This is a genomic window from Brevibacterium sp. GP-SGM9, from assembly GCF_047300845.1.
Taxonomy (GTDB): domain Bacteria; phylum Actinomycetota; class Actinomycetes; order Actinomycetales; family Brevibacteriaceae; genus Brevibacterium.
The window spans coordinates 1,768,524-1,826,194 of sequence record NZ_CP178563.1 but is presented as its reverse complement, the minus strand read 5'-3'; the positions used below and the strand labels follow the sequence as shown (position 1 = coordinate 1,826,194).

Annotated in this window: 46 protein-coding genes (2 of these 46 cut by a window edge); 22 read left to right on the top strand and 24 right to left on the bottom strand. The window is 64.9% G+C overall.

The genetic code is table 11. From position 1 onward, the window contains the following. The 6 genes in view from ACH82I_RS08315 to ACH82I_RS08290 are tightly spaced (at most 58 nt apart) and all read left to right on the top strand, a layout consistent with a single transcriptional unit that may run on beyond the window. Positions 1-1,766: the 3' portion of a CocE/NonD family hydrolase gene (locus tag ACH82I_RS08315; RefSeq protein WP_413336612.1), read on the top strand. Its footprint begins 394 nt before the window's first position; the window shows 1,766 of its 2,160 coding nt (coding positions 395-2,160); the start codon falls outside the window, past its left edge; it ends in the stop codon at positions 1,764-1,766. 6 nt (positions 1,767-1,772) lie between these two features. Beyond that, entirely contained in the window at positions 1,773-2,741 is a 969-nt protein-coding gene (locus ACH82I_RS08310; RefSeq protein ID WP_413336611.1) for a glycine betaine ABC transporter substrate-binding protein, read from the top strand. Between the two features lies 1 nt (position 2,742). Further along, a complete protein-coding gene (locus ACH82I_RS08305; protein WP_413336610.1) occupies positions 2,743-3,765 on the top strand; it encodes an ABC transporter ATP-binding protein in 1,023 nt (340 codons plus the stop codon). Continuing rightward, complete coding sequence (locus ACH82I_RS08300) at positions 3,762-4,481, top strand: ABC transporter permease (protein ID WP_413336609.1); 720 nt, start codon at positions 3,762-3,764, stop codon at positions 4,479-4,481. The genes ACH82I_RS08305 and ACH82I_RS08300 overlap by 4 nt, the downstream gene beginning before the upstream one ends. Next, the gene (locus ACH82I_RS08295; protein ID WP_413336608.1) at positions 4,481-5,146 is read left to right on the top strand and encodes an ABC transporter permease; all 666 of its coding nucleotides are present in this window, start codon (positions 4,481-4,483) and stop codon (positions 5,144-5,146) included. The genes ACH82I_RS08300 and ACH82I_RS08295 overlap by 1 nt, the downstream gene beginning before the upstream one ends. A 58-nt stretch (positions 5,147-5,204) precedes the next feature. Further along, positions 5,205-7,010, top strand: a complete 1,806-nt coding sequence (locus ACH82I_RS08290; protein ID WP_413336607.1) for an ABC transporter family substrate-binding protein — start codon at positions 5,205-5,207, stop codon at positions 7,008-7,010. A gap of 109 nt (positions 7,011-7,119) precedes the next feature. On the opposite strand, the gene ACH82I_RS08285 is transcribed toward ACH82I_RS08290, so the two are convergent. Continuing rightward, positions 7,120-8,808 carry a DUF885 domain-containing protein gene (locus ACH82I_RS08285; RefSeq protein ID WP_413336606.1) on the bottom strand — a complete coding sequence of 563 codons (1,689 nt, stop codon included), beginning with the start codon at positions 8,806-8,808 and terminating at the stop codon, positions 7,120-7,122. A 70-nt stretch (positions 8,809-8,878) separates the two neighbouring features. Continuing rightward, complete coding sequence (locus tag ACH82I_RS08280; RefSeq protein WP_413336605.1) at positions 8,879-9,580, bottom strand: TetR/AcrR family transcriptional regulator; 702 nt, start codon at positions 9,578-9,580, stop codon at positions 8,879-8,881. A 67-nt stretch (positions 9,581-9,647) separates the two neighbouring features. Here ACH82I_RS08280 and ACH82I_RS08275 point away from each other — a divergent pair, with 67 nt between their 5' ends. From ACH82I_RS08275 to ACH82I_RS08260, 4 genes are all read left to right on the top strand, one after another. Next, positions 9,648-10,400, top strand: a complete 753-nt coding sequence (locus tag ACH82I_RS08275) for an SDR family oxidoreductase (protein ID WP_413336604.1) — start codon at positions 9,648-9,650, stop codon at positions 10,398-10,400. A gap of 13 nt (positions 10,401-10,413) precedes the next feature. Beyond that, positions 10,414-10,743 carry a nuclear transport factor 2 family protein gene (locus ACH82I_RS08270; protein ID WP_413336603.1) on the top strand — a complete coding sequence of 110 codons (330 nt, stop codon included), beginning with the start codon at positions 10,414-10,416 and terminating at the stop codon, positions 10,741-10,743. A gap of 95 nt (positions 10,744-10,838) precedes the next feature. Continuing rightward, a complete protein-coding gene (locus tag ACH82I_RS08265; protein ID WP_413336602.1) occupies positions 10,839-11,975 on the top strand; it encodes a low temperature requirement protein A in 1,137 nt (378 codons plus the stop codon). A 139-nt stretch (positions 11,976-12,114) separates the two neighbouring features. Beyond that, a complete protein-coding gene (locus ACH82I_RS08260) occupies positions 12,115-13,689 on the top strand; it encodes an acetolactate synthase large subunit (RefSeq protein WP_413336601.1) in 1,575 nt (524 codons plus the stop codon). A 17-nt stretch (positions 13,690-13,706) separates the two neighbouring features. On the opposite strand, the gene ACH82I_RS08255 is transcribed toward ACH82I_RS08260, so the two are convergent. The 3 genes from ACH82I_RS08255 to ACH82I_RS08245 all read right to left on the bottom strand — a co-directional run bounded on the left by ACH82I_RS08255 (position 13,707) and on the right by ACH82I_RS08245 (position 17,622). After that, positions 13,707-14,510 (bottom strand): NAD(P)-binding domain-containing protein, encoded by an 804-nt coding sequence (locus ACH82I_RS08255; protein WP_413336600.1) that lies wholly within the window; start codon positions 14,508-14,510, stop codon positions 13,707-13,709. Between the two features lie 452 nt (positions 14,511-14,962). Next, the gene (locus ACH82I_RS08250; protein ID WP_413336599.1) at positions 14,963-15,934 is read right to left on the bottom strand and encodes an NAD(P)H-binding protein; all 972 of its coding nucleotides are present in this window, start codon (positions 15,932-15,934) and stop codon (positions 14,963-14,965) included. Positions 15,935-17,148: 1,214 nt separating this feature from the next. After that, positions 17,149-17,622, bottom strand: coding sequence for a DUF2505 domain-containing protein (locus tag ACH82I_RS08245; protein ID WP_413336598.1), 474 nt, complete (start codon positions 17,620-17,622; stop codon positions 17,149-17,151). 796 nt (positions 17,623-18,418) lie between these two features. Here ACH82I_RS08245 and ACH82I_RS08240 point away from each other — a divergent pair. After that, positions 18,419-19,003, top strand: coding sequence for a MarR family winged helix-turn-helix transcriptional regulator (locus ACH82I_RS08240; RefSeq protein WP_413336597.1), 585 nt, complete (start codon positions 18,419-18,421; stop codon positions 19,001-19,003). 39 nt (positions 19,004-19,042) lie between these two features. Here ACH82I_RS08240 and ACH82I_RS08235 read toward each other — a convergent pair whose 3' ends face one another. The 7 genes from ACH82I_RS08235 to ACH82I_RS08205 all read right to left on the bottom strand — a co-directional run bounded on the left by ACH82I_RS08235 (position 19,043) and on the right by ACH82I_RS08205 (position 27,941). Continuing rightward, a complete protein-coding gene (locus ACH82I_RS08235) occupies positions 19,043-21,199 on the bottom strand; it encodes an MMPL family transporter (protein WP_413336596.1) in 2,157 nt (718 codons plus the stop codon). Positions 21,200-21,410: 211 nt separating this feature from the next. Further along, the gene (locus ACH82I_RS08230) at positions 21,411-22,289 is read right to left on the bottom strand and encodes an anti-sigma factor domain-containing protein (RefSeq protein WP_413336595.1); all 879 of its coding nucleotides are present in this window, start codon (positions 22,287-22,289) and stop codon (positions 21,411-21,413) included. Next, the gene (locus ACH82I_RS08225) at positions 22,286-22,948 is read right to left on the bottom strand and encodes a sigma-70 family RNA polymerase sigma factor (protein ID WP_413336594.1); all 663 of its coding nucleotides are present in this window, start codon (positions 22,946-22,948) and stop codon (positions 22,286-22,288) included. Before ACH82I_RS08225 ends, ACH82I_RS08230 begins: the two co-directional genes overlap by 4 nt. Positions 22,949-23,095: 147 nt before the next feature. After that, positions 23,096-23,776 carry a fasciclin domain-containing protein gene (locus ACH82I_RS08220; protein WP_413336593.1) on the bottom strand — a complete coding sequence of 227 codons (681 nt, stop codon included), beginning with the start codon at positions 23,774-23,776 and terminating at the stop codon, positions 23,096-23,098. Positions 23,777-23,993: 217 nt separating this feature from the next. After that, a complete protein-coding gene (locus ACH82I_RS08215) occupies positions 23,994-24,779 on the bottom strand; it encodes a ferritin-like domain-containing protein (protein ID WP_413336592.1) in 786 nt (261 codons plus the stop codon). Further along, positions 24,769-25,695, bottom strand: coding sequence for a hypothetical protein (locus tag ACH82I_RS08210; protein ID WP_413336591.1), 927 nt, complete (start codon positions 25,693-25,695; stop codon positions 24,769-24,771). The genes ACH82I_RS08215 and ACH82I_RS08210 overlap by 11 nt, the downstream gene beginning before the upstream one ends. Next, positions 25,689-27,941: an HAD-IB family hydrolase gene (locus ACH82I_RS08205; protein ID WP_413336747.1), complete on the bottom strand. Its 2,253-nt coding sequence runs from the start codon at positions 27,939-27,941 to the stop codon at positions 25,689-25,691. Before ACH82I_RS08205 ends, ACH82I_RS08210 begins: the two co-directional genes overlap by 7 nt. Before the next feature lie 104 nt (positions 27,942-28,045). Here ACH82I_RS08205 and ACH82I_RS08200 point away from each other — a divergent pair, with 104 nt between their 5' ends. The 3 genes from ACH82I_RS08200 (at position 28,046) to ACH82I_RS08190 (ending at position 31,456) form a co-directional block, all read left to right on the top strand. Further along, positions 28,046-28,828, top strand: a complete 783-nt coding sequence (locus ACH82I_RS08200; protein WP_413336590.1) for an SDR family NAD(P)-dependent oxidoreductase — start codon at positions 28,046-28,048, stop codon at positions 28,826-28,828. Positions 28,829-28,973: 145 nt separating this feature from the next. Next, positions 28,974-29,708, top strand: a complete 735-nt coding sequence (locus ACH82I_RS08195; RefSeq protein ID WP_413336589.1) for a lysophospholipid acyltransferase family protein — start codon at positions 28,974-28,976, stop codon at positions 29,706-29,708. A 14-nt stretch (positions 29,709-29,722) separates the two neighbouring features. Beyond that, positions 29,723-31,456: an FAD-binding oxidoreductase gene (locus tag ACH82I_RS08190; protein WP_413336746.1), complete on the top strand. Its 1,734-nt coding sequence runs from the start codon at positions 29,723-29,725 to the stop codon at positions 31,454-31,456. Here ACH82I_RS08190 and ACH82I_RS08185 read toward each other — a convergent pair. From ACH82I_RS08185 to ACH82I_RS08155, 7 genes are all read right to left on the bottom strand, one after another. Then, positions 31,405-32,145: a 4'-phosphopantetheinyl transferase family protein gene (locus ACH82I_RS08185; protein WP_413336588.1), complete on the bottom strand. Its 741-nt coding sequence runs from the start codon at positions 32,143-32,145 to the stop codon at positions 31,405-31,407. The two genes, ACH82I_RS08190 and ACH82I_RS08185, sit on opposite strands and share 52 nt — an antisense overlap. After that, complete coding sequence (locus ACH82I_RS08180) at positions 32,142-32,942, bottom strand: ABC transporter permease (protein ID WP_413336587.1); 801 nt, start codon at positions 32,940-32,942, stop codon at positions 32,142-32,144. Before ACH82I_RS08180 ends, ACH82I_RS08185 begins: the two co-directional genes overlap by 4 nt. Beyond that, complete coding sequence (locus ACH82I_RS08175; protein ID WP_413336586.1) at positions 32,939-33,922, bottom strand: ATP-binding cassette domain-containing protein; 984 nt, start codon at positions 33,920-33,922, stop codon at positions 32,939-32,941. The genes ACH82I_RS08180 and ACH82I_RS08175 overlap by 4 nt, the downstream gene beginning before the upstream one ends. Next, on the bottom strand, positions 33,922-34,128 hold the full coding sequence (locus ACH82I_RS08170) for an MbtH family protein (protein ID WP_413336585.1): 207 nt from the start codon (positions 34,126-34,128) through the stop codon (positions 33,922-33,924). Before ACH82I_RS08170 ends, ACH82I_RS08175 begins: the two co-directional genes overlap by 1 nt. A 13-nt stretch (positions 34,129-34,141) precedes the next feature. Beyond that, complete coding sequence (locus ACH82I_RS08165; protein ID WP_413336584.1) at positions 34,142-44,773, bottom strand: amino acid adenylation domain-containing protein; 10,632 nt, start codon at positions 44,771-44,773, stop codon at positions 34,142-34,144. A gap of 106 nt (positions 44,774-44,879) precedes the next feature. Continuing rightward, positions 44,880-45,095 carry a hypothetical protein gene (locus ACH82I_RS08160; protein WP_413336583.1) on the bottom strand — a complete coding sequence of 72 codons (216 nt, stop codon included), beginning with the start codon at positions 45,093-45,095 and terminating at the stop codon, positions 44,880-44,882. 227 nt (positions 45,096-45,322) lie between these two features. Next, positions 45,323-46,669, bottom strand: a complete 1,347-nt coding sequence (locus tag ACH82I_RS08155; protein WP_413336582.1) for a cation:dicarboxylate symporter family transporter — start codon at positions 46,667-46,669, stop codon at positions 45,323-45,325. Between the two features lie 145 nt (positions 46,670-46,814). Between ACH82I_RS08155 and ACH82I_RS08150 the strand changes: the two genes are divergently transcribed. The 3 genes from ACH82I_RS08150 to ACH82I_RS08140 all read left to right on the top strand — a co-directional run bounded on the left by ACH82I_RS08150 (position 46,815) and on the right by ACH82I_RS08140 (position 49,662). Then, positions 46,815-47,219 (top strand): DoxX family membrane protein, encoded by a 405-nt coding sequence (locus tag ACH82I_RS08150; protein WP_230748217.1) that lies wholly within the window; start codon positions 46,815-46,817, stop codon positions 47,217-47,219. Between the two features lie 81 nt (positions 47,220-47,300). Further along, positions 47,301-48,971, top strand: coding sequence for an ATP-binding protein (locus tag ACH82I_RS08145; protein WP_413336581.1), 1,671 nt, complete (start codon positions 47,301-47,303; stop codon positions 48,969-48,971). Next, the gene (locus ACH82I_RS08140; RefSeq protein WP_413336580.1) at positions 48,961-49,662 is read left to right on the top strand and encodes a response regulator; all 702 of its coding nucleotides are present in this window, start codon (positions 48,961-48,963) and stop codon (positions 49,660-49,662) included. Before ACH82I_RS08145 ends, ACH82I_RS08140 begins: the two co-directional genes overlap by 11 nt. 7 nt (positions 49,663-49,669) lie before the next feature. Here the strand turns inward: ACH82I_RS08140 and ACH82I_RS08135 are convergent, their stop codons facing one another. Further along, a complete protein-coding gene (locus tag ACH82I_RS08135; RefSeq protein WP_230748210.1) occupies positions 49,670-50,299 on the bottom strand; it encodes a helix-turn-helix domain-containing protein in 630 nt (209 codons plus the stop codon). Between the two features lie 93 nt (positions 50,300-50,392). Here ACH82I_RS08135 and ACH82I_RS08130 point away from each other — a divergent pair, with 93 nt between their 5' ends. The 4 genes from ACH82I_RS08130 to ACH82I_RS08115 all read left to right on the top strand — a co-directional run bounded on the left by ACH82I_RS08130 (position 50,393) and on the right by ACH82I_RS08115 (position 54,321). Further along, a complete protein-coding gene (locus ACH82I_RS08130) occupies positions 50,393-51,094 on the top strand; it encodes a class I SAM-dependent methyltransferase (RefSeq protein ID WP_413336579.1) in 702 nt (233 codons plus the stop codon). A 133-nt stretch (positions 51,095-51,227) separates the two neighbouring features. Then, on the top strand, positions 51,228-53,519 hold the full coding sequence (locus ACH82I_RS08125; RefSeq protein ID WP_413336578.1) for a hypothetical protein: 2,292 nt from the start codon (positions 51,228-51,230) through the stop codon (positions 53,517-53,519). Between the two features lie 140 nt (positions 53,520-53,659). Then, the gene (locus tag ACH82I_RS08120; RefSeq protein ID WP_413336577.1) at positions 53,660-54,010 is read left to right on the top strand and encodes a type II toxin-antitoxin system RelE/ParE family toxin; all 351 of its coding nucleotides are present in this window, start codon (positions 53,660-53,662) and stop codon (positions 54,008-54,010) included. 5 nt (positions 54,011-54,015) lie between these two features. Further along, positions 54,016-54,321 carry a helix-turn-helix domain-containing protein gene (locus tag ACH82I_RS08115; protein ID WP_413336576.1) on the top strand — a complete coding sequence of 102 codons (306 nt, stop codon included), beginning with the start codon at positions 54,016-54,018 and terminating at the stop codon, positions 54,319-54,321. A gap of 24 nt (positions 54,322-54,345) precedes the next feature. Here ACH82I_RS08115 and ACH82I_RS08110 read toward each other — a convergent pair whose 3' ends face one another. Further along, the gene (locus ACH82I_RS08110; protein ID WP_413336575.1) at positions 54,346-55,122 is read right to left on the bottom strand and encodes an AraC family transcriptional regulator; all 777 of its coding nucleotides are present in this window, start codon (positions 55,120-55,122) and stop codon (positions 54,346-54,348) included. A gap of 48 nt (positions 55,123-55,170) precedes the next feature. On the opposite strand from ACH82I_RS08110, the gene ACH82I_RS08105 reads away from it, so the two are divergent. Continuing rightward, entirely contained in the window at positions 55,171-55,632 is a 462-nt protein-coding gene (locus ACH82I_RS08105; protein ID WP_230748200.1) for a DUF2000 domain-containing protein, read from the top strand. A gap of 88 nt (positions 55,633-55,720) precedes the next feature. Here ACH82I_RS08105 and ACH82I_RS08100 read toward each other — a convergent pair whose 3' ends face one another. The 3 genes from ACH82I_RS08100 to ACH82I_RS08090 all read right to left on the bottom strand — a co-directional run. Further along, on the bottom strand, positions 55,721-56,614 hold the full coding sequence (locus tag ACH82I_RS08100) for an oxidoreductase (RefSeq protein ID WP_230748197.1): 894 nt from the start codon (positions 56,612-56,614) through the stop codon (positions 55,721-55,723). A gap of 120 nt (positions 56,615-56,734) precedes the next feature. After that, complete coding sequence (locus tag ACH82I_RS08095) at positions 56,735-57,388, bottom strand: histidine phosphatase family protein (protein WP_230748195.1); 654 nt, start codon at positions 57,386-57,388, stop codon at positions 56,735-56,737. Further along, on the bottom strand, positions 57,385-57,671 hold the 3' end of the coding sequence (locus tag ACH82I_RS08090) for a TetR/AcrR family transcriptional regulator (protein ID WP_230748193.1). The gene runs 358 nt beyond the window's last position; only the last 287 of its 645 coding nucleotides appear in the window; its start codon lies off the right edge, out of view; the stop codon is at positions 57,385-57,387. Before ACH82I_RS08090 ends, ACH82I_RS08095 begins: the two co-directional genes overlap by 4 nt.

The following is a 57,671-nucleotide window of genomic DNA, read 5'->3' as shown; positions in this document are numbered from 1 at the left end:
CCGCACAGGACTGGTGCAGCGGCAAGGTCGGCATCATCGGCAAGTCGTGGGGCGGCTTCAATGGCCTGCAGCTCGCCGCACTCAAGCCACCGGAGCTCGCCGCCGTCATCACCATCTGCTCCACCGACGACCGCTATGCCGACGACGTCCACTACAACGGCGGAACCATCGTCGGTGACCAGATGCTCTCCTGGGCCTCGACGATGTGGGCCTACAACGCCCGCCCCCAGGACCCCGCCGTCATGGTCCAAGGCTGGAAGGACGACTGGAAGCGACGCATCGACGAAGCACCTGTCAACATCGAGGACTGGCTCGGCCACCAGCGTCGTGATGACTACTGGAAGCACGCGTCGGTGTGCGAGACCCCGGATAGCATCGAAGTCCCCGTCCTGGCCGTCGGCGGACTGCTCGACGAATACCGGACCACCCTCTTCCGTCTCATGGACAACGCGAACCGCCGTCGAGCCACAGACCCGGACACGCCGGCAGTCCACGCCCTGCTGGGCCCGTGGGCGCACAACTATCCGCACCAGGCGGCCCCCGGCCCCGGCATCGACTTCATCTCCGAAGCGATCCGGTGGTGGGACAAATGGATGAGCGGCGCCGACAACGGCGTCGAATCCCAACCGCAGCTGCGCGCCTATGTGACCGACAGTGCCCCCATCTATTCAGACCGGCAGACCCGTCCGGGTCGATGGATCGCCGAGGCGACCTGGCCGGGCCCGCAGATCGCAGACACCCCGATGCCCGCCGCCGAGGTGCAGACCGCCGGCCCGAGGGTTCTCGATTCCACTGCGCTGCTGGGATACCAGGGAGGAAGCTGGCTGCAGTTCGGCGAAGCGGCCGGGATCGCTGGTGATCAGGCCGCCGATGACGCCCGCTCATTCATCTGCGACTGGGACCTCGAGACCGGTCTGGAGATCGTCGGCACACCCACGGTGCGGGCAACGCTGACTTCCGACCAAGACCGCGGAGTCATCGCGGCCCGCCTCTGCGATGTCGCCCCCGATGGCAGCTCACGGCTGGTCACGATCGGACTGTTCAACCTCACTCACCACTCGAGCCACGAACACCCCGAACCGCTGACCCCGGGTACTGCGGTCACCGCCCACTTCCCGTTGCTGGCCACCGCGCACCGGTTTGCGCCCGGTCACCGGCTGCGCCTGAGCATCTCTGCGAGCTTCTGGCCCAACCTCTGGCCCTCACCGAAGACCACACTTATCACCGTCGACTCCACCCCTGAACTGACCTTGCCCATCCGCACCGTGGTGAGCGAGGACGACGAGTCCCGCTCCACCGCCGAGGTGAGCGCACAGTTAGGTGCGGCGCCGACCCCGCCGCTGTCGACCATCGACGCCTCCGGCGCGCCGATGACTCGTCAGCTCGACTGGGACCTCGTCGATCGCAGGGCCACCGTGACCACGGTGACCGAGGACTGGCAGACCGACCGCAGCGACGGCCTCTTCTACTACACCAACGAACGCGACTCCTACTCTCGTAGTGAAACCGACCCGCAGTCTCCGGTGGCGACGTGCGAGCGGACGATCATCTACCGGCGCCCGGCGCTGCAGGCTGCGGCGAATCAGGGCCAAGCCGCCGCCACCGCAGCGGTCGATGCGGGCTGGGACGTCGAATTGCGCACCCGATCGACGATGCGCGGGGACGAGGAGAACTTCCTCGTCACCAACGAACTCGTCGCCTACCTCGACGGGCAGCCGTTCCACACTCGAACCACCTCGGCGAGCATCCCTCGTCACCTGAACTGAGGCGGAATGATCCTCCGTGGACAAGGACAACCCAACCGACGCCAAGCGCTGACTGGACTCGGCAGAGGACTGCTGGGCCTCGGGGCGCTCGGCGTTTCCGGGGCGGCGCTCGGCGGTTGCGCGAGCGATCAGCCAAGCGACCTGGCTGGGGCGAAGAAGGCAGGGAAGAGCCCAATCACCGTCGGGTCCAAAGGGTTCGCCGAAAGCTGGATCACCGGTGAACTCTACGCCCAAGGCCTGAGCAACCTCGGCTACACCGTGGACCTGAAGACGAACGTCGGCTCCAGCGACATCATCAAAACGGCTCTGCTGTCAGGCCAGATCGACCTCTACCCGGAATACACCGGCGTCATGGTGGTGACCTTCATGGGCGAAGACAGGCTGATGGACTCCGCGCAGGAGACCTTCGACCTCGCACAGACCTGGGCCGATGACAACAACGTCACGATGTTGCGGGCCACCCCGTTCGAGAACAAGAACGCCGTTGCCGTGCGCCAGGAATTCGCCGATAAGCACAAGCTCCAGTCCATGTCGGATCTCGCCAAGATCGGGGACTTCACCTACTCGACCTACCCCGACAACGTCACCGGCGCACAGGGGTACGAAGGCATCGTCGACACCTACGGTCTGGGGAACATGAAGCTCAGGACCCTGAGCATCGGGTTGAACTACCAAGCCATCGAACGCGGTGAGATCGACGCAGCCGATGTCTTCACCACCGACCCGCAGCTGCTGCGCAGCGATCTTGTCGTCCTCGACGACGACAAGAAGCTCTTCGGCTTCCAGAACGTCGTCCCCCTCATCCGGGACGATGCCTTCGCCGGACTCGATGAAGACGCGACGGAGTTCCTGGACGAACTGCAATCACTGCTCACCTTAGAAGCGATCCAGGCGATGAACGAGGCCTCCGCCATCAACCGCCTCGACCCGGCGAACGTGGCGGAGATGTTCCTCGACGAGAACGGACTGATCTGACATGACCCAGCACTCCACCGGCACATCGATCACCTTCGACCGAGCCACAAAAACCTACCCCGGAGCGGCCGCGCCCGCCCTCGATGCCCTCGACCTCGAAGTCGAGGCCGGCGAACTCGTCTGCCTCGTCGGGCCCTCCGGCGGCGGCAAAACCACCGCCCTGCAGCTGGTCAACCGCCTCGTCGACCTCAGCAGCGGCGACATCCGCATCGGCGACCGGTCGATCACCGACCTGTCGGCCATCGAACTGCGCCGGACCATCGGCTACGCAATCCAGCAGTCCGGTCTCTTCCCGCACTACACGGTCGCTGAGAACATCGCCACCGTCCCCACCATCCTCGGCTGGTACAAGGCGAAGATCCGCGCCCGCACAGCTGAACTGCTCGAGCTGGTTGGACTCAGCCCCATCGAGACATGGCTGCCGCGCTACCCGGCTCAACTCTCCGGGGGACAGCAGCAGCGGGTGGGCATCGCCCGAGCGCTCGCCGCCGACCCGCCGGTGATGCTCATGGACGAACCCTTCGGCGCTCTCGACCCGATCACCAGGGTGGCGGTTCAGGATGAGTTCCTCGCCATCCACCGTGCGGTGGGCAAGACGACACTGTTCGTCACCCACGACATCGACGAGGCGATCAAGATGGCCGACCGGATCGCCATCCTCAAACCCGGCGGCAAACTCGCCCAGTTCGACACCCCCACGAAGGTGCTCTCGGAACCGGCCGATGATTTCGTCGCCGAGTTCCTCGGCGCCGAACGTGGCCTCAAGCGCCTCGCGTTGACGACCGTCGGTGAGATCGTCACCAGCACCGGTGACCAGGCTGGGACCGCTGCTGCCATCAACACGGCAAACTGGCCCGTCGTCGAGGCATCGCTGACTCTGCGCGAAGCGCTGTCCCTCGTCTCCGCCGCCCGAGCGGACGGGGCCATCGTCCACGCCGGCGGCAGCCGCCTCGGCGAGGTGAGCCTGCACGATCTCATCGCACCTCCGGCGCCCGATGAGGACCGAGAAGGCGTGAGAGCATGAACGATTTCGCCCCCGCAGGCGATCCCGTCATTCCCGACTATGGGCAGGTTTCGGACTGTGTGATCAACAACGGGGCCTTCTGCACCGACTGGTTCCTCAGTCAGTGGTCGACAGTGTTCTGGCCCCCGCTGCTCAGCCATATCGTCATGGTCGCCATCGCTGTGGCGACCGGCTTCGTCATCGCCTTCTGTGCCGGGCTGATCGCGTACCGGAAGAAATGGTTGGCCGGGCCGATCGGCATGGCCGCGACGTTCCTCTACACCCTGCCGCCGCTCGCGCTCTTCCAACTGCTCGTGCCCTTCACCGGGTTGAGCCTGCTGACCGTGGAGATCGCACTCGTATGCTTCACCCTCGTCATCATCTTCCAGGCGGTCCTCGTCGGCCTGGCCGGAGTTCCCGAGGACGTCAAGCGGGCGGCGACAGGCATGGGGCTCGACCGGAACCAGCTCCTGTTCAAAGTCGAACTTCCCATGGCCCTGCCCTCGATCGTCTCGGGCCTGCGCATCGCCACTGTGCTCACCGTGAGCATTGCCACGATCGCGGCCTTCGTCGTCGATGACGGCCTCGGTTCCCCGATCATCAAAGCAGTCTCCTCACCGTTCAACACGCAGTTCGTCGGAGCCGGTGCCCTGGCGGTGCTGCTGGCCTTTGCCCTCGACGGACTGCTCGTGCTGCTGGGCAGATCGCTCACCCCCTGGACGAAGGCGAGGAGCTGATGGACGTCGTATTCGGGGCCTTCCCTTTCATGATCAACAACCTCGGGCTGCTGCTGGCCTCGACCGGAGATCACCTGGTCATCAGCCTCATCCCGCTGCTCGCAGCCATCGTCACCGGAGTGCCCATCGGGGTGTGGCTCGGTCACATCCACCGCGGAGAGTTCCTCGCCGTGAGTGTGACGAACATCGGCCGTGCCCTGCCGAGCCTCGCCCTCATCGCGATCCTCATCGGCTTCGTCGGCATCGGCATGCTCAACGCCGTCATCGCCCTGTTCTTGCTCGCATTCCCGCCGATCCTCAGCTATGCCTTCCAGGCGGTGAACTCCATCGACCGTGACCTCACACGTGCAGCCCGAGGGATGGGCATGTCACCGCTGCAGGTGCTGCTCAAGGTCGAAATGCCCTTGGGGCTGCCGATGATCATCGCCGGCATCCGGACCTCTGCCGTGCTGACCGTGAGTTCAGCGACCATCGCCACGATCGCCGGCAGCGGGGGACTGGGCGATGTCATCCTCAACCAGGTCGCCTACGGGATGGAAGGAGTCGTTGCCGGCGCCATCTGGGTGGCTGTGCTCGCCATCCTCGTTGATCAGGTATTCGCCCTGCTGCTGCGCATCGCCGCTCCGACCGGGGTGAAACGACTTCAGGCCGCAGCCGCCGCCTGAAGTAAGCCGCCAATTCTGCTCCACGACACAGAAAACCACAACCGAGTAAGAGGACAGTGTGAAAAAGAGTCTCATCGCAGGAAGCCTCGCCGCCACGACGGCGATCGTCATGACCGGCTGCACGCCGCCGGGAGGCGGAGACGCCTCGTCGAACGGTGCGGGATCCGTGCTCAACATCGGATGGAACGAAGCCTTCCGCTCGATGAATAATATGACGATGGATGGCAATGCCGTGGCCAACACCATCGTCGCCTATATGAGCAACGACAATTTCAAGTATTACGACGACAACCTCGAACTCCACGACGGCGCCCTGGGGGAAGTCGAGAAGATCTCCGAGGATCCACTCAAGGTCAAGTACACGTTCAGCGACGACGCGAACTGGTCAGACGGAAGTCCGGTCGACGCCGCAGATCTCGCTCTGACATGGGCGGCACGATCGGGGCACTTCAACACGGTCGATGACAACCGAGACGATGACGGCACCCTGCAGGATAACCCCGACGGCACGGTCTACTTCGACTCCTCGGCCGTAGGAGCCCCTCTGATCGAGGACTTCCCGGAGATCAGCGAAGACGGCAGATCTCTGACGTTCACATATTCGAAGCCCTTCGCCGATTGGGAGACCGAGTTCGGACTCGGAGCCTACGGCTCGGGAGTGCCTGCGCACATCGTGGCCAAGAAAGCACTGGGCACCACGGATCCGCAGGCAGGCAAGGACGCAATCCTCACGGCGATCGAGTCCAAGGATACGGCTGCCCTGACGAAGATCTCGAACTCCTGGAACACAGGTTTCGACTTCACCTCAATGCCTGAGGATGACGACCTGCTCGTCCACAGCGGGCCCTATAAGATCACTGACTTCGAGGAAGGGCAGTACCTGACGCTGTCCCGCGACGACGACTACACGGGGCCGGTCGAACCCAAGGTCGACACCGTGACGATCCGCTACAACGGTGACCCGATGGCCATGGTCCAGGCGATCGAGAACGGCGAGGTCGACTTGACCCAGCCGCAGTCAACGGCCGATGTCCTCTCCGCCTCGGAGAAGCTTGATAACGTCTCGATCCTGCCCGGTGAGGAAGCGACCTTCGAACACGTCGACCTCACCTTCGACAACAATGGGCCCTTCGACCCGGCCAGCTACGGCGGAGACGAGGACTCGGCGCTCGCAGTCCGGCAAGCATTCCTCAAGACACTGCCGCGCCAGGAGATCGTCGACCGTCTCATCACACCCCTCAACCAGGACGCAGAGGTTCGTGATTCATTCAATCAGGCTCCTGACTCGCCGCTCTATGACGACATCGTCGCCGAATCCGGCATCTCGGTCTATGACGATGTCGATATCGCAGGAGCGAAGAAGCTGCTGGACGGAGCCGGCGCCGAGGCACCGACCGTGCGGTTCCTCTACGACAATACGAATTCCCGGCGATCCCAGCTGTTCGCGCTGATCAAGGAATCAGCAGAGAAAGCCGGATTTAAGGTCGAAGACGCGGGCGACGTGAATTGGGGCAGCCGCCTCGGCGACGGAACCTACGATGCCTCGCTGTTCGGGTGGGCACTGACTACGACCGGGGTCACGGAGTCGGACTCCTACTATCGCAAGGGCGCTCTGAACAATTACAGCGGCTACGACAACACGGATCTGACGAAGACGCTCGATGAGATGCGTGTGACCATCGACCCGGACAAGCAGGCTACCTTGGCTGGGAAGGTCGAGAAGCAACTCATCGATGATGCCTTCGGACTCCCACTGTTTCAGCATCCGTCCCTGACGATCTCCGGGGACAAGGTCTCGAACGTGTCGACGACGACGCTCGATCCGCTGATGTTCTGGAACTACTGGAAATGGGAGACCAAGTAGGACCCCGGCTCGCCGTCGCTCAGGTGTGCCCTTGCAGGCCCGGGCGCTCGGCGGGTCAGCTGCGTTGCCAGTCGGGCACGTTGCAGGCGTGCGACCGCCCCGGTGGAGCTCAGTGCTGCAGCGCCCGGCGGAGCGGATCGAGTCCGATGGACCCGAGTCCCAGCGCACGAGAGTGGAACTCTTTGAGATTGAATCCCGCGCCCGCAGCGGCGCGGGATTCGTCACGAATTTCCTCCCACAGGCGCTGGCCGATCTTGTAGCTCGGAGCCTGTCCTGGCCAGCCGAGATACCGGTCGAGTTCAAAGGCGAGGAACGTCCGATCCATTGCGACGTTGCGAGTGAGGAAGTCCCACGCCTTTTCGCGGTCCCAGATGCCTCCGCCGAGGTGCGCGGGAGCTCTGAGGCCGAGGTGGAAGCCGATGTCGACGATCACCCGTGAGGTTCGCAGACGCTGAGAGTCGAGCATCCCCAGGTAGTCGGCCGGATCCTCGAGGAACCCGAGTTCGGCCATGAGCCGTTCGGCGTAGAGAGCCCAGCCCTCACCATGGCCGGAGACCCAGCAGATGTGGCGACGCCACTTGTTCAACGAGTCCGCCAGATAGGATGCCTGGCCCATCTGAAGGTGGTGGCCCGGTACGCCTTCGTGATAGACGGTTGTCTTCTCCTGCCAGGTCGCGAACTCGGTCACCCCTTCCGGCACCGACCACCACATCCGTCCCGGCCGCGTGAAGTCCTCGCTGGGTTGCGAATAGTAGATGGCGCCGGTGGCCGAGGGCGCAATCATGCACTCGATCGTCTGCAGCGGCTGAGGGATGTCGAAATGGGACTTGACGAGCTCGGTGATCGCCTCGTCAGCGACCGCCTGCATCCACTCCTGCAGGGCTTGCTTTCCGTGGAGGGCCCGCTGAGGGTCGCGGTCGAGGAGCCGCATGGCTTCGAAGAGGTCGACACCTGGGTGGAGGCTGTTCGCGACTCGTTTCTGTTCTGTGTCGATCGAGTCGAGTTCAGCAAGGGCCCACTCGTAGGTCTCCTCGAGATCGACCCGCGCGCCGAGGAACTCGCGCGAGAGGAGCTCGTAGTCCTCTCGTCCGCACGCTTCGTCCTTCGAGGCGTGTTCGGCCAGTTCGCTGCGAAGGAAATCTGCGAGGCTTTTGAAGGCTTCTGCGGCGGATTCCGCGTGAGCTGCCAGTTCGCGGGCGAGGGTGTCCGAGACCGCACATGCTGACTGAGAGGCAAGAGAGGTGAACCGGTTGTCGGCTTCACCGAGTGCTGCCGACTGCGCGGCGACGCGCTCGATCTGCGGGCGTGCAGGCACTCGGCCGAGGTGGTCCCGTGCAAAACGAAGGGATTCCCGGTAGCCGGCAATCGAGTCCGGAAGCGCTGCCATCGTCGCAGCGACGGTCTCCCAGCCGCCCACGGTGTCGGTGGGAATCAGGTCGAAGATGTCACGCATCTGCTGCACGGGGGATTCGATGACATTGAGAACCGTGTGTTGCAGACCGGCCTCGAATAGGTCCGTGGCGGTGCCGAAGCGCTCGCGCATCGCGTCAATGGTCACACGGTCGGTCTCGTCAAGTGAACCGGACTCGTGGCCGCGGGCTTCTGCGGCGGCGATGTCTCTGAGAGTACGCGAGCGAAGATCGTCTGCAGCCTGGAGCCCCGCGGGGGAGTAGTCATTGAAGCCGTGAGGGTTCTCGGTGCCGAGGAAGAGCGAGATCGACGGTGAGAGGACGGACACTTCATCGAAGTAGCTATCGGCGATGGCGTCAATGGACGATGGTTCTCTGCGGGAAGTCATGGCCAGACTCTAACCGTTCGATGGCGTGTCCACCGTGCTGCCCGCAATCCGACACTCGCGCCGGCTTGACCTAATCTTCGGGTTGCGGCGTATCCTCATGCGCTGCGATGGTGGTCAGCCATTCGACGAGAAGCTGAGTCTGGGTTCTGCCGAGGATCTCGGGTCGGGATGCGGCAATTTCCACTGCGCTAGTCAGTGGAGAGGCCGGCCGCTCCGCGGTGCCGGTGATGGCCGCGATCGTGCCCTCGCGCACCGCTGCCGAGAGTGCAGGATCCGGTTGGGCGAGGATGATCTGGCGCAGGGTGACTCCGATGTTGGTGACGAGCACATGCGCTGCAGCCTGCTCCGGCCGGACCACGAGTCTGCCCTGATCGGCTGCCCGATCAGCGAGACCGCGGAGAATCTCACTCGGCCGTGACTGCGCGGCCGGCGAGTAGCCGGGCTGAACCTTCCCGTACATCAGGGTGTAGAAGCCCGGATTGGCCAGGCCGAAGGCGACGTGGGCGTCCCAACCGGCTCGGATGTCCTGAATCGGATCGCCGGATGATTCCATTGCCGACTTCTCGCCCAGATAGAGATCGAAACCATGGGCGACGACCGCATCGATGAGTCCCTGCTTGGAGCCGAAGAAGTGATACAGCGTCGGCATCTTCACCCCAGCGGCGTCGCAGACGGAGCGCAACGAGAAGTCTTCGCCCGGAGAGGCCGCGATGAGATCGGCGGCCGACGAGATCAATCGTTCCCGTGTATCGCTTGTCGATGATTCCGGCATGATGCTATATTAACTCATGTATCGCAAAGATACGTTTATATATCATTGATACGAATGGAGCGGAAACATGGAGCACACACTCTCAGGGAAGAACGTCCTCATCGTCGGCGGTGCAAAGAACCTCGGAGGACTGATCGCCCGTCAGTCTGCGGCTGCCGGGGCCAATGTCGCGATCCACTACAACTCCGAGACCAGTCGCGGCGACGCTGAGGAGACACTCGCGGCAGTCGAGGCGGCCGGAGCCAAGGGGGCGGTGTTCCACGGAGACTTGACGGTGCCCGCCAACGTGTCACAGCTGTTCACCGACGCCGAGGCGGCACTCGGCACGATCGACGTCGCCGTGAACACGGCAGGCAAGGTGCTGCGCAAACCGATCGTCGAGACGACCGAAGCCGAGTACGATTCGATGTTCGACATCAACTCCAAAGCGGCCTACTTCTTCATCCAGGAGGCCGGGAAGCGCCTTGCCGACGGCGGCAAGATCATCACGATCGTCACCGCACTGCTCGCTGCGTTCACCGACGGCTATTCCACCTATGCCGGAGGCAAGTCGCCCGTGGAGCACTTCACCCGTGCGGCGGCGAAGGAATTCGCCGACCGTGGCATCTCTGTCACCGCGGTCGCTCCGGGCCCGATGGACACCCCGTTCTTCTACGGCCAGGAGACGCCCGAGCGCGTCGAGTTCCACAAGTCCCAGGCGATGGGCAACCAACTCACGAAGATCGAGGACATCGCTCCGATCGTTGAGTTCCTTGCGACAGGCGGTTGGTGGATCACAGGACAGACCATCTTCGCCAACGGCGGCTACACTACTCGCTGAAGGGAGCACAGAGATGACCGACCACACGATTCCCGAACCGATAGCCTCACTGCTTGAGCACATCAACGCCCACGACGAGCAGGCATTCCTCGACGCCTTCACCGACGACGGGGTCGTCGACGATTGGGGTCGTACCTTCACCGGACGTGAACAGATCAAAGCGTGGAGCGACGAGGAATTCATCGGCTCCCGCGGCACACTCGCCGTCGAAGAAGTCGAGGTCGCCGGCAGCACAGTGACTGTCGTCGGCGACTGGCGCTCCAACCACGCCAACGGCCGCTCGACGTTCGTCTTCGAGATCGCAGATGGCCGACTTGCTCAGATGATCATCCGCGAAGGCTGACCGGTCGTCCCCGCCCGAGCCGCCGCCGGTGAGTCGGAGGCGGCTCGGCGCTGTCCTCACCATCCGTTCATCCATCCCTGCACGAGGTTCACCACATGACAACAGCCCCCTTGGCTCGGGCGGGCCACCGCCGCTCCGAGGTCGGGCCGGTCGAACTCTTCTTCGACCTGGTCTACGTCTTCGCCATCATTCAGATCTCCCACCTGCTCATCGAGCATCTCTCATGGATCGGTGCCGCACAGACGGTGATCGTCTTCGCGGCCGTGTGGTGGGGCTGGAACTACACGGCCTGGGCGATGAACTGGCTCGACCCGACCCGGACACCTGTTCAGCTTCTCTCCGGAGTGCTCATGCTCTCCGCTCTCGGCATGGCCATCGCCATCCCGACCGCATTCGCGGACGGGGCATGGCTGTTCGTCGGCTGCTACCTGTTCATGGGAATCCTGCGGCCGGTGTTCATGATGATCGCCTACCGCGGCCAGCAGCTGGCCGCGAACTACCGCATGCTCCTCCTGTGGACGCTCATCGCCGGGGTGCTGTGGGTAGCCGGTGCCGCATTCGACGACGAGTGGCGACTCCTGCTCTGGCTGATCGCAGTGGTCGTCGACTACGCGGCGCCCTTGGCCCACTACCGGATCCCCGGCATCGGAGCTGCACCGATGCACACCTGGGACACCGATGCTGAGCATCTGGCCGAGCGCAATCGCCTCGTGTTCATCATCGCGCTGGGCGAGTCGGTGCTGCTGATGGGCGGATCGATCGTCGAGCACGGCCAGCTTTCAGGGTCGCTTGCTATCAGTGCGCTGGTCGGCTTCGCCTCACTCTTCGTTCTGTGGTGGAACTACTTCGCCCTCGCCGGACCCGATACCTCCGGCGGGGACTCCTCCACCGGTGCGCTGCGTTCGGCATATGCGTATGCGCACGCGTTCATGGTCCTCGGCGCGATCCTCGTCGCCGTCTCCATCGAACTCCGACTGACCCACGATCACCTCACACCGGCGAGCATTCTGGTCACAACGGTGGGGCCGCTGGTCTACCTGATCGGCAACGTCCTCTTCCTGCAGTCCCGATTCGGCAGTTTGGCGCGCTCGCGCTTCATCGCCATGGGAGTCCTCGGCCTCATCACCGTGGGTGCCCTGCTCTCTGTGCACCGCCTTCCGGTGATGGTGCTCAGCCTCGCCGTCCTCGCAGTCACCGCGACGTTGGCAGTGCTTACCGCACGACGCAGGTAGGTGGTGCGGCAGGCGCGGTCGGCCCAGGCAGATCCGAAGTCGAAGCAGTTCTGCTCGCGTGCCGAGTGTGATATCACGGATCTATTGCTGTGCACGGGTGCCGAAGTCCTCTCGGGCCGATCGCGAAGGGAACGATGTCATGAACGGTGCGGAAAGCCTCCTCGAGACACTCACGGGCAACGGGATCGAGGTCTGCTTCGCAAATCCAGGCACGTCGGAGATGCATTTCGTCGCTGCGCTCGACCGGCAACCGGGAATCCGTGGAGTGCTGGGACTCTTCGAAGGAGTCGTCACCGGTGCCGCCGATGGCTACTCGCGGATGCTCGACGCACCCGCAGCGACCCTCCTGCATCTGGGGCCCGGGGCGGCCAACGGGCTGTCGAACCTCCACAACGCGCTGCGGGCGAGATCCTCGATCGTCAACATCATCGGTGACCACGCGGGCTATCACCGAGGCCTCGATGCTCCTCTGACCTCAGATATCGAAGGTGCGCTGCGCCCTTTCAGCGATTGGGTTCGGACGTCCCCCTCAGCGAACACGATCGCCACCGATGCCGCCGACGCCATCGGCTACAGTCTGCCGGGCAGAATCAGCTCGCTCATCCTCCCCGCCGACACAGCCTGGAACACCGCTGATGCCTACACCGGGCCGGTCAGCGCACCGCCGTCGACGGCACTGACCATCGACGAGAACGTCGTCGACGCCGCTGCCGACCGCCTCCGAACGCAAGGCCCAAGAACCGCGATCCTGTTGGGCGGCCGTGCCCTGCGCTCCGAGCAGCTCGACGTCGCCGCCCGCATCGCGGCCGCAACAGGGGCAAGCTTGCTGGCGGAGACCTTCGCCCCGCGCACCGAGCGCGGGGCCGGCCGGGTCACGCTCACGAAGATCCCCTATCCTGTCGAACCCTCAGTCGAGGTGCTTCGGCACTTCGACTCGGTCGTCCTCATCGACGCGAAGCCGCCCGTGGCTTTCTTCGCCTACCCCGACAAGCCCAGCGTCCTCACCCGACCGGGCACCGCCTTCTATCCGCTCAGCCCCATCGGCGCGGACTCCGCGAAGGCCCTCGAGGCGTTGGCCGACAGCCTCGGAACAGGTCCGGACACGGCCGCGGTATCCGAAGCGATCTACCCGAGCGAGCGAGCCGAGTTCGCCCCGGCCGCCGTGCCCAGCGGCACGATCACGGTGTCGAGCCTCGCCACCTGGCTGTCCGGGGCGATTCCGGAGAACTCCATCGTCGTCGACGAATCGATCACCACGGGGCGGGAATTCTACCCTCGGACCGCGCACTCCCACCCCCACGACTACCTCGGCGGGACCGGCGGGTCGATCGGCTGGGCACTTCCTGTCGGCGCCGGTGTGTCGATCGCGAGCCCGGATCGCAAGGTCATCGTCCTCGAATCCGACGGCTCAGGGATGTACATGCCGCAAGCGCTGTGGACCTACGCCCGGGAAGAGCTCGACATCGTCGTGCTCATCTTCTCCAACCGGAAGTACCAGATCCTGCGCAACGAGATGTCCAACGTCGGCGTCCCCGACTTCGGTCCGAAGGCACAGTCCCTTCTCGATCTCGACAATCCGAACATCGACTGGGTCTGTCTGTCCCGAGGCTTGGGCGTCCCTGCCGCCCAAGTCGACACGATCGAGAAGCTCGACCGTGCCTTCCACGCGGCCCTGGCCGACCCGGGGCCGCAGCTGATCGACGTCCTGGTGTGAGGTGAACCCTGGAGAGATCAATGATTCTCACTACTGATCACGGCATCGTATCCGCTTCTGTAGTCCGAATGCCGCACCGAGCCGAGGACGCTCCGCAGCAGGGTGCCATCGAGGAACCGACCGCTCGGTTCGCCGGTACCTGATCCAGCGGGAGCGGCAACACCGAGTCGGTGAGCGATGTGATCGACGACAGCGCCCTGCCACGCGGGGTGTCCGTCGACGGCATGGAGCAGACGCGGCGGCTCCGAGGAGGCCAGGATCGCCTCGATCGCCCGGACGAGATCGAGCTCATGGATGCGATTCGTCAGACGTGAGCGGTCGATCGGGCGACCGTTCCTGACCGAGTCGATCAAGCGACCTCGCCCAGGCCCGTAGATCCCCGCCGGGCGGACGATGATCGCGTCGAAGAGCTCCCGTGCGCTGTTTTCGCCGTCGAGGAGTGCTGCCGCCCTCTCAGTGACCGGTCGGGGCTCGGTCTCCTCGGTCACGCGATGATCCGGGCCCCATCCTTCGAATACCCGGGTCGACGAGACGAACACCGTGCGGCTCGGCACAGCCGGCAACGCGTCGATGAGGTTGTTGAGAGCAGTCCGGTAGCCGCCGGGAATCGCCGGCGGCGGTAGGGTGATGAGCATCCGATCAACCTGCGGAAGCTCGACTGTCGGAGGCGCCTCGAGGTCGACACCGAGGCGAACGAACGCGGGCGCAAGCGAGGACGGGTCCCTGCGGACGGCGACGACCGACTCGCCTCGGTCGACCAGGCGCAGACCCAGTCGGGACCCGACTCTCCCACACCCGACAAGAAGCGTCGTTGGCTGCATGTGCGTCTCCTCCTGCATCGTCTGTGCCCGGCGATTCGGTCACTTCCAGCTTATGCTTCGCCGGTAGGCGCGTGCGATGCCGGTTCATCTGGGGGAGGCCCGTGACAGTTCGCCGCCACTTCAGCGACGTGTGGCGATCCGGTCTCGACGACCGAAGCAACGGTGACGGGCTCGATACCCCAGAATCGAACGGGCGGATGCACATCCGGGGTGAGCGTGTGGGACTGGAGCAGGCATCGGACTGTCCAAACGCGAACAGCGCCATCGAGGATGCATCGATGTCGAAGCCTGAGCTTCGGCTGCTGCAGGGGTGCGGCGATTCGCCAGTCACATGTCACTAAACGCTGCAGCGGCCTTCAGTCTGCACAAGCTGCGCTCTCCACACCGGCGACCTGTTCGATCAGTCGATGAAGCGGCAGTGTCCGCATCGCAGGAGTTGACGGGGCTGAGGGTCAGTGTCGATCACCGGGGAGACGTCCGAGTGGATCACGGGCCGAAGGGGCCACAGTGGTATCGGGAGTCGTCAAAGATCGCTGGATCGCCTCACGCACACTGGTGAGTTCAGAGCCGCTGCGGTCGGCTGCAAGCTCGCTGATCCACCGTGTGTCGGCGGCGACCATATCTTCCCTCAAACTTTCGATGAGTGATTGCGCGGTCGACGTGTTCACGCTTGTGATGCGCGCAGCAACCTTCGCGACCATCGTTTCAGGAAGAAAGGGCAAGTGAAGCTGATCGCGATTGATCCCCGCGACTTCTGCGTACAGGTCCAACAGGTCGGTATAGGCGATGCGATGACCACCGCCGACATCGTAATGGCCCGAGGAGACGGCTGCCGTCATCGCTGCCTCGACTGCCAGCGTCAAGTCCTCGATGGAAATGGGTTCAACGTCATGTCGCATCCAGTATGGAACGACTGTGATGGGAAGCCGGCGGGTGAGTTTGGACATAAGTTCGAAGCTTGCTGATCCAGCTCCGATGATCATTGCTGCCCTGAGAGTGATCACAGTCTGCGAAGCTTGCGAGAGAGTCTCTTCGACTTCAAGGCGTGACAGCAGATGCTCCGAGAGAGCCTCACGGTCAATATCCGGCACGATACCGGAGAGGTAGACAAGGCGTTGAACGTTGGTCGAGGGAAGCACGGCAACAAGGTTCTCCGCCGCCTTTCGGTCGACTGCTCGGAAATCTTCGCGATCCATCCCGTGGACGAGGTAGATGACGGTCTCAATTGTCGGATCGATGGCATTCGTGATGGAGGTTTGGTCAAGAACGTTGACCTCGACTCGGTCGACTGAGTCTGACCAGTAGAAACGATCGAGCCTTTCGAGCGCTCTTGCTCCAGCGGTGACGTGATGCCCGCGTTGGAGCAGGGTGGGGATGAGACGGGAGGCGACATAACCTGTTGCCCCGATGACAAGCACTCGCATATGAGCTCTTCACGTGATGAGGTACCTGAGGAACTTCCCCCAGTTTACTCCTGCCTGTCGAAGTTCCCGTCGAGTTCTGAGGAGTCGCTTCAGTAGGGAGGACTCGGAGTCGTAGATCCCGGTAGTTCCAACGAGCTCTCAGCCCATGATCGTCTGGTCCTCGATCTTGAGAAGACTTCGCCCTCGCACACCGACCGCGAATGCTTGTGTGAACGAATCGACTTGCCGATCGCACCGTACTCGGAAGTTCTCGCGGGTCTCATCGACACGGATGCCGTGTGCATTTACGCGCCACAAGTGACTGGTGGGGTAGTCGCGACCCTCTCGTTTCAGCGGAGCCGAACGGCTCTGATCGGAAAAATTCAGTCATTGCCTTCTCCGCGCCGATCCTGCGACCGACTGCGTGCTCGGGCACTCCAGTGCTGTGCATGTCGAGATCTTCGCGTGGGAGGAGTGATAAGCTGCCGCACGTGTCATGGCGGCGGTTCCATTGCTTGAACTCGGCAACTTTTCCCGGTTCGCACTGAGGATCGCCCATTTTGCGTAGACGAAGATCTACGATGCTGTCGATAGAGGGAGGAACAATGGCCCCGACGATTCGCAACCTGTCAGCAGTCATTGCCGTTGCAGCAACGGCGCTCGTGGCCTCGGGTTGCTCGAGTGAAGACGTGAGAGCCGCAGACCCTCAGCCTTCTGAAACTTCAACCAGCTCGAGTGTTGAATCTGTGCAGTCCGGTGGTAGCGAGGCACCTACGCCAGGCGAAGGTTCGCGATCGCCGGCGAGCTCACAAACGGACAAGACTCAGGCCACTTCGCCTGCGTCCACGGCCAGCGGCAACGCATCTCAGGAGCTCCCGACCGATGCGGCATCCTACGCAGACGCCTTCGTGCGTGCGTTCGGTGAAGCTTCTGACATAGCTGTGCAGAGGATGGGGACGGACAGCGCCATCTTGACCCTGGAAGACCACGGAGACTCAGCCGCTTCGCACTGGGATCGCAGTGGGACCAGCGGGGCGGCTGGCTCAGTCGAAGTCGACTACACGAATACTGAGACTGACGAGCACATGATGATTCTCGTCAACAATGAACGGGCATCCAATGGGGATGAGCATGCGGTGACAGATGTGAAATTCGAGAAGTGATGGCTATCCGAGGCTCGAATAACAGGCAGCACCTGGGCCGAACACCTCGCCCACGTGATCACGACCTGAACCTCAAGAGGCCGATAGCCTGTCGAAGCCTTGAGCGATCATCGATTCGACATACGGCTGAGCACTTGATTCGATCATAGGCCCGACCAAGGGGAGTGGACAGTCGATCGTGATCCGGGCGTGCAGAGCAGTGACATCATCGTTCACACGGAGCAATGAAGTATCGACCTGCACGTTGATGGGGGCACCGGGAATCTCTGCCGTGATCCGCAGATTCGATTCGGTGGCATCGTCAGCGACAGGTTCTGAGCTGATGTGCTGGACGATCGTCGCCTCCGCTCCGAGGAACCGCTGCGCCGCAGTGGGGATCTGATCGCGCGAGATCGGTATCGAGGCAGTTAACCGGAGGCCATCAGTTCTGCCGGACTGCAGCAGCATGCTTCCGCCGTCCTGGACCCAGGTCTGTTCGTCAGCGAAGAAATCGAGGATCTGTGCTGGCCGCATCGGCATTTGACGTCTGAGCTCAGATCTCTTCATGAGAGAGATTATGGCATGGCGGCTGTCGGACCATCTGCCGATGAGACACCGCTGTCGATCTTGCCGACCTGCACGAGCGCCTTGGATGGTCCATCTCGCCCAGGACAGCACCGGCTCGCGATGTCGCCTTGACGCCGAATAGGTGGAGCTGCGGAGACCATGGAAACCTGGGATCTGCCAGGCCCTATTGACGAAGGTCTCGGATCTGCGCCTTCTGACCTCAACTGGCAATCCGGCCAAGCTATCAAGTCGTTGATGGTGGCGAGTCCTCCCCGCAGCGCCCGCCCGTCTCACCAGCGGGTGTCCGGTTCCTCCCCACAGGGCTCCGATCGGCACGAAGTCCGGTGCGGTCGATCTTCGTGATCCGTGTCGTGTCCTGCCGCAACCACTCGTCGGTGGCATGAGCCAGTCCCCAGCGCGACCATCGTCGTCGACCAGACCGTGACTGCAGTGGCATGTCCGATCCAGAAGACTGCGCTTTCGTCTGTACCACCCGGGCAGTCCTACTGGAACAGCGGAGCCATGCTTGGCTGCGGGCACGACGTGGCGGTGTGAACGCACAACTGACGTCTTGCACATCCCGCTGACAAGCCGCGTGCGGCCGGAAGATTCGGCTGAGACCGCTGGCCCGCCCGCCGTTGGAGGCGAACATTCTTCTGCGATGAGCATGAGCCTGAACGACGCTCAGTGTCACGCGCTGACCTGCTTTGGCGTCTAGAATCGGGGAGGGGTGAACGGTTTCCGCGGACCAACGCCACGGTCACAGAGCCAGACGGGCGATCATGGGAGATGGACGATGTCAGAAATCGCGAAGTCGGCGGTCTACGATATCGACTCGAGCGATCCCGAGCAGCACCTCGTCGACCGCTCCGAGCTGTCCCCCGAAGCGATCGCCCAGATCGGGGAGCTGATGGCAGCATTCGGCGAGCTGCGCGAAGCCGAACGGGCCATGTCGGAGGAGTCGCAGAAGTACATGCAGCTCAACGCCACCGACATGCGGGCGATCCACTATCTCATCATCTGCCGAAATCAGCAGCGAGTGGGGACGCCTGGAGGCATCGCCGAACACCTGGGCATCTCCGCTTCGGCGACGACGAAGCTGCTCGATCGGCTCGAGCGCGGTGAGCACATCGTGCGTGAACCTCACCCCAACGATCGTCGGGCACAGGCGATCAGCATCACTACGGACACCTACACCACGGCGATCGAAACGGTGGGGCGGGCCCAGTCCAGGCGTTTTCATGCTGCCGCCCGACTGACTTCCAGTGAGCGCGAGGTCGTCATCCGCTTCCTCCGAGAGACGAAACGCGATCTCACGGACCCGGACTTCTCCCAGGGCGACGGCAGCGAACAGGAGGTCGCCGAGGACCCACGGACCTGAGCCATCGAGCAATGGCCGCTGAAGTCTCTCCTTGGAACCTCAGTGCTTGGCGGGGTTCGCCAGGCGCGATGGCCACCAGATCCTGTCTCCGATCCACAGCGTGAGTGCCGGGACGAGAAGGGTCCTCACGATCAGCGCGTCGAGGAGGACACCGATCGCGACGATGATCGCGAGCTGAAGCAGGAACTGGATCGGGATGACGATGAGAGCGGCAAAGGTAGCCGCAAGAACTATTCCTGCACTCGTGATCACGCCACCGGTGACCGAGAGCCCTCGCAGTGCTCCCTCCCGGGTCCCGTGGGTGAGCGTCTCCTCGCGAACGCGGGTCATCAGGAAGATGTTGTAATCGATTCCCAATGCGACGAGGAAGACGAAAGCGTACAGCGGCACCGACGGATCGGACTGCGGCTGCCCGATGAGGCGGAAAATGAGTGCGCTGATCCCCAGCGCTGTGCCGAAGCTCAGGACCGTGGTCGCGAGGAGCAGCAGGGGTGCCAGCAGCGATCTCAGGAGGAAGGCGAGCATGACGGTGATGACTGCCAGGACGATGGGAATGATCACTGCCCGGTCCTTCGATGACGTGGTGTTCGTATCGAGATCAACAGCCGTGCTGCCTCCCACCAGCGCCTGAGTCGATGTGAGATTCTCGCGCAGCTCCTCGACCATGCCTTCGGCTTCGAGCGAGTCGGCGGGAGCGGAAAGAGTCAGGGAGAACATGATCTGTCCGTCGATCTCGGTCGGTTCGGCCGGCGGCGGGCCTGCTGATCCATCCTTGGCGACAGCGCCGTCGTCGTCGACCGGGGTTGTTCCCGAGAGGGCATCCTGAGCGACGAGGCTGAGACTGTCGATTCCAGGTGTCGACGAGATCGCCTCGGCGACCTCTCTTCGTTCGTCACTTGGCGCGAGCACGTACGCGGGGTTGCCCGATCCGGCCGCGAAATGCCGGTCGATGGCCTGTTGCCCGTCTCGAGCCTGACTCTGTCCGAGGACGAAGTCGCTCTGCGGCACACCGTCGGCGTCGAGGAGCACGAGGCCTGCACAGCCGGCGACGAGGACGACGGCGACGCCCGCGACGATTCGTCGTGGGGCCGCGGAGACAAAGCGTCCCACCTGTGGCCATAGCCCGGTGGCATTTGGCCCGGTCAGCTCCGGATGGGCGCTGCCGTACCGGGGGCTGCGCGGCCAGAATGCCGCGCGTCCGAAGACGGCGAGCATGGCAGGGAGGAAGGTGAGCGTGGCGAGCATTGCGCAGGCGATGCCGATGGCCGCGACCGGACCGAGCGCAGAGTTCGAGCCGAGATCGGACAGTAGCAGGCACAGGAGGCCGGCGATGACTGTCCCGCCAGAGGCAAGAATCGGTTCGACGACCCCGCGGATCGCCGTCCACGCCGCGGTGGAGGCGGAGCGGCTGTCTCTCAGCGATTCACGGTATCGAGCGATGTAGAGCAGCGAGTAATCCGTGGCGGCGCCGATGACGAGGATGAAGAGGATGCCCTGGACCTGACCATTGAGGGTCACGATGCCTTCGCGGGCCAGGGCGACGTTGATGAGCACCGCCGCGCAGAGTGCCGTCATCGAGCTGAGGAGAACGAGGATCGGCAGAAGTGGTGAGCGGTAGACGACGACAAGGATGACGAAGACGACGGCCAGTGCGACGACGAGAAGGATTCCATCGATCCCGCCGAAGGCCTCCTGCAGGTCGGCTGTGAATCCTGCGGGGCCGCTCACCCACACGTCCATGTCCGTCAGTGTCTGGTCGGCATCACTCTCGAGCTGCTCAACCACGTCTCCGATCTCGGCGTCGGACGGGATTGAGACGACGAGTTCGGCCGCCTCATTGTCCTCCGATGGGATTACGGGAGAGGCCTCAGCGCCGGGAACGATGTCGCCGGCCTGGTCGGCGAACGTCTCAAGCTGTTCTCGGTCGGCGTCGGTGAGTCCGCCTCCGCGTTCGGCAATCACGATCGCAGGGATCGCATCCGAACCCGTGAACCTCGCAATCTCGTTCTGCACCTTCGTCGACTCTGCACTCGACGGGAGGAATGACGCTCTCTCATCCGTGGCGACCTCGCTGATCGACCCGAAGCTCATTCCGCCGAACCCGAAGACGACGAACCAGACGACGATGAGAGCGGCGGGAACGATGATGCGGGCGATCCGGCGGGCACGCGCCGGCGATTCAAGAATTTCATTCACCTAGCTAGTATTTCACTAGGTGAAGTATAAATCCAACCACTGATGCTGCAGTACGATAGTCGAGTCTCGGGGTATCGCTTGGAAGACGGTGAGCGCGGTCTTACTCCGGTTGAGTCAGAGACCACTGGTTGCAACCAGAGCTCTCTGACTCAAAGTGTGCAGCTTCTTGGTCTGCGGCAGTGTGCCCTCCTGCGGGGTACGGCGGTATGGTCTAGAGGCCGATAGCGACGATCGGGTCCGTGGTCGGCTGCTCGGAACCGCCCTCGGGTTCGACGGTGATGCCGAAGACGCTGCCGGTGGCGAACTCATGGTCAGTGATCGTCACCGGCTGATCGGTCATCAGTCCCGCACTTTCAGGTCCATCGATCCCGATGACCCACATCTGCATCGACTTCCCGGCCGGAGCCTGCCCGACATCACGGGGGCTGAGACGGATGAGCTGCTCGGACTCCGAGGACAGCACCGTGACCGTTCCCCCTTCGGGCAGGTCTTTCGTGCGCGTTTGCAGATCGTCGGCTTCCATCAACCGTGCAGACTCGTCGAGCTGCTGCTGCGTGGACGCGAGGTCCTCCTCAAGCTGGTTCTGATGCTGCGTCTGCTGCCAGATCGTGACGCCGGAACCGGTGATGACGATGAGGGCGGCCGCTGCGGCCGCATAGGGCAACCATGATCGGCGACGCCCAGCATTGGTTCGGCGGTTCGGACCGCGGCCACCGCCCCATTCGCGGCCAGTGCTGTGGCTGCCGTCGACGCGTTCGTGCGGCTCGCTGCTGTCCTGAGACTCGCTGCGCTCACGGGATTCGCGGTGGTCAGCCAGGGAGGCTGGGGGTGCGGGTTCAACCGGGTCCGCTGCCGTTGAATTCTCCTGCGCATGGGTCGCGGGGATGGAGAGGATCGCCTGGCGGGTGTTCCCACTGATTTCAACCGGTTCATCGGAGCCGGCGACCAGCGACATCGTCTCGTCGTAGTCGGCGACCTCGGCACGGAAGTCGGCATCGGAGACGGCGAGGGCCTGTGCCTCGACCAGTTCAGTGTCACTGAGTCCCCCGAGTGCCAGGCCAGCGGCCAGATAATCACGATCGGTGCTCATCGATCCGCCTCCAATTCCTCTCGCAGCTTCTTCATTCCGTCTCTGATCCGTGACTTGATGGTCCCCAACGGGACCTTGAGGTTCTGAGAGATCTGAGCGTGAGTCAGACCTTGGTAGAACGCCATCACAATCGGTCTGCTCTGATCCTCCGGCAGTCCCTTCAATGCTGAGACCGTCCGGTCTGACTCCGCCCGGTCGATCACTGTCTGCTCGACCTCGTCACCGGTCTCGGCGGTGGACCGGAGCCCATCGGCGAGGTCCCGGTCCTGCTGGGACTGGACGCTGCGGACACAGTCGATGGCTCGCCTGCGACACAGAGTCACCAACCATGCCCGGCCCGTTCCCCTCGCGGGGTTGAAACCCGAGCACCGCGTCCACACCTCGGTGAAGCATTCCTGCAGCACCTCCTCGGCCAGTGACCGGCTCTTCACGATCCTCACGATCACGGCCATGAGGATCCTCGACTGGTCCGTGAACAGCTTCTCGAACGCCGCCGCGTCACCCGTGGCGATCCTCAGCAGCAGTTCGCCGCTGGGGTCCGCCGGTGCACATCCCCTCGATCCGGACTCCTCGGGTGGTGTGTCTGTGCCCGGGTACCGGGATTGTGGTGCAGACCCTGGGGGTCCTGGTCGAAACGTCGTCGGATCGTCTGAACTCATTGACCAATCATGTCATCCCACAGACATCGTTTCGCGCAATGTCCAGCGGGTGGGGGAGGAACAGGGTGGCCGGGGACCGATCGCGACATGACGGATCGTTCCCCGGCCACCTCACTGCAGTGAGAGTGACTCACGGTCACCTCAATGTCAGTCCTTGGGCATCATGACACTGTCGACCATGTACACGGTGGCGTTGGCGGTCTTGACTCCGCCGCAGACCAGACCGGCATCGTCGAACTTCATGTCCTCGCCCTCACCGGAGATCTTCACCTTCGAGCCTTCGACGGTCTCGTGCTCACCGGCGATCTCATCGGGGCTCAGCTGTCCGGGGATGACGTGGTAGGTCAGGACCTTCGTCAGCATGTCCGAGTCCTTGGCCAGGGCGTCGAGGTCGTCCTTCGGCACGGCGGCGAACGCGTCATCGACGGGGGCGATGACGGTGAACTCGTCACCATTGAGGGTGTCGACGAGATCGACATCCGGGTTGAGTTCACCGGAGACGGCCTTCGTCAGGGTGGTCAGCATCGGGTTGTTCGAAGCCGCGGTGGCCACCGGGTCCTGGGCCATTCCTTCGACCGAGCCCCCACCGTCGGGGTTCTCTTCGGCGTAGGTCGAGCAGCCGGAGCCGACGAGGTCGCCACCGGCCATCGACGCATCACCGGATTCCTCGGGCATCTCGGACTCAGCGGCCTGGGATTCGGTGCTGGAGGATTCGGAACCGGAGTCCTCGCTGCCGGAGTCCATGCCCCCGCAGCCCGACAGTGCCAGGAGTCCGATGGCGCCGGCTGAGAGGATGGTTGCGGTACGTGTGCGAAGCAGTGTTTTCATCGTTCTTCTCCTTGTGAACAGTGGTGCGTATCGGCCCACAGCTGTGAAGTTGTCTCCAGTGCTCGCTGTGTACTGGGTATTCGCAGCAACCGTGGTTCTGGATGGGAGAATCGTGAAGAATTGTGGAAAGTTTCTCTGTGAGAGCAGTACCGCCCTGCGCTGCGGGCACACCGACCACGGGTCAACCTCTCACTCAGCACGGAACTGGATGTGGCGGTCAGCCGATTCCCAAGCGAGCAAAGGCATCGCGGAAGATGGTCAGCTTGTCCAGTCCAGGCAGCTTCTGGACGCTCTTGTCGAGTTTGTCCAGTTCGTCGGTATGGTCCTGAAAGAGATGACTCATCACGTGTTTGACCTCGGCATCGTCCATCATCCCTGAGCCGACGGGCTTCCACAGCTTTCCCAGAGCCAATTGCACGATCTTCTGAGCTCGTGGATTGTCGTCGAGCCTCTGTCGCGCCTGGGTGGTGTAGAAGGCCACGTGCCGAGTCTCCTGCTTGGCGATGCGCTCAAGCAGCGGAGAGAGCACCGGGTGGTCTTGCATAGCTGCCATCCTCCGATAGCCGGCGGTGGCCGAGAGCTCGTTGGCCGCGCCCCAGGCCATGTGCACAGCAATGAAATCCGTGCCCACCATGTTCGAGAGCATCGATTGCTTTGCGGGTCCGAGAGCGAGTTTCCAGCCCAAGCTCATCCGCTTGGCTTTGACCTCGTCGTAATCGACGTGAATCCCGTGCTTCTCGAGCACGGCCGCCAAAGCCTCTCCATGCCAGAACTCCTCACGGTTCCACATCGTCATGAAAGCAGCCGTTGCGTCCTCGCTATGTGAGGGCGTGACGAGCAGTTCCCGGACGAAGCATGTCGTGTGATATTCGACGTCGCACATGTATCGCACTGACCGGAGAGTGTCTTTGTCCAATGGCATGTCGTCGAAGACGTCCAGATCCAGATCGGACCAGTTCACCGCCTCGGACGTCTCGGCGTACTTGTCGAAGTCAAATGCCATGGTTTCTCCCTGCTCGAGCATGGGCTCTGCGAGTCGAGCGCAGCGCCGCTGTGACTTGATTCATTGAAGGTTGTGGGTTCCCAGGAAGGAGCTGTCCGATTTCAGCGTCGGAGTCGATGAGGCCGCGCCTGTCGGCGGCAGAGGCGAAGATGCTCGTCAGAGCGCGAGCCTCATCCGGTTCGGCGACTCCGACGATCCGCAGCGGCGCCCACGGCCGGATGAGGTGGGCACGGGCGGTGACCGCTTCGATCCGTGACCGTCTGATCCGGGCCACCGCCTCCGAGCGGAAGAATGCGATGATCTCCTCGCGTCGGTCGATGATCTCGGTCAGGACGCGAGCGGCCTCACCACCGAGCCGTGCACGAACCGCTCGCTCAGCTGCCTGCAGGGTGGCCTCCTGGATGGCGAGCCGAGCCATGTGCCCGGCGGTGAGCGGTTCCTTGACCACCCCGCCGATGACTGGCGCGAGGATCGGAAGGCCGCGTTCGACCCAGATCCCGCGAAGCCTCGATACCGGGCCCCTGCGCGAATCCGTTGGCGTGGCCGAGTCGGCCGAGGGGGTCGGCGAGGCCTCGAGGATGTCGCGCAGTGCTCGCGCCAGCCAATACCGTTCGTAGCCCCACCCCGTCACGAAAGCGGTGATTCGCGCTTCGTTGGCCGTCCACGAGGCGAGCAGGGCCCGGGTTTCGGCCAAGGCTGAGTTCTCCAGTCGCCACAGGAACCCGAGATCTCGTGCTTCGTCTTCGCTGATCTCGATGCGCTCGGAGTCGACCGCGATGCGGCCTCGAGCCTGGGCGAGATAGCCGGGGACGTCGAACTCTGTGCGGAGCACTATGGGATGTTCTACATCGGAGAACAGCCGCCCGCGCACATGTCCGGGAGGATGTTCGACCTGCGGTCTGCTGTTCGTCACCATTCCATCACCTTCCATCGCTTCTTCAGAGCAAGCCCGTAAAGACCGAGATCCGGTGTAACGGCCACGGGGCTGCCGACGAGCTCGAGCCATGCCGCATCGCCGAGGGAATCGCCATAGCCGGTCGATCGCGCAAGATCGGCCCCCACCGTATCGGCGTATTTGCGCAGCCAGTTCGCCCGTGCTTCATCGACCAAGGGGGGTTGTGCGAGAAACCCCGAGAGAACGCCGTCATCGGTGACATCCATCCGGGTCGCCACCACCTCGTCGAAGAGATCGGCGATCGGTTCGACGAGGACATCCAGAGCGCCCGTCAGAAGCACAGTCCTATGACCTGCGGCGCGGTGCTCGTCGATCAGCTTCCTGGCCTGCGGGCGAATGGAGTCCCGGATCGCCTGCCCGAAACGTCCGGTGACGGCTTCGCGCAGGTCATCGAGGCGGAAGCCCTGATACCGGCGGTTGACCATGCGAATGAGCTCCGAACGGTCCCGATACTCGGCGCGCAGCAGCCCGGGGACGATGCCGGCGATCGTTCCCAACGCCGCCGGCCATCTGTGGATCGGCCTGGTGGCGCGAACGACCGCGACGAACTGCTGAACGATGTTCGCCGAGATCACTGTCCCGTCGAGATCGAAGACCGCCAGCGCCTCGGAGGTGGAACGCAGCGGTGTCGGAGTGCGCTGATTCTCGCGTCTTTGGCGGTCGCGCGAGTAGCTTCGAGTCAGTTCCGTGATTGCCGGAATGTGGATGTCTTTGAAGTAGTCCTGCCAGTCGATCTCGGTCACGTCGAACCCGCGGTGGGACAGGTACTCATCCGGCAGCCGGGCGAGCAGTCGTCTCGTGTTCGTGTCGTCGAAGATCATCTCGGTCTTCGTGTACTGCCGGTAGAGGTCGGCGAACTGACGCAGTGATTTCAGCTTGGTGTCGGTCTTGACGAGCCGAGAGGCCAGGGCACGTGTGCGCGTGGACGCGGGCAGCCTTTCGACGACCTCGCGGCCGACACCGGTCGCCAGTTCTTTCAACCGGATGCGCTGTTCGATCAGCTCTGAGCTGGGGAAGCTCCATTCGGGGACCACCGTGGGGACTCCCTCGCTGTCAGGCAGCGGGTGGGCAAGGAAGAACTCGCGAACCGTCCTGACCAGCTGATGGAAAGGAAGGGGGTTGCTCGTGCCCGATACGACTTGGTAGTACTCGGCCGAGGAGTCGCCTGGGGCGGGCAGGGTGGGGCTGCTCTGGGGATCTCCCATCTGCTGCTCGAGCGAGCCGTGCGCGGCAAGGGCCAGGATGACATTGACGACATAGTCGACGGGGATGATGTCGAGCACAGAGTCGGCGTGCCCGGGGAATTCCGACAGGCTTCCCTTGGCGTAGGCCATGATCAGCGGATCCGCGACCTTGAAGCCGTCGATCCATCCGGGGCTCGGCCGGCGAAAGGCGGATTCGATGATGGACGGGCGAACGAACGAGACCCGATGGCCTTCGGCGGCCCATTCCTCGCCGATGCGCTCGGCCAGGGCCTTGGTGAAGGTGTAGATGTCCGTCCAACCCAGCGACTGTGCACGGGTGCGCCCGAACTCAACGAGCCGATCCCTCACATACTTCTCCCGGGCGGCCTCTGCACCGGCTGCGACAGATTTGGGCCCCATCCGAGAGCTCTGCGCTTGGGCGATCCGGATGAAACGACGCAGCTTCTCGGGTTGTCTGGACTCTGCCTCGACGCTCTCCCTGGCCAGTCGTGCGGCCCGGAACTCATCGTCGTGATCGACGGTGTGGCGCAACCGGGACTCCTGGACGACTCCTTTTGCGATACCTCCGACATAGGCTGTCGAGACATGGATGACGTGGGGATCCTGATCCGATTCCGCTAAGGCGGCGTAGAGTCGCTCGACTCCGCCGACATTGGTATGGAATGCCTCGTCGATGGCGGCGTCGAAGGATACGCTCGACGCGGAGTGGATGACGACGTCATAGCGATCGGTCAGTGGCGGCAGATCAGCGAGATCCCCCTCGAGGACCGTGACTCGTGAATCGAACGCCTCATGCACCGCCTCCTCGCCGACCCGAGCGATCCAGGATGCGAAGACCGGCTTACCGAGGATCCGCTGCAGACGATCATGTCCCGATCGGTCCCCTCGGGGACGCACGAGTGCGGTGATGCGCACGTGCGGATCACTTTCGAGCAGGGCTTGCAGCACCGCTTGACCAAGGAACCCTGTGGCACCCGTGAGGAGATATCGGCTTTGTTGCATTCGGGAACCTATCGGATAGAGAGAACTTTCTGGCACAGTCACGAACCCAGCGGTCGTCAATGATTCGGTGCGGTCGCGTTCGTGGATGCCTGTATCGTAGCAATATGAATGTGGCCCTCATCACCGGTGGCAGCGCGGGGATCGGTGCGGCTTTTGCCCGCGCCTTCGCCAGGCGCGGTGTCCATCTTGTTCTCGTTGCCCGAGATCCCGTCGCGCTGGAGTCCTTCGCTGAGCAGATTCGCTGCGATTACGGGGTGGACGTCGCCACAATGGTCGCTGACCTTGCTGACAGGCAGGCTCACGCCGAGGTGGCTGCGCGGATCGAAGATCTCGGTCCCGAGCCCGCGATCGACATCGTGGTCAACAATGCCGGCTTCTCGGTGCGTTCGAGCCTGCTCAGTCAGGATGTCTCCGACCATGATCGGGGCTTCGAAGTGATGCAGCGCGCTGTCCTGGTCATCGGTGGAGCCGCCGCTCGGTCGATGAAGCGGCGGGGGCGTGGTTGGATCATCAATGTCTGTTCCGTCAGCGCGGCACTGACGCAGAACAATTACACGGCCATCAAAGCGTGGACGCAGAACTACTCGGAAGCGCTGTCAGTTCAGACTGCAGGAACAGGAGTCACCGTGACAGCTCTTGTCCCCGGCTGGGTGCGCACCGAATTCCATTCCCGCGCCGGCATCGCCGGAACGTCGATTCCCGACATCCTCTGGATGGACGCGGACATGCTGGTGGAGGGATGCCTGCGAGACGTCGCACGTGGAAAGAGGATCTCCGTGCCGCAGCTGCGATGGAAGGTCATCTCGACGACATTGCGACTGCTGCCGCGTCCGGTGATCCATCACCTTTCTGCTGCACTCACTTCTCGACGGCAACAGGAGGTTTAGAGCGACGATGCTCAACACTGGAAGATCTCACTCGGACTCTGGAGAGCATTCCGAACCGCCTTCGCGGTCGGCCGCCACGGGCCGGGGACGGAGAATGTCGTCGGAACGTCAATCCAGCAGCGGTCTCGGCTCCGAACACTCACCGATGACTGACTACACCCTCCCAACCTCGGCGCCGTCGAAGTACCGATCGCGCACGCGCGCTGCATTCCGATTCTTCCTCCAGCGTGTCCTCTTCCGCAGCCTCGTCCGTTCGACGATCACTCAGACGGTGACGATTGCGCCGGCGGTACGGCGACTCAACGGAGGTTTCCTCGTCATTGCCAACCACACCTCGCATCTCGATGCGCCGATCATCGCGCAGAGTCTGCCGCGGAAGCAGTCGCGCTTTCTGGCGACCGGGGTCGCCTATGACTACTTCTTCACGTCGTGGCACAAGCGGCTCTTCGTTCGCTGGCTCTTCAATGCGTTTCCGATCTATCGGGACGCTGCCCGCGGCAGTGCGAAGATCCCTCGCGCCCTTCTGCGGTCGGGGGTGCCGGTTCTGCTGTTTCCCGAGGGAGGCCGCCAGAAGAACGGCACGATTGCCGATTTCAAGGCTGGGTCGATCAGGCTGGCAGTCGATGCCGGAGTCCCGATCGTGCCGACGGCCGTCATCGGCGGCTTCGAAGCGATGCCCAAGGGGCGATCGTGGCCCGTATCCGGCAGGCCACCTGTGCGCGTAGTCTTCGGCGAGCCGGTCGTCGCCCGACCGGAGGAATCGCTTGCAGCCCTGACCTCACGGGTGAGGCACGTCGTCGAGGAGCTCTTCGCCGCTGGGGCCGCTGACATCGGTGTCCGCGGCGAACACACCGTGATGGATGAAAGGACGAAGAATTGAGCGAACCATTGAGGATGCAGGATGTCAGGCGACACCGGTGGTGGGGCTGGGGCTCCGAAGGCGTCGACTTCCATTGGGAGACGAAACCCGCCTTCGCCGCCATCGCCAAAGACAAAGTCGGTCTCGACCTCTGGAATGCTCCGCGCCCGCGGACTCCGGTGCTCGGCGACCTCGAGGTGCCCGAGTCCCGCATGCCATCGGCGCTTCTCGACGAGCTCGGTACCGTGGTGGAGCCGGACAATGTCAGCGTCGATGATGAACTGCGCGTCGTCCACTCGTTCGGGCGTTCCCTGCCCGACCTCTACCGGGTCCGCCACGAACCGATCGCCCGCCTCGTCGACGCCGTCGTCTACCCCGGCAGCGAGGACGAGATCACTGCGATTCTTGCTCTCGTCCTCAAGCGCGATCTCGTGCTCATCCCCTACGGCGGCGGTTCGTGCATCTCCGGCTCAGTGACCCCTGACCCAGCCGAAGCCCGGCCCATCGTCTCGCTGAACATGGGCAGGATGCGCCGCGTCGTCGAGATCGACGAGTACTCGAACCTGGCCCGGGTGGAAGCCGGGGCGTACGGGCCCGACCTCGAGGAGCAGCTCAACCTTCGCGGATGGACGATGGGTCACTTCCCCGACTCGTTCAGCTATTCGACCCTCGGCGGATGGGCGGCGACCCGTTCATCCGGAATGCAGTCGGATAAGTACGGTGACATCGAAGACATCGTGCGGGGCCTCCGTGTCGTTCATCCGCGCGGTGTGATGGTGAGCAAACCGATTCCCGGTCGTGACTCCGGCCCGTCGGTGCATGAGATGATCCTCGGCAGCGAAGGCCGCCTCGGCATCATCTCCGAGTGCACGGTGCAGGTCCACCGACTGCCGAAGGTACGGCAGGTCATCGCGTACCTCTTCCCTGACTGGGCGAGCGGGGTGGAGAGCATGCACGACATCGCTCGTTCCGAGGTCACCCCCGCGTTCACCCGCCTCTCAGACGGGCCCGAGACGCGGTTCAGTCTCGCGATGGTCTCCGAGCCGCGGGGCGTGAAGGCGAAGATCGCGGCCCACGGTCAGGACGCTCTGTTCGGCTACCTGCGCACGAAGGGGTGGGACACGACCGAAGGCATGTGCCTGTCCTATGTCTGCTTCGAAGGCTCGAAGGACCGGGTGGCGCGGGAGAAGGCCGAGGTCAAGGCCATCATCGCTCGCCGCGGCGGGATCAGCCTCGGCGCTGGGCCGGGAGCGATCTACGACCAGAAGAAGTTCGACACTCCGTACCTGCGTGACTTCCTACTCAACTACAAGGTCTTCGGCGACGTTTGCGAGACAGGCGTGACGTGGGCGAATCTCAAAGACGTCCATGCTCGCGTGCACGAGAGATTCCGGCGGACCCGCAGTGAGCAGGGCGGGCCGGGATTCATGTTCTGCCACCTCTCCCACAGCTACCACGGCGGTGCCTGCCTGTACTTCACCTTCGCGATCCCCTATACGAGTGAGGACACAGCTCTCGCGGAGTATCAGGACGTCAAGGATGCCATTCAGCAGGAGTTCATCGATTCCGGAGGCGGCCTGTCCCATCATCATGGGGTCGGCACCGAACATCAGCCCTGGCTCGTCGACGACATCACCGAGCCGGGGACGTTCATGGTCGATGCCCTGTTCCAAGCCACCGACCCCGGACAGAACCTCAACCCGGGGAAGATCCTCGGTCACCGGGCGAGAAGCTCTACCAGTCCCACGGCCTCGACGCGCAAGCGCTGAGCGCTGCTCACCGCCGCAACGTAGGGCCGCGGGCAGCTCAGTCGAGCGAGGTTCAGTGCATTGAGTTCGGCATGTGCGGGGGCTGTGATCGTGGCCGTCCAGTCTCCGCCCGGGCTGATCCCCGATGGCCGGTCCGCAACCTCGGTCACCTCGATGTCACTGGGCGGCACAGCCAGCCCGTGCCCGGTGGTCTTCACCGCAGCCTCCTTGCACACCCAGAGATCGAGGCGCTGACGAACCGGATCGCCGCCGGCGGGCAGAGTCTCCGTCGGGCCGAGGACGTAGTCGTCGAAACCGGGGAAGACATCGCCGGGCACCTGTTCGATGTCGACTCCGATCGGTGATGACTCAGGCGCCGAGGCGACCACTACCGCATCGTTCGAGCGAGACAGACTGAGCTCGGCCCCGGGGACTTCCGGTTTGCCATGGGGGCCGCCGCACGTGCGACAGCGCCGCGTCAGTTCAATGTCACCGGCCTCCCTGAGGTCGATGCCGAGGCGGCGGGCAGCCATGAGCCGAAAGAGCAGATGCGCCCCGCGGAACGCTGCCCGATCGGTGGGTCTGCGAAAACGGTCCGCTCGTGAGGTCTCGTCGGCTGACAGCAGCGAATCGAGCCAGGGGTGGTCGGTGAGCACCCGCTCGATCTCTGTGATGTCGCTGATGAGATATTCGATTGCGGCTCTCGTCATCTCCGACTGATCCGGCGGTACTGCGATACGGCGATGGGGGAGAAGACCGCGATGACCGCAACACAGCTGAGGATCGCATAGATGACGGCGTGATCGGCCGCCCACCCGGTGCTGGTGACGAATCCCGCCGGCGGTGCGTTGCCGAACAGTTCGCGGACGCTGGTGGCCACGGCGGTGATCGGATTCCACGCGGCGATCGCCTGCAGCGGACCGGGGAGGGTGTCGATCGAGACGAAGGCCCCGGAGATGAAGGTGACGGGGAAGAGCCAGATGAGACCGAGGCTCTGTGCCACCTCGACGCTCCTGGCCGTCAGTGCGATGACCGCACCGATCCACGACATGGCGAAGCTGAAGAGGAGCAGGAGCGTGATGCCCAGCAGCGCCGAACCGAACCCCTCGGTGATGCGCCACCCGATGAGCAGACCGCAGATCATCGTCACCGCCACCGAGATCAGGCTGGTGACCAGGTCCGAGGAGGTTCTGCCCAGGATCACGGCGACCCGTGACATCGGCAGCGAACGGAAACGGTCGATGAGTCCGAGCTGGAGGTCCTTGGCGAGGTAGACGGCGGTGAAGGAGGAATTGAAGGTCAGCGTCTGCGCCAGAATCCCGCCGATGAGGAACTCCCGGTACGGGGCACCGCCGAGGCTGCCGCCGAAGACGAACGCGAGGAGGAGGACGAAGATCACCGGCTGGACGACTCCCGTGACCAGGGCACCCGGGGTCCGACGGACGGTGAGCAGGTTGCGCCAGGCGATGACGGAGCTGTCGCGGGCGGCCGAGACGACTGCGGTCATGCTCCCACCTCGGCGGTCTCGGCTGGTGTCTGTACAGGCTCCGCTGAGGTGGGCTGGCCGGTGAGCTCGAGGAACACATCGTCGAGCGTCGGACGGCACAGGGCCGCCTCGGTGACGGAATGTCCCTCCTCCTCCAGGGCGGTGAGGACCTGCAGCAGATTCCTCTGCCCCAGCGGCGCGGAGGCGGTGATGCGCAGCCCAGTCGAGTCCGTCTGCGGGCGGGCGGAGTCGCCGATGATGTGATCGAGGATCCGCAGGGCCCCCTCGCGGGAATCTGGGTGGGTCAGCGTCAGCGTGATGCGTTCAGCACCGAGCTTGCCCTTGAGATCCGTGGCGGTTCCCTCGGCGATGACGTGTCCGGAATCTATGACGGCGATGCGATCAGCCAGCTGGTCGGCCTCTTCCAGATATTGGGTCGTCAGCAGCACTGTGGTGCCGCCTCTGACCAGGGTGGTGATGACCTCCCAGGTATCGAGCCGAGCGCGGGGATCGAGCCCGGTGGTCGGTTCGTCGAGGATGACCACCGGCGGGCGCACGACCAGGGCCGAGGCCAGGTCGAGTCGTCTCCTCATGCCTCCCGAATAGGCGCCTGCGTGTTTGCCCGCGACATCGCTGAGACCGAATTCGGCGAGCAGTTCGCGGGCACGGGCCGCCGAGTTCCTGCGGTTCATCCCGTAGAGGCGGGCGACCATGACGAGGTTCTCGTACCCGGTGAGCTTCTCATCGACGGCCGCGTACTGGCCGGAGAGGCCGATGCTGCGGCGCACGGCCGTGGGATCGGCGGTCACCGAGTGTCCTGCGACGAGCGCGGTGCCGGAGTCGGGGCGAATCAGTGTGGACAGAACCTTCACGGTCGTCGTCTTCCCGGCACCATTGGGGCCGAGGAGACCGAAGATCTGTCCCTCCTCGATGTCGAGGCTGATGCCGTCGAGAGCACGAAAGGCTCCGTAGTTCTTCCGCAGATTCTCCAGGCGAATCACTATGAGGCGATCTCGGCGAGCCGGCGCGGAGTGATGTCCGTCCAGTTCTCCTCGACGAATTCGAGGCAGGATTCGCGGTCGGCCGGTCCGAACACGAGGACCCAGCCCGCGGGCACATCGGCGAACGACGGCCACAGCGAATGCTGCTGCAGGTCGTTGACCAACACGCGGAAGGTACCTGTTGTGTCGTCGAAGGGGTTGTTCATGTCTTGTCAGCTCCTAGGGGTGTTTCTGGTGCGGGGTTTCGACCCTGGAGTGGAAGGGTCTCGTCTGTGATTCGGCGGCCTCGTCCAGGTGGATGGACAGAACCGGAAGAATCTCGTCGAGAGCCTCGGCACCCAGCATGTCCGAGTGCCGGGCGTCGACCTCGGTGGCGTGGATGTCGCCGGTGACGAACCGGCGCCATGAGTCAGGGCCGGGAGTGTCATCCGGAACGTCCCGGGTCGCGGTGAAGAGCAGCAGCTCACCGTCGAACGTCTTCACCGGCGCCTCGCGGATCAGCCTGGCCAGGGTGAAGAATCCCGACGTCATCGCCGCAATGGTCTCCGGTGCCACATTGCCGAGGGGATCCCCCTGTTCACGCAGGATCTCCATGGCTCGTTCGTCATCGAGGCCGTGAGTCGTCTCCGTGATCGCCGGATGATTGGCGCCGAGGTAGTTCGCCCACAGCTCGGATCCTTCGCCGACATCGGCATTGCTTTCCTGCCCGGTGGGGAAGGCATCGAGAATGCCGAGGAACGCAACGGACTCGCCGCGCTCCTGGAGGCGGGTGGCCAGACGGTGGGCGAGGATGCCGCCGAGCGACCACCCGATGAGGTGGTAGGGGCCCTCCGGCTGCACCGTCTGCATGTGGGCGATGTAGTCATCGGCGAGTTCGGTCAGTGTCTGTGCGGTCATGACCTCCGGATCGTCCGGGGCGAGCCCGGGCATCTGCAGGCCGATGAGCGGGCGCTGCGGATCGAGGCCGCCGAGCATCGCGGCGAATCCCCAACTGATGCCCGTGGCCGGGTGAACGGCGAACAGCGGTGCCTTCGTACCCGCCGATCGCAGCGGAAGCAGACGGTGGAGGCTCTCGGCGATGGAGTCCGCACCACCGCGGTCGGCCTCGAGGACGAGCTGTTCGACGGTCGGTGAGCGGAACAGGGCCTGGACCGACAGCTCGGCCCCGAGGGCCTCGTTGACGGCCGCGATGAGAGGCCGGGCGAGGAACGAATGCCCGCCGAGTTCGAAGAACGACTCGTCGATGCCGACCTGCGGCAGGGACAGCACGCGGGCGAAGATCGCGACGACGTCTTCTTCCTGCGGCGTGCGGGGCCGCAGCCGCGAACCGACGGTCGCGGTAGACGGATCGGGCAGGGCCGCCTCGTCGATCTTGCCGTGAGCGGTGAGGGGAATCCCTTCGATGACCACGATGCGCGAGGGCACCATGTATGAGGGAACGATCGAGCGCACATGGTCTCGCGCCTCATCGGCGAGAGCGGTGGCGGGCTCGGTGCTTTCGCCCGCCTCGGCGACGATATAGCCGATGAGCTGCAGGGTGGCAGGATCCGTGCCGAATGGACGGACGAGGGCGTCTTTGATTCCCGGCGCCGAGCGCAGGGCCCGCTCGACCTCCCCGAGTTCGACCCGGTATCCGCGCAGCTGAATCTGATCATCGCTGCGACCGATGAACACGAGTTCTCCGTTGGAGTGCCGGACGACGAGGTCACCGGTCCGGTACATGCGCTCGCCCGGTGCGCCGTGAGGATCGGCGATGAAGCGTTCGGCACTCAGCCCCGGTCGGCCCCGGTACCCGTGGGCCAGCTGCTCGCCCGCCAGATACAGTTCCCCGATCGTCCCGGACGGCACGTGGTGCAGGCGTGCATCGAGGACGTATCCGCGCATGCGCTCAAGCGGTGCCCCGAGCATCGGCGTCGAGGAGGCGGCCAGGGGCGCGGCGAATGCGTCGACCGTGGTCTCCGTGGGGCCATAGAGGTTGTGGGCGATGACGCCGGGGTGCTCGCGCAGCCACTGCCAGAGATCCGACTCGATCGCTTCCCCACCGAGGGCGAGGACGATCGGAGCCCCCTGCTCGGCGGCCTCTGCGAGCATTTGCTCGAATTCCGGTTCGGCGGAGAGCAGACGCAGGTAGCTCGGCGTCGTCTCCCAGAACCCGATGCCGAGTCTGCGGAGGTCGGCGGCCAGCTGCTGCGGATCGCGTTGGACGGTCTCCGAGACGATGTGCAGCGGGTGTCCGACCAGCATCCACAGCAGCGGATCCCAGGCGGCATCGAAACCGAGTCCGGTGGTGTGGGCCACCGGAATCCGCTCGGCCTCACCGCACGGGGTCGGCAGGAACCGGGCCCGGTGGGAGGCCAAGAGGCTCGCCAGGGCCCGGTGAGCGACCTCGACGCCTTTGGGGCGACCGGTCGAGCCGGAGGTGAAGGTCACATAGGCGGCCACATCCCGATGCGGTGCGGGCAGCATTGCGGTCGCGGTCGCCCCCGCTGATCCCGAGGGTGTGGCCGCCGGGTGGGCTGAGGTGTGGGCTGGTGCTGGGTGCGTCGAACCGCCGTTCGGGGTGACTTCGATGATGCTCGGGGTGATCCCGGCAGCGGCGAGGAGGGGCGTGAGCTCCGTAGCGCCGCCCGGCTGTGTGATGACGATGAGCGGTTCGGCATCGGTGAGAATCGCCGTTGTGCGGCCGCTGGGATAGTCGATGTCGATCGGGTTGAAGGCGGCACCGGACTTGAGTACGGCGAGAGTGGCGACGATGACGCCGATGCCGCGACTCAGCCGAACGGAGACCGTCTCCCCGGCATCGGCTCCCTGGTCGATGAGTTCGTGAGCCAACCGGGTCGAGGCCGCGTCGAGTTCACGGTAGGACAGTGATGCTTGGTCGGAGCGGACCGCCACGGCATCGGGCATTCTGGCGGCTGTGGCGGCGAAGACATCGAGGACCGGTGGCGGGGTGTCTGCGGGCACGGGGCCGGTGAGGGAATCGACCGCCGTCTGCGTTTCGACCGGGTCGAGCAGTGCGATGTCGTGCAGCGGACGGTCGGGGTCCGCCACCGCCTCATCGACGAATCGGGAGAATCGGCGGCAGATGCCGGCGATGGTCTCCGCATCGAACATCGATGAGTTGTAGTCGAGGACCACCGCGAGCCCCGCGTCGGCATCGCTGCGCCGGAAGGTGAATGAGAGGTCGAACTTCGCGTCACCGGTCTCGACTTCGGGTTCGATGTTCGTGGTGACCCCGGGCAGCTCGAGGGTCGGTGTGGCCGACTCCTCGAGGGACAGCATGACCTGGAACAGGGGGTGGCGGCCGAGCTCGCGAGGTGGATTGACGGATTCGACGAGGCGTTCGAACGGGACGTCATCGAGTTCCACAGCATCGATGACCGCACTGCGGGTGCGGGCCAGGAGTGTGCGCAGGCCCGGCCCCGCCGAGGTGTCGGTGCGGATCGGAATGGTGTTGACGAAGAGTCCGACCATGTCTTCGACTGCCGGGTCCGATCGTCCGGCACTGGGGGAGCCTATGACGATGTCCTCACCGGCACCGAGCCTGCTGAGGTAGCCGGCGAGCACGGAGTGCAGCGCCATGAACAGGCTGGCCCCGTTCTCTGCGGCCACCGCTGCCAGACGGGCCGAGGTGCGGGCGTCGAGGCTGAAGTGATGGTGACGGCCCGACTGCCTGGCGGTCGTGGGACGGGGACGATCGGCGGGCAGCGTGATCTCGGTGGGAGCCCCCTCGAGCCGTTCGTGCCAGGTCCGGATCTTCCGGTCCAGGAGCGGGGCATCGGTGCCGGGGCGCTGTTCGACCTCGAGGACATGGCGCTGCCAGAGCGCGAACTCGGCGTACTGGACCTCAAGCGTGCGCTGCATCGGATGGGCGGAGCCGCGCAGTGCGGCATAAGCGGTGGACAGGTCCTGCGTCAGCGGTCGCAGCGAAGCGCCGTCGGTGGCGATGTGGTGCATCACGAGGTGGAGCACCCACTCCTCGCCTTCGGTGAAGAGGCTCGCTCGAATGGGCAGGTCACGGCTGAGGTCGAATCCGATGGCGGCCTCGTCTCTCATGCGCGCCGTGGTCTCGGTGTCGGAGGTCGTGGTGCGGTGTTCCATCAGCCCGACACCGGCGTCCGGGGGCAGGATCTGCTGGACGGGGCTGCCGTCGACAGTGGGGTAGACGGTGCGCAGGATCTCGTGCCGGGCGATCACGTTCGTCAGCGCCTGCCCGAGGGACTCCGGGTCGAGGTCTCCGGAGAAGCGGACGGCCAGGGAGATGGTGTAGTCCGAGGCATCGGTGTCGAGCTGATTGAGGAAGTGCAGTCGCGCCTGCCCATAGGACAGGGGGATCAGCTGCGGGCGGGCATGCTGGCCCGATCGACTCCACGCGGTGAGGCTCGTGTGCTGTGCATTCTCTGCTGGCTCCGCCGTGATCGCGTCGTCAGCGGCGGGTGCCTGTCCGGTGGGGGCGCGGGATTCGAGTCGCTGAAGCAGCCGTGACGGGGTGGGTGAGTCGAAGATGGCGCGCAGCGGCAGCTCGGTTTCGAAGGCGGTCCGGATGCGGCCGATGAGTGAGACCGCCAGCAGCGAGTGCCCGCCGAGGTCGAAGAAGTCATCGTCGAGGCCGATGTCGTCCGTGCCGAGCACTGATGAGAACTGCCGGCACATGGTGCGTTCGTCCGCGGTGTGTGGGGTTCGGGAATTCTGGGTTCCCGACGCCTTGGGGGCCGGCAGTCGGGAGCGGTCGAGTTTGCCATGGGAGGTCAGCGGGATCGAGTCGAGGCCGACGAGGACGTGGGGGACCATCGCGGCCGGCAGCTGGGCGGCGAGGTGTTCGCGGAGGGCCGCATCGTCGGCGTCCCCGGTGTAGTAGCCGATCAGCCGTGCCGATTCAGGATCTGTGAGATTCTCGACGATGGCCGCCGCCTGGGTGACCCCGCTGCCTGAGGCCAGGGCGCTCTCGACGTCGCCGAGTTCGACTCGGTACCCGCGCAGTTTGATCTGGTCGTCGTCACGGGAGACGAAGTCGAGGCTGCCGTCAGGGTTCCGGGACACAAGGTCACCGGTCCGGTACATCCGGGCGCCCGGTTCGAGGGGATCGGCGACGAATCGTGTCGCCGTCTCCTTCGGCCGGTTGACGTAGCCGGTGGCGATTCCGGCGCCTGCGAGATAGAGGTCGCCGACGACTCCATGGGGGACCTCACGCAGATGCTCATCGAGGACCATGGTGCGAACATTCCCGATCGGATGGCCGATGGTGGGTCGTTCTCCCTCGACTGCTGCGGTGACGGAATCGATGGTGAATTCGGTGGGACCGTAGAAGTTGTGGGCACGCACACCAGGGTGCGCGGCGAGTTCGCGCCACAGGTCTGCGGGCACGGCCTCTCCGCCGAGGGCGAGCGACAGCGGGACGCGGTCTGCCTCGGTGTCGTCCTCGAGCAGTCCTGAGATGATGAGCTGCCGGACGAAGGACGGGGTGGTCTCGAGTGCCCGGATCCGGTGCTCGCGGCAGAATTCGACGAGGGCCTCGGCATCGCGGCGGACCTCGTCGCCGACGATGTGCAGGCTCGCTCCGGCCACGAGCCAGAGCACAGGGTCCCAGGCGGCGTCGAAGCCCAGCCCGGCCGTGTGCGCTGCCTGGACCGGGCCGGAGTCGAGCCCCGCCTCGGCGAATATCGTCTGCCGATGATGGGCGAGGAGATTCATCAGCGCAGTGTGGGGGACGGCCACCCCCTTCGGGGTGCCGGTCGAACCCGAGGTGTACATCTCATAGGCGCGGTCGCTCGGGACCGGGCGGACGGTCGCGTGCCGGGCGACCTCGGCGGTGTCATGGTCACGTCGCCCCACCTCGGCGGTGTGGAGTCCGGTGGTGCCGATCGCTGTGCCGGGGCGCACCGGGAGCGCGTCCTCGTCGGTGATGACGGCGTCGGGGCTGCTTGCGTCGAGGATCAGGCGAATCCGCTCTGCGGGATAGCTGAGGTCGATGGGGACGGCGACCGCCCCGAGCGAGAGCACGGCCAGGGGTGCCGCGACGGCATCGGCGGACCGGGGAAGGGCGATGGCGACGGTGTCTCCGGAGGTGATCCCCCTGGCGGCCAGGTTATGCGCGAACCGGTCGATGCGGGCGCCGAGTTCGGCGAAGGTCAACTCACCGTCGTCGGCGATGAGAGCCGGCCGTTCGGGATGGTTCCTGACCGTCGCATCGAGGACCTCGAGGATCGTCGACTCGGGTGCGACCAGGTCGCGGCCCTGACTCTGAGCGCGGATCACTGCGAGCTCGTCCGGGCGCAGCACCTCGAGTTCGTGCAGCGGCGTGTGCGGATCGGCGATGAATTGGTCGATCACGCGGACGAATCGTGCGGCGATGGCCTCGGCGGTGGATTCGTCGAAGAGCGCGGAGTCGAATTCGAGGGAACCGGTGATGCCGGCGGCTTCCTCGGGCACGCGAGTTCCGCCATGGGTCTCGTGTTCGGCGAGGTCGAGGAGGAGGTCGAACTTCGCGTCCGAGACCTGTGGCCCGGGCGCAGGTTCGATGTCGAGGCTGCCCATGTCCAGATTCGCCGGGGCAGTGTTCTGCAGGGTCAGCATCACCTGGAACAGGGGATGGAGCCGGTCCGAGCGTGGAGGTCCGACCTCGTCGACGACACGGTCGAAGGGCGCATCCTGATTGGCATAGGCGGCGAGGTTGGACGCGCGGACCCGATCGACGACATCGACGAGGCTGGGGTTGCCGGAGGTGTCGGTGCGCAGGACGAGGGTGTTGACGAAGAAGCCGATGAGATCGTCGAGCTTCGTCTCCGTCCTGCCGGCGACGGGTGTGCCGATGGGGAGATCGTTGCCGGCGCCGAGCTTGCTCAGCAGCACCGCGAACGCGGCCTGCAGCACCATGAACAGACTGGCGTTGCGCTCGCCGGAGAGTCGGCGCAGACCGGCGTGGGTCTCGGCGTCGATCTCGACCGGGATCCTGCGGGAGACATGGTCCGAGGTTTGTGTGCTCCGGGGCCGATCGACTGGAAGTCTGAGTTCGACCGGCGCCTCGCTCAGCGCCTCCTTCCAGAAGGCCAGTTGGCCGGCGATCTGACTGTCGGGTGCCTCCTCGGAGCCGAGAGTCCTGTGCTGCCACAGTGCGTAGTCCGCGTATTGGATCGGCAGCTCGGCGAGAGCGGGGGTGACGCCGTGGGCCCGAGCGCGGTAGGCGGTGGAGAGGTCATGCGCTAGAGGACGCAGCGACCAGCCGTCGGCGGCGATGTGGTGCAGCGTGAGGAGCAGGAGATGGTCCCCGGCGTCCATTCTCACCAGCAGGGCCCGAATCGGCAGCTGCGTTGAGACGTCGAAGCCGCGGGTAGCCTCGGCGTTGACGGTATGATCGACGAGGTCTTCGCTGATCTCCACGATGGGCAGGGCGATCTGCGCATCGGCAGCGGGGAGGACCACCTGTTCGGGCTGACCTTCGGTCCACGGAAACACGGTGCGCAGGCTCTCGTGCCGAGAGACGACGTCGTTGATTCCAGCGTGCAGGGCACCGGAGTCCAGGTCTCCGCGGATGCGCAGGGTGAGCGGAATGTTGTAGGACGCGGACCTCGGGTCGACCTGGTTGAGGAACCACAGTCGGCTCTGTGCATAGGACAGGGGAATGGTCGCGGGACGGTCTGAGGCGGTGAGTTCGTCCACGGGATCGTGGGCCGCGTCGACGAGTTCGAGCCTGGCACTGAGTTCACGGACGGTGGGGTGGTGGAAGATCTCGCTGAGAGCGGGTGGGGCGGCGAATCGCTTCCGCAGCGAGGCCACTAGCTGGGTGGCGAGCAGGGAGTGCCCGCCGAGCTCGAAGAAGTCATCGTCGATTCCGACGGTGTCGATTCCCAACGCCTGCGTGAAGGCTTCGGCCACGGCCTGTTCCTGGAATGTCCGCGGTGCCGCCGAGCCTGATCGCGTCGACTCCGGTTCCGGCAGCGCAGCCCTGTCGAGCTTGCCGTTGACAGTGAGAGGAATCCGGTCGATCTGGGTGATGAACGAGGGGACCATGTAGTCGGGGACGCGCGTCTTCATGTCCCGGCGCACCTCGGCGGTATCGATCTGCTCATCGGCGGTGATGTAGCCGAGGAGCTGACTGTACCCGGCCTGGTTCTGTCCCAGAATGACTGCGGCCGAACGGATCCGATTCTCCGCCTGGAGGGCGAGTTCGACCTCGGAGAGTTCGACCCGGTAGCCGCGCAGTTTGATCTGCTCATCGGCCCGGCCCAGGAACTCGATGCCTCCGGCCAGGGGCCTGCGGACGATGTCACCGGTGCGATACATTCTGGAGCCGTCATCGGCGAAGGGATCGGCGATGAACCGTTCGGAGGTGGCGGCCGGCCTGCCCACATAGCCGCGTGCCAGGTTCAGTCCCGCAATGTAGAGCTCTCCCCGTGCCTGTGCGGGAACGGGGGTCAGGCGGGAGTCGAGGACGTAGTGTCTGGTGTTGGCCACAGAGCTGCCGAGCTCGGGTGAGGCGCCGGCGACGATGGGGGCGGTGAGACTGTCGACGGTCGTCTCCGCCGGTCCGTACAGGTTGTAGGAGTCCACCTCGGGCAGGGCGGCGAGCTGGTCCCAGAGTCCGCGTTCGACCGCTTCTCCGCCCAGCGCGACGACGCTGGGATGTCCGCTGCCGCTGAAGGTGCCGTGGGCGAGGAGGGCCTTGACGAATGAGGGCGTCGTCTCGATCGAGTCGATGCCGTGGGTGGTGAAGTAGTCGGTGAGAGTTTCGGGGTCGCGGCGGGTGAGCGTGTCGATGAGGTGGAGTTCGTGCCCGGCGAAGAGCCACAGCAGCGGATCCCAGGAGGCGTCGAATGAGATCCCGGCCGTGTGCGCCACGCGCAGTCCGCGCCCGAGTCGTCGGGCGGCCGGATCGAAGATGGTCTCCTTGTGACTGTGGAAGAGATTGAGCAGCGACTGGTGCTCGACGCCGATGCCTTTGGGGCGACCGGTCGACCCGGAGGTGAAGATGACGTAGGCAAGGTCATCGAGGGCAGGCGTCGACCGGGCCTGCTGTGATCCGGCCTGCGCTGGTCCGGTATGGGCCTGCACTGACCCGGCCTGGGTCGGCTCGGTCGCCGGTGCTCCCGGCTGAGGTTCGGCATCGATGTCGATGACGGGACGGTCGGAGTTCACACTCGTTTCTCCGTCCGGGCCCGCTGCAGTTGAGGAATTGATGACGAGCACCGGTGCTGCATCGGCGATCATCGCGTTGATGCGGCCGGCCGGATAGTCGGGATCGAGGGGCACGTAGGCGGCACCTGTTTTGAGGATCCCGAGCACGGCGATGGGCAGAGTGGTGGTTCGGCCCAAGCGTGCCGCGATGCGAGTCCCGGGCCCTGCACCGTACTCTCGAAGATAGTCGGCAAGCTGAGTCGAACGGCGGTCGAGTTCGCAGAAGCTGATGTGCCCGTCCTCGGCGACGACTGCGGTGGCGAAGGGGGACTTGCGGGCGTTCCGGGAGAACTCCTCCACCACGGTGTGGCCGGGAAGATGTTGGTCGGGTCCTTTGCCGCCCGCGATGAGTTCGTCGGACTCGCCGGCATCGATGAGTGAGAGTCCCGACAGGTGCTGATCGTCGCTCGCGTCGAACTGGCACAGGACGGAGAGGAACTGCCGCAGGTGCTCGGCAAGGCTGTGCCGATCGTAGAGTTCGGCGTTCGCCTCGAAGCGGACGATGGCCGGCCTGCTGCCTCCATCGGAGTTCGGATCGGCTCCGATGCCGTGGATGATGATCGAGAGGTCATCGACCGGGCCGGTCGAGAGCAGGTGCAGCGAGGCGGACGACATTCCGAAGTCGATGTCATCGACGTGGGGGAAGATGTTGACCGAAGGCCCGAGGTAGTCGCTGTCGGTGCTCAGCTCCTGATATTGGAAGCGCTGGTGGATGAGCGTCTCGCGCAGTGTCGCGCCGGCGTCGGCGACGAGATCTGCCGTCGTCATCTCCGGTGCTGCTCGCAGCTGCACCGGCAGGATCTTCGACATCATGGACGGCACAGATTTCGCCAGGGAGCTGCGGCGGGCGGTGACCGGGAGGCCCACCGAAATGGACTCTCGTCCCGTCATGCGGTGCAGGTAGGCTGCTGCGGCGCTGAGGATGAGCGTCGGTGCCGACCGGGAACCGGCCAGGCGTGATGAGAGCTCCTGGGGGATGTCGGCGTTGCAGGTGACGAGGCGTCGTGCCGGGGAGGCCGGGCGTGTGGCCAGGCCGGTCGCTGCGTCCGACTCGGAGCTCAGCTGCCTCCAGAACTCGGCGTCGGTGGTGAAGCGCTGCGAGAAGCGGTAGTCGCTCTCCTCGGCGACCAGGTCGTCGAGGCTGCCGAAGGGTGAGGCGGAAAGCTCGGTTTCCTGCCCGGTTCCCTGCTCGGTCAGTTCCCGATAGATCTGAGATTCGCGGCGCAGGACGAGGACGGCGGAGTATCCATCGACGAGCAGGTGGTGGGCTCGCTGATAGAAGATCCAGTGGTCGGGTCCGAGGCGGAACAGCTGTGACCTGAGCAGGTCACCTTCATCGACATCGTGGGCGGTCTCCAGGTCCTCCTGCATCAGCTCTAGAGCCGAGGCTTCGGGATCTTCGGCTCCTTCCGACTGCAGGTCACGGACCACGAGGTGGCTGCGAGCCGGTCCGTGCTCTTGGAAGGGTCCCCGCTCATCCTCGCCGAAGACGACATTGAGCGAGTCGGCTTCGGCGACGGCCGTGGCGACCGCCTCACGCATTCTGTCGACATCGAGCGGGCCGCGAATATCGACATAGAGCCCGATCTGGAACGTCGGGTTATCGGGTTCGATCTTCTGGGCGTACCAGATTCCGCGCTGAGCCGAGGTGAGGTCGATTCGAAAGGTCTCGTCAGTCATCGTGTCTTTCACATTGAACGGGGGTGGGCCGACGGGGTCGCGGCGCGCGAGTGCTCAGCACAACCCGGTGCAGGGTCGCGCGAGCACGGCGCCAGGACAGCGGTCGTTACTGGAACTGACCGATGTTGATGCTGCTGAGGAGGTCTCCCAGATCGATGAGCGGGCCGTTGATGAGTGCCCCGGAGGCCTCAGTCGATTCCGCCTGGGACGTCTCGGCGGCGGAGGCGCCGGCGGGTGCGGCCATGAGACCGACCGCAATGACGAGGGTCGCGAGTGTGGCACCGGAGGCGGCGCGGGCGCTGATGAGCTTGAGATTCTTCATTGTCACTGTCCTCTTCTGACTCGGGTTGCAATCGTCCGCAGCGGAGCGAACATGAGGCATTCGGAGGGCTCGGGCACGTGGATTGGTCGGTGGGGAATATTCTGGCGACCGCCTCGGCGAGAGTGGAAACGAAACGACGCGGATGCCGGCACTCCCACGTTTGGGGGAGTACCGGCACCCGCGTCGTCTCCTGCGGGGGCTTAGCCCGCGTCAGGGCAGGAACCTGATCAGGACAGGGTCGACACCTTCTCTCCGGGACCGGACTCTCCGCCGTCGGCCGGAGCGCCGTGGGCATCGGGCTGGAGGGAGAGCTCATCGAACGGGCTCTGGCCGTTAAGTGCGGCACGTGCCTGGTCGAGGTCGATCTCGTTCGTCCACTTGCCGATGAGCAGGGTGGCCACGGCGTTGCCGGTGAAGTTCGTCAGGGCACGGCACTCGGACATGAACTTGTCGATGCCGACGATGACGCCCATGCCGTCGAGGAGTTCGGGGCGGTGGGACTGCAGTCCGGCGGCCAGGGTTGCCAGACCCGCACCGGTGACACCGGCGGCACCCTTCGAGGCGATGATCATGAACACGAGCAGGGAGATCTGTTCGCCCAGGCTCATCGGCATCCCCATGGCCGTGGACACGAACAGGGAGGCCATGGTCAAGTAGATCGCGGTGCCGTCGAGGTTGAACGAGTAGCCGGTGGGCACGGTGATGCCGACAACCGGCTTCGAGACTCCCGCATGCTCCATCTTCGCGATCAGACGCGGCAGAGCCGACTCCGAGGACGAGGTGGAGAAGATGAGCAGGAACTCCCGGGCCAGGTACTTCAGCAGCAGGAAGATGTTGAGCCCGGTGACGAGCTTGAGCATGCCGCCGAGGACGATGACGATGAAAAGGGCGCAGGTGAGGTAGAAGGCGCCCATGAGGATCGCCATCGACCCGATCGCGGCCCAGCCGGTCTTGCCGACGACCGCGGCGATCGCACCGAAGGCACCGACGGGAGCGGCCCACATGATCATCATCATGAGCTTGAAGACCACGGCCTGGATGTGCTTGATGCCGGTGAGCACGGGCTCGCCGGCCTTGCCCATCGACTGCAGGGCGAAGCCGACGAGTAGCGCGAGCACGAGGGTCGGCAGAACCGGGATGTCACCGGGGATGAGGCTCATGAGGAACGCGACCATGCCGCCTTCGTCATCCCCGCCGCCGGCAGCCTCATAGGGCTTGAGGTGCAGGCCTTCGCCGGGGTGGATGAAGTTGCCGACGACCAGCCCGATGATCAGGGCGAAGGTTGCCATGATGAGGAAGTAGACCAGCGCGATGCCGCCGACCTTGCCGACGGTCGCGGCCTTCGCCACGGACCCGACGCCGAGGACGATCGTGCAGAAGATCACCGGGGCGATGATCATCTTGATCAGGGCCACGAAGGCCGTGCCCAAGGGTTCGAGGGCGATGCCCGCATTCGGGGCGATGAGTCCGATCGCGGCACCGGCGAACACGGCGACGATGACCATGATGTAGAGCCAGTGGGTGCGATCCTTCTTCTTCGGCTGCTGCTCAGCCGTGTGTGGCGTCGTTGCCATCTCTCCTCCTTGAGTGGTCGTGACTATCTGCCCAGTAATGTTGCCACCAAACGTGACCGGTGTCTCGGTTGCGTTCATAGTGTTCACAGACACAGTTCGCGGCTAGTCTTAAGGTGGACGTCAACCGCATACGAAGAGGTAGGACATGAGTCTCAGCACAGCACTTCTGCGCGCCGTTCCCGGTGCCTTCATCCTCAACTCCGGAATCGGCAAGCTCGGCATGGACGCCGACACCGCCAAAGGCCTGCAGGAGATGGCCGCCAACGGAGTTCCGATCGTAGAGAACATGACGCCCGAGCAGTTCGGGAAGTTCCTCTCCTACGGCGAGATCGCCGTCGGCACCGCGCTGCTCCTGCCCTTCGTGCCCACCCGCGTCGCCGGAGCGGCACTGGCCACCTTCGCCTCGGGGCTGGTGGCCAACTACTTTTCGATCGATTCGATGACCGAGGACGACGGCATCCGCCCCTCCCAGGACGGCACCGCCGTGGCCAAGGACACCTGGCTGCTCGCCATCGGCGCGGCCCTCGTGCTCGGCGGGTCGAAGAAGTGACCCGTCCGGGTGGTCCGGCACAGCATTCAGGAGGGTAGGGGCCTGTCAGGCCGGGTCAGACACCGGCGCCGAGGCGGCCCCTTGGCCACGCAGCTGTTCCTGTTCCAGCTCGTGCTCATCGTCATCGTCTGCCTCGCCCTGTCGATCATGAGCTACGTGCGCACCTTCGACCAGGAGCGCACTGCGACGGCCGATCGGGTGCTCTCCATCGCCGAGACCCTCGCCCACGACCCCTTCGTGGTCTCCTCGGTCGACGAGTCGGACGCCTCAGCGCAGCTTCAGCCCTATGCGCTCACCGTCATCGCGACCGCCGATGTCGACTTCGTGACGATCATGGACCGCGACCGCACCCGCTACACCCACCCGGACCCCTCCCAGCTCGGCCAGCCCTACATCGGCAGCATCGGCGCCGCCCTGAACGGGCACAGCCACGTCGAGGAATACGAAGGCACGCTCGGGCCCTCGGTGCGCGCGATCGTGCCCGTCTTCGACGAGACCGGCGAGGTCACCGCGATGGTCGCCGTCGGGGTCACCCTCGAATCGCTGTCCGTTGCCCAGGCGGCCTCCCTGCCGCAGATCATCATCGTCGGCCTCGCCGCCATCGCCCTCGGCGGGCTGGGGGCCTGGATCCTCAGCCGGTATCTGCGACGGGTGACTTTGGGGTACGGTCCCGAACAGCTCAAGAGCCTCTTCGCCTTCTACGACTCCGCCCTGCATTCGGTGCGCGAAGGCCTCATCCTCGTCGACGAGGACCGGCGGCTCGTCCTCTACAACGACGAGGCCGCGTCCCTGCTGGGTCTGCCCGATCCCGGAGATCATGACCCCGTTCCCCTCGCCGAGGTGGCCCTCCCGGAATCCGTGCGTGACCTCCTCGACTCGGGCCGGGTGGCCGTCGATGAGATCCACCTGACCCGGGAGCGGGTGCTCGTGGTCAGTCAGAAGCAGGCGAGCCAACCCGAGGGCGGGGACCGCGGACCCGGCGGCGGTCGCCGTCCGCGCGACGATGGCGGACAGGGCACCGTCGTGACTCTGCGCGATCGCACCGACATCCAGGAGCTCACCGGGGAGCTCGCCACGATGACCACCCTGTCCGAGGCGCTGCGGGCTCAAACCCACGAACATGCCAACCGACTCCACACCGTGTCCACGCTCATCGAGCTCGGACGCAGCCAGGAGGCCCTCGACTTCGCGGTCCGCGACCGGCAGGAATCGCAGCGACTGACGGACTCCTTCGTCGATTCACTGGACGAACCCTTCATCACGGCGCTGATGATCGGCAAGGCCGCCCAGGCCAACGAACGCGGCATCGAACTCACCGTCACCGCCAACGGTGAACTGCCCCCGGGCAGCCTCGACGCCAGAGATCTCGTCACCGTGGCCGGGAACCTCCTCGACAATGCCTTCGACGCCGCCGCCGACTCGGACGAACGGCACGTGTGGGCGGACTTCCTCGCCGTCGATGGCGAACTCATCATCACCATCGCCGATTCCGGACCGGGAGTCGGGGAGGCCGACATCGACGCGATCTTCCACCTCGGCGCCTCTGCGAAGACGGCAGACGACGGGCTCGCCGGCCGCGGATTCGGCCTCGTCCTCGTCCGGCAGGCGGTGACGCGCCTCAGGGGCCATCTCGGGGTCGAATCTGATGGGGGCGCGATCTTCACGGTGACACTGCCGTTGAGGGCGGAGCGCTTCTGCGGCGAGGATGGCGATGTGAACGACGGAGAGGACGGTGACGGCGGTGGCAGATGACCGCGAACTGCGGGTCCTCATCGTCGAGGACGACCCGCTGACGGCCGAGGCGCATGCGGACTTCGTCCGGCGGGTGCCCGGCTTCTCGGTGGCCGCGGTGTGCCTGAGCGGCGGTGAGGCCCTGACCCGCTTCGATGAGCTCGCCGCGGCCGGGACGCCGGTCGACATCGTGCTGCTGGATATGAATCTCACCGATTCCCACGGCCTCGAAGTGGCGAAGAAGCTGGGCGCCCGCAATCACGATGCCGACATCATCGCGATCACCGCGGTGCGGCACCTGCAGGTGATCAGGTCCGCGATCTCCACAGGCATCACCCAGTACCTCATCAAACCCTTCGCCTTCGCCGCGTTCCGGGAGAAGCTGGAGAACCAGCGGGAGTTCCGGCAGGGCCTGACCGGTGGGGGAGCGCTGGCGACGCAGGCCTCGGTCGACAATGCGCTCAGCGCCCTGCGCTCGGTCTCGGCGACCCCGCTGCCCAAGGGCCTGATCGCTGAGACCCTTGAGACGGTCTCGGCGGTGGTGCGCGACTCGGAGACGCCGGTCTCGGCCACAGAGGTCGGGACGCGTCTGGAGCTTTCACGGGTGACCGTGCGCCGTTACCTCGAGCACCTGGTGGCGACGAAGCAGGCGGCCAAGCAGCCGCGGCACGGCACCCCGGGACGCCCGGAGTACGAATACCGTTGGGTGTGAGCGGCACTCAGTCCGCGGGGTCGGTGTTGGAAGGCTCTGTGCCGGCAGCGTTGGTGTCGGTTGCGTCGGATGCGGCGATCTCCGTACCGGCGGTGTGGGTGTGCATGCGCACCCCGTCGTTGTTGAAGATGCTCAGCACCTGAGCCGAGCGTTTGCCCGCCGCGCAGATGCTGTGGGGGACGCGGGTGTCGAACTCGGCGGCTTCGCCGCGTGAGAGCACGAGGTCCTGATCGCCGAGGATCAGTCGCACCTTCCCCGTGAGCACATAGAGCCATTCATAACCGTCGTGGATCTTCGGCTCCGGGAGCGTGTCCACTGGCGGGTAGGTGATCTTATACGTCGCGATGGGGGCGCCCTCCGGGGCCAGCGGCGCGATGACCATCCCGTTCCTGTGGACGGGACTGCGGCGAACCCTCGGATCGCGTGCGGTCGGCGTGATGAGACTGTCGAGGCTGATGCCCAGCTGTCGGGTGAGCGGGACGAGGAGTTCGAGGCTGGCCTGCCGCTTCCCCGACTCCAGGCGGGAGAGCGTGCTCGTCGACATCTGCGCCCGAGCGGCCAGATCCTCGAGTGTCCACCCGCGACTGTTGCGCAGCGCCCGCAGTCGCGTGCCGATGTGCTTGAGTTCCTCGACCATCGGAGTCCTCCCACTTGTCTCTTGTGTGCCGGTGTTTTGCCGATTCTGCAAGAATGTTTGCGCATGCGCAAGTCGAGTGGGGATGATGGAGTCATGAGCGAACAGCAATCAGCACACGAGGAATCCCCACAGCAGTACTGGGAGGACCAGTACTCCGACAGCCACCGACGATGGTCCGGCCGGGTCAACCCCACCATGGCCGAGGTGGTCACCGAGCTGCCCGTGCGCCCAGGCAGGGCCCTCGAACTCGGCTGCGGCGAGGGCGGGGACGCGGTCTGGCTGGCACAGCAGGGGTGGCAGGTCACTGCCGTCGACATCTCCGCTACGGCCACCGCACGCGGCGCCGAGGGCGCCCGGGCCGCCGGAGTCGGCGACGCGATCACCTGGATCAGCCACGACCTCGGCGAGTGGACGACGGAGGAGACGTTCGACCTCGTCACCGCCTCGTTCTTCCATTCGACCGTTGAACTCCCGCGCACCGAGATCCTCCGCCGCGTGGCGGGTCGCATCCGTCCGGGCGGGCATCTCCTCCTCGTCACCCATGTCTTCGACGATCCCGCCGACATCCCGCCTTGGGCGCCGCGCCATCACGGGATCGACGACCCGCGCGACTTCGACCTCGGCGAGCATCACAGCGATCTCCTCTCACCGACCGCCGAGGTCGTCGAGCTCGACCTCGACGACTCCGAGTGGGAGCTCATGACCGCGGAATCCCGTCCTCGCGAGGCCACTGGACCCGACGGCATCGAGACGGCCACGGTCAAGGACGGAGTGGTGCTGCTCAGACGCCGGTGAGCTCTCTGGGGCGAGTCTTGGAACGCTGCCAAGATTCCTGTGCTATACCTGACTCCCAGAACTGCACATACCCCTCATTTCGGCAGCCACCCACTGCCACGGCTTCGGCCGTCATCACAGAGAAGACGCCCTTTTGCTCTCCAGCGACCCTGAAACGACCGTCGACATCGTCGACACGGCTCCCGACAGCGACACCGCCTTCGAGGCGGAGTTCGGACCACGAGCCAGGACCCTCGACCAATTCGCCGAGGTGATCGACCCCGGCCGTGCCCTGACCGAGACCGAACGGGAGAACCTCTTCTCCTGCAGTGCCGGGCGGGTGAAGATCGCCCGGGCGCTGCTCGGCGCGGCCGAACGCGCAGGGATCAGGCTCTCCGACATCGATGCGCCGCGCGTCGATGCGCTGCTGCCACCCGAGCTCACCCCTCATCGCAGCGGCGATGCCGAGCTGCCTGCAGACATCTACCTGCTCCTGCTGTTCTCCTGGCCGCGCAGGATCACCTCGACGCTGGTGGACCTCATCCACTCCGCTCTCACCCTCGCCGAGGCGGACGCCGCCGGTGAGACGCCGACCCGGGAGCTCATCTCGCGCCTGGTCGCGGCGGGTCTGCTGCGCATCGAGCACGGAGACGAGGAGGTCTTCTCCGTTCCGCCGCTGATCCGAGCCCTGATGCGCCGGGTCGTGATTCCTTCCGAGCATCCGCGGTGGCGTTCGCCCCGCCAGGCCTTCGCTCTGTCCCTGGAGAATCTGCATGGTCGGCTCAGGGCCGAAGGGGGACCCGGCCTCGACGAGGCGCTCGCCCTCATCGTCGACATCGAGAACTGGGATCTGCTCGAGCAGCTGTGGACCCGCCGTTCACTCAACATCTTCGGTGAGGTGGACACGGCCGTCGACGCGTATCTTGCGGTCCCCGAGGAGGTCATCTCCCGTCGCCCGATCCTTGCGCTTGCCAGGAGTGCGGCCCGCCTCGTCGACTCGACGCGTCGCCGTCTCGGCACGGACGAGGGTGTACGAGTGCTCCCGCGTACCGACTTCGATCGCTTGGTGCTCCCCGGCATCCGTGCCTCGATCACCGGCCGTGATGCCGCGGATCTCACCGCCGACGAGGTGGCCGTTCTGACCACGCTCGAGGCCAGGGAGCTGCGCGTCGGCGGTGACGTCGAGGCCGCGCTGACTGTCATCGGCACCGGGCGGGAACACCTGCGCGAGCGCGCCGGGCAGGCACCCGGCATTTCGCAGATGATCCAGGCCGAGCTCAACCTCGAACACGGACACAACCTCGTGACCGCCGGACGGTTCCCCGAGGCGCTGCAGATCCTGCAGCGAGTGGTCCAGTACTCGGAGACCTATACGCCGAACTCCTGGCATCCGATGCTCGAGGCCCAGCTGGAGACCGCTCTGGCCGGTGTCGGCCACGGTCGCGGCGCCGAGGTCGATCGGTCCTTTGCGCTCGCGCGGGAGCAGGCGGACTCGTTCGGAATGGACGTGCTGCCCGATGAGCCCAAGGCACAGGTCATCGCGGCGCTGCGCAGCCTCGATCGTCTTGATCTGGCGGCTGCCGAACGGGCACTGGGGAAGCTGCGGAGTCTCGGACCGGTGCCCCACCTCGGCGCGCTTCCGGCCTTGGCCGAAAGCCTCTGCAACGTCTACGTCGGGCGGTCCTCGATCGCGGCCAAGGAGCTCACAGAGAACGCCATCCAGCTGATGGTTCCGGTGACCAATCCTTCGACCACCCCGTTCTCGGGAATCGTCAACCTCGTCGGTTTCGTCTTCCTCGCGGCCGGGGAGGCGAAGCTGCTGCAGGAACTGGTGGCGAGCATGAACCCCTCGAGTCCCGGATACGCTCTGACGAGTGCGCGCCAAGGCCTGATGTTCGGACGCCGGGCGCAGCTGTGGAATCACACCGGTCCGGTGCTCTCCGGTGGTGAGGGGCCGAGGCTCAAGGCTTCGGCCGCGGCCCTGCGCACCACCGTCCTCCATCAGGAGGGGCGCGGCGCCGAGGCGGTCGAGCTCTTCGGCCATGTCCTCGACTACTGCACGATCGCCTCGACGGTGACACCGCTGACTCAACTGTCCAGGCAGGCGCGGATCGACCTGATCGCTCAGACCGCGGACGCCGTCGCCTGGACCGCCCTGGCCGCGACCTTCAGCCATCCGGAGATCAGCGCCGCGGAATTGCAGCAGCGACTGCTCGACCTCCCCGAGACCCTGCCGGTGACGACGGCGGCCGTGCCGGAGCTGAGCTCCGCGGAGCTGTCTCTGCTCGTCGCCATCGACTCGGATAAGTCGATCCCGCGGATCGCCAGCGACTACGCGATCGTGACCGGGTCGCTGAAGAACCGACTCTCCGCCCTGTACAAGAAGCTCGGCGTCCGCAGCCGGGACGAGGCCGTCGCCTACGGTCACCGCAACGGGTACCTCTGAGTCTCAGGCCGCGAAGACTCCGGGGGGTCGTGCCCAGGGTCCGGCGGAAATGCCGGGTGAGATGGGACTGGTCATGGAAGCCTGACTCGGCGGGGAAACTGTCCGTTGAATCTAGAACCTGCAGGTTCTATGATTGAACCGTGTGGGGCTTAGACGTCGAGCTGATCGCGGAATGGCTGGTCACTATTGATGACGATTCGCGTGATCAGGTAGTTGCCGAGTTGGAGTTGTTGCGGGACAACGGTCCCCATCTTGGGCGGCCGTTGGTAGACACAATTGTCGCTTCTCGGCATAAGAATATGAAGGAGTTGCGGCCTGGTTCATCAGGACAGACTGAACTGAGAGTTTTGTTCGCTTTCGATCCTGCACGAAAGGCAATCTTGCTGGTAGCGGGGGACAAATCTGGAAATTGGAAACGCTGGTATCGCCAGAACATTCCAATCGCAGACGATCTGTTTGATGACCATCTGCTGAGGCTGAGAGAGGAGTAGACGGCATGGCTATGGATTTGGACGAGTTCCTCGCGGATCATCCGGTGAACCGCGAGAAAGTCGCGGCGCATAAAGAGCGCATGCTCGCTGAAGTACGGGCTTATCGCCTTCGGGAGCTGCGTGAGAATGCGGGGCTGACTCAGCAGGAGCTTGCAGAGCGAATCGGTGTATCGCAACGTCAGATCTCTAAGATCGAGCACGGAGATCTCGACAACTCGAAAGTCGGAACGATTCGCGGATATCTGGAAGCCGTCGGCGGAGGACTCGCGCTTGAGTACGTGACAGCCGATGCGCGAGTTCAGGTGGCCTAACGGACCTCTGCTCCGGCATTCGCTTCAGGCCGCGAAGACTCCGGGGGTCGTGCCCAGGGTCCGGCGGAAATGCCGGGTGAGATGGGCCTGATCGTGGAAGCCTGACCGGGCGGCCGCCTCGGCGGGGGAGTGGCTCGACAGGAGCAGGCGCCGGGCACGGTCGACCCGGCGGCCGATGACGTACTGATGTGGCGCGATCCCGTAGGTCTGGGTGAAGACCCGGACCAGGTGGCTGCAGTGGGCACCCAACTCTGCGGCGGCCTCGGCGATGGTGACGGTTTCGTCCAGACGATCATCGAGCAGCTGTCGGAGGCAGCGGGCGAGCGGCCTGTCGGTCGCGGTTTCGACGGGTGACTTCAGATGCGGCTGCACGAGATCGCGCAGAGCCAGGACGCCGCATTCGGCGGCGAGGACGTCGGCCGGGTCATTGAGTGCAGCGTGGATCCGGTCGACGGCCGTGGTGACTCCGGGGTCAAAGAGCGTGGGAGACTCCGCGGCGGCATCGACAGCGGTGTCGGGCAGCCACTCGGGCTCGAGGTAGAGCACGCGTTTGCGAAACGGCACATCCGGAGTCGCCGAGCGGCCGTCATGGGGCACCTGCGGCGGCAGCAGCGTCACCGCCGAATTCGAAGTCTGATGCTCATGCCGGTCCAGATCGTAGGTCACCGTGCCCTGATCGACGAGCAGGACCGTCCACGAATCATGCGTATGAGACGGGTAGGCATGATGCTCGAACCGAGCGTGGAGGACCTCCTGGATCAGTGGCACCTCCGGGTGCCATGCGTGGATCACATCAGCCATGTCACAAACGTACAAGACTCTTACTCGCTCGGGAAGCAAAGTGGAGGCATGCACGAGAACACATCTGAATCACCGTCCCCAACCGAGCCTGCGGCTCCGGTCCGCTTCGATACGAAGGTCGTCGTCGTCCTCCGCGAGGACCTCAAGCCCTGGCAGGAGCTCAACGTCACCGCCTTCCTCATGTCTGGTATCGCCACCAGCGAGGCGGGCCTGGTGGGGGAGGACTACCGCGACGCCGACGGGCAGAACTACCTGCCGATGCTGCGTCAGCCGGTGCTCGTCATGACCGGCGGCGCCGAGGTGCTCGCGAAGGCCCGTGAGAAGGCGCTGGGGCGGGGAATGTCCGTGGCGATCTACACGGAGGAGCTGTTCTCCACGGGGCACGATGCGGCCAACCGTGCCGCGGTGGCAGCCGTGCCCGCGGACGAACTCAACCTTGTGGGGATTGCCCTGAGAGGACCGAAGAACGCCGTCGACCGGGTGGTCAAGGGAGCGCGGATGCACGAGTGAGTGGCTGCGCGGAGCGGTGTCGGCAGTGGAGGGGTTCCGGCAGTGGGGCGGTTCCGGCCGCCGGGCTATTCCGGGCTGTGGCGGACGATCAATCCGTTGCGAGGCCGAATCGGACGTCGGTGAGTCGTTCGGAGATCTCCCACAGTCGGCGTGCCGCAGCCGGGTCGCTGGCCTTCGCCGACCGTCCCACCAGGGTGGGGGAGCCGCGCAGCTCGCCGCGACCGTCCGGGCCGACGTAGCTCGCCCCGGGCAGGTCGTGGGTCGCCGCGAACAGTGACGGCAGTGCTCCGTGCTCGCTGCTTTGGGCGAACAGCCTGCCGGCGAAATTCGCTGCGGCGACAAGGGCCTTGGGCTGGCCTCGGGTGCCGAGGTTCGTCGCCGAATAGCCCGGATGTGCGGCCAGAGAGAGAATGCGGGAGTCGGCCTGCCGCAGACGGCGGTCGAGTTCGAGGGTGAACAGCAGGTTCGCCAGCTTGGACTGGCCGTAGGATTCCGCGAAACCGTATTTGCGTCCGCGCAGGTGGAGATCCTCGAAATGGATCTCACCCGCCTTGTGCGCACCCGAGGCCACGGTCACCACCCGGTCGGTGATGTGCGGCAGGAGAAGGTTGGTCAGGGCGAAGTGGCCGAGGTGGTTCGTGCCGAACTGCAGGTCGAAGCCATCCGCGGTCTGAGCACCTCGGTGTCCGGCGACTCCCGCATTGTTGACGAGGATGTCGAGGGGTCCGCTCCACGAATCGGCGAAAGCCCGGACCGAGGACAGGTCGGCGAGGTCGAGTTCTCGAACCTCTGTGCTCCCACCCATGGAGCGGGCGGCGTCCTGTCCGCGCTGTACGTCGCGGACGGCCATGACGACGTGGGCTCCGGCCCGCGAGAAGGCCGTCGCGGTGGCGGCTCCGACCCCGCTGCTGGCCCCGGTGACGACCACCGTGCGGCCGTCCATCGCAAGCATGTCAGCCGCTGTCCATCGATACTTCACCATGGCCTGAGGTTACGCAGTGCAGTCCGATCGAGCAAGGCCGGGTCCGGCGTGATGACACAGAGCTTCGGCAGGCCGGTGCGGCGGTGTGGCCGCTGCACCGGCTAATCGCCGGGGTCTGCGTCACCTGTACGTGATCGCGGAGGGCGGCAGGTGGCCGTGCTCGTTGAAGGAGACGAGGCTGATCCCGTTGCGACCGGTGATGATGCGTGTGATCCCGGTGTTGACGGTGACTCGGTTGAACGCCATCCATTGGTCGAAGCCGCCGCCGAGCAGTCTGGCCGCAGTCCAGGCGATGGCTCCGGCGCTGGAGACGACGATCGTCGACTCGCCTGAGCTCATCGCCGCACACGCCTCATCGAGGGCCCGGTCGACGCGAGAGGTGAACTCTGCGAACGTCTCCGAGTAGTCGCTGTCATGATCCCCGCTGGCCCAACGGGCGGCCCCGCGTTCGAGCTCGGCCTGGAAGACCTTCGAATCATGTTGTGCACGTGGATCGGGGTCAGTGAGCGCGCCGGTGAGCTCCCAGGCCTGGTACTCATTCCAGCCGGTGCCGATCTGCGGCGTGAGTTCGGTTCCGAGTCCAGTTTGGATCCCTTCGGCGGTCTGACGCTGGCGGAGCATCTCACCGTGAATGATGTGCGTCGGCGTGACTTCCTGCGCGACGAGGTGGCCGCCCGTGATGCAGCTCTGCTCCCTGCCGAGCTCGGACAGGTGGTCGTAGTCATCGGTGCCGAACGACGCCTGACCGTGTCGAACCAGATAGATGATGCTCATGAGTCTCTTTCGTCTCTTCGCGCCTCCGGTCGTCTCACCTCGACGGTGAGTTCGGGGAGGCTGGTGGGTCGTTCGCCTGCGGGGAACGCGGCGGCGACCTGGTGGAGCAGCGGCTGCAGGACCAGCCTGCCGAGCTGACGGACCATCACCGTGAGCACCTGCTCGACACGATCGCGATCGGTCGAAGCGTGACCGGCGGCTCGCATCGCGTCGACGCTCTCGACGGTCAGTGCCGAGAGGCGAGTGATGAGTCCGCCGTCCTCGGGCTGTTCGAGGACTTCGC

Excerpts from the sequence above, each read along its gene's own strand:
- ACH82I_RS08165 (WP_413336584.1), bottom strand. The coding sequence starts at position 44,773 with ATGACTGACGAGACCTTTCGAATCGACCTCACCTCGGCTCAGCGCGGA.
- ACH82I_RS08195 (WP_413336589.1), top strand. The coding sequence starts at position 28,974 with ATGACTGACTACACCCTCCCAACCTCGGCGCCGTCGAAGTACCGATCG.
- ACH82I_RS08275 (WP_413336604.1), top strand. The coding sequence starts at position 9,648 with ATGGAGCACACACTCTCAGGGAAGAACGTCCTCATCGTCGGCGGTGCA.
- ACH82I_RS08190 (WP_413336746.1), top strand. The coding sequence starts at position 29,723 with ATGCAGGATGTCAGGCGACACCGGTGGTGGGGCTGGGGCTCCGAAGGC.
- ACH82I_RS08270 (WP_413336603.1), top strand. The coding sequence starts at position 10,414 with ATGACCGACCACACGATTCCCGAACCGATAGCCTCACTGCTTGAGCAC.
- ACH82I_RS08280 (WP_413336605.1), bottom strand. The coding sequence starts at position 9,580 with ATGCCGGAATCATCGACAAGCGATACACGGGAACGATTGATCTCGTCG.
- ACH82I_RS08180 (WP_413336587.1), bottom strand. The coding sequence starts at position 32,942 with ATGACCGCAGTCGTCTCGGCCGCCCGCGACAGCTCCGTCATCGCCTGG.
- ACH82I_RS08160 (WP_413336583.1), bottom strand. The coding sequence starts at position 45,095 with ATGAAGAATCTCAAGCTCATCAGCGCCCGCGCCGCCTCCGGTGCCACA.
- ACH82I_RS08170 (WP_413336585.1), bottom strand. The coding sequence starts at position 34,128 with ATGAACAACCCCTTCGACGACACAACAGGTACCTTCCGCGTGTTGGTC.
- ACH82I_RS08110 (WP_413336575.1), bottom strand. The coding sequence starts at position 55,122 with ATGGCTGATGTGATCCACGCATGGCACCCGGAGGTGCCACTGATCCAG.
- ACH82I_RS08285 (WP_413336606.1), bottom strand. The coding sequence starts at position 8,808 with ATGACTTCCCGCAGAGAACCATCGTCCATTGACGCCATCGCCGATAGC.
- ACH82I_RS08185 (WP_413336588.1), bottom strand. The coding sequence starts at position 32,145 with ATGACGAGAGCCGCAATCGAATATCTCATCAGCGACATCACAGAGATC.
- ACH82I_RS08210 (WP_413336591.1), bottom strand. The coding sequence starts at position 25,695 with ATGGTGACGAACAGCAGACCGCAGGTCGAACATCCTCCCGGACATGTG.
- ACH82I_RS08200 (WP_413336590.1), top strand. The coding sequence starts at position 28,046 with ATGAATGTGGCCCTCATCACCGGTGGCAGCGCGGGGATCGGTGCGGCT.
- ACH82I_RS08150 (WP_230748217.1), top strand. The coding sequence starts at position 46,815 with ATGAGTCTCAGCACAGCACTTCTGCGCGCCGTTCCCGGTGCCTTCATC.
- ACH82I_RS08100 (WP_230748197.1), bottom strand. The coding sequence starts at position 56,614 with ATGGTGAAGTATCGATGGACAGCGGCTGACATGCTTGCGATGGACGGC.
- ACH82I_RS08250 (WP_413336599.1), bottom strand. The coding sequence starts at position 15,934 with ATGCGAGTGCTTGTCATCGGGGCAACAGGTTATGTCGCCTCCCGTCTC.
- ACH82I_RS08305 (WP_413336610.1), top strand. The coding sequence starts at position 2,743 with ATGACCCAGCACTCCACCGGCACATCGATCACCTTCGACCGAGCCACA.
- ACH82I_RS08300 (WP_413336609.1), top strand. The coding sequence starts at position 3,762 with ATGAACGATTTCGCCCCCGCAGGCGATCCCGTCATTCCCGACTATGGG.
- ACH82I_RS08115 (WP_413336576.1), top strand. The coding sequence starts at position 54,016 with ATGGCTATGGATTTGGACGAGTTCCTCGCGGATCATCCGGTGAACCGC.
- ACH82I_RS08220 (WP_413336593.1), bottom strand. The coding sequence starts at position 23,776 with ATGAAAACACTGCTTCGCACACGTACCGCAACCATCCTCTCAGCCGGC.
- ACH82I_RS08240 (WP_413336597.1), top strand. The coding sequence starts at position 18,419 with ATGTCAGAAATCGCGAAGTCGGCGGTCTACGATATCGACTCGAGCGAT.
- ACH82I_RS08095 (WP_230748195.1), bottom strand. The coding sequence starts at position 57,388 with ATGAGCATCATCTATCTGGTTCGACACGGTCAGGCGTCGTTCGGCACC.
- ACH82I_RS08245 (WP_413336598.1), bottom strand. The coding sequence starts at position 17,622 with ATGAAGAGATCTGAGCTCAGACGTCAAATGCCGATGCGGCCAGCACAG.
- ACH82I_RS08260 (WP_413336601.1), top strand. The coding sequence starts at position 12,115 with ATGAACGGTGCGGAAAGCCTCCTCGAGACACTCACGGGCAACGGGATC.
- ACH82I_RS08310 (WP_413336611.1), top strand. The coding sequence starts at position 1,773 with ATGATCCTCCGTGGACAAGGACAACCCAACCGACGCCAAGCGCTGACT.
- ACH82I_RS08225 (WP_413336594.1), bottom strand. The coding sequence starts at position 22,948 with ATGAGTTCAGACGATCCGACGACGTTTCGACCAGGACCCCCAGGGTCT.
- ACH82I_RS08265 (WP_413336602.1), top strand. The coding sequence starts at position 10,839 with ATGACAACAGCCCCCTTGGCTCGGGCGGGCCACCGCCGCTCCGAGGTC.
- ACH82I_RS08155 (WP_413336582.1), bottom strand. The coding sequence starts at position 46,669 with ATGGCAACGACGCCACACACGGCTGAGCAGCAGCCGAAGAAGAAGGAT.
- ACH82I_RS08295 (WP_413336608.1), top strand. The coding sequence starts at position 4,481 with ATGGACGTCGTATTCGGGGCCTTCCCTTTCATGATCAACAACCTCGGG.
- ACH82I_RS08135 (WP_230748210.1), bottom strand. The coding sequence starts at position 50,299 with ATGGTCGAGGAACTCAAGCACATCGGCACGCGACTGCGGGCGCTGCGC.
- ACH82I_RS08230 (WP_413336595.1), bottom strand. The coding sequence starts at position 22,289 with ATGAGCACCGATCGTGATTATCTGGCCGCTGGCCTGGCACTCGGGGGA.
- ACH82I_RS08255 (WP_413336600.1), bottom strand. The coding sequence starts at position 14,510 with ATGCAGCCAACGACGCTTCTTGTCGGGTGTGGGAGAGTCGGGTCCCGA.
- ACH82I_RS08215 (WP_413336592.1), bottom strand. The coding sequence starts at position 24,779 with ATGGCATTTGACTTCGACAAGTACGCCGAGACGTCCGAGGCGGTGAAC.
- ACH82I_RS08105 (WP_230748200.1), top strand. The coding sequence starts at position 55,171 with ATGCACGAGAACACATCTGAATCACCGTCCCCAACCGAGCCTGCGGCT.
- ACH82I_RS08205 (WP_413336747.1), bottom strand. The coding sequence starts at position 27,941 with ATGCAACAAAGCCGATATCTCCTCACGGGTGCCACAGGGTTCCTTGGT.
- ACH82I_RS08130 (WP_413336579.1), top strand. The coding sequence starts at position 50,393 with ATGAGCGAACAGCAATCAGCACACGAGGAATCCCCACAGCAGTACTGG.